The organism is Vibrio sp. Vb0304, assembly GCF_033338995.1.
Taxonomy (GTDB): domain Bacteria; phylum Pseudomonadota; class Gammaproteobacteria; order Enterobacterales; family Vibrionaceae; genus Vibrio; species Vibrio alginolyticus.
The window spans coordinates 230,687-285,984 of the sequence record NZ_JAWOTT010000001.1; the positions used below are offsets into that span (position 1 = coordinate 230,687).

At 45.0% G+C, this 55,298-nt stretch carries 62 protein-coding genes (2 of these 62 running past the window's edge); 33 read left to right on the plus strand and 29 right to left on the minus strand.

Annotated features, from left to right (window positions below):
- Both yidZ and R7P35_RS00945 read right to left on the minus strand, forming a co-directional pair.
- Positions 1–863: the 5' portion of an HTH-type transcriptional regulator YidZ gene (gene yidZ / locus R7P35_RS00940; protein WP_053303886.1), read on the minus strand. 106 nt of this gene lie to the left of the window's left edge; the window shows 863 of its 969 coding nt (coding positions 1–863); its start codon is at positions 861–863; the stop codon falls past the left edge of the window.
- Positions 838–2,028, minus strand: a complete 1,191-nt coding sequence (locus R7P35_RS00945) for an MFS transporter (protein WP_213904641.1) — start codon at positions 2,026–2,028, stop codon at positions 838–840. The genes yidZ and R7P35_RS00945 overlap by 26 nt, the downstream gene beginning before the upstream one ends.
- 132 nt (positions 2,029–2,160) lie before the next feature.
- Here R7P35_RS00945 and R7P35_RS00950 point away from each other — a divergent pair, with 132 nt between their 5' ends.
- Complete coding sequence (locus R7P35_RS00950; RefSeq protein ID WP_065275497.1) at positions 2,161–2,631, plus strand: GNAT family N-acetyltransferase; 471 nt, start codon at positions 2,161–2,163, stop codon at positions 2,629–2,631.
- Positions 2,632–2,655: 24 nt separating this feature from the next.
- Positions 2,656–3,114, plus strand: a complete 459-nt coding sequence (locus R7P35_RS00955) for a GNAT family N-acetyltransferase (RefSeq protein ID WP_005386911.1) — start codon at positions 2,656–2,658, stop codon at positions 3,112–3,114.
- Between the two features lie 34 nt (positions 3,115–3,148).
- On the opposite strand, the gene R7P35_RS00960 is transcribed toward R7P35_RS00955, so the two are convergent.
- On the minus strand, positions 3,149–3,661 hold the full coding sequence (locus R7P35_RS00960; protein ID WP_005374970.1) for a DUF2799 domain-containing protein: 513 nt from the start codon (positions 3,659–3,661) through the stop codon (positions 3,149–3,151).
- A 259-nt stretch (positions 3,662–3,920) separates the two neighbouring features.
- Between R7P35_RS00960 and R7P35_RS00965 the strand changes: the two genes are divergently transcribed.
- The 4 genes from R7P35_RS00965 (at position 3,921) to R7P35_RS00980 (ending at position 7,904) form a co-directional block, all read left to right on the plus strand.
- On the plus strand, positions 3,921–4,631 hold the full coding sequence (locus R7P35_RS00965) for a response regulator (protein WP_025768607.1): 711 nt from the start codon (positions 3,921–3,923) through the stop codon (positions 4,629–4,631).
- Entirely contained in the window at positions 4,631–6,073 is a 1,443-nt protein-coding gene (gene creC, locus R7P35_RS00970; RefSeq protein ID WP_025768606.1) for a two-component system sensor histidine kinase CreC, read from the plus strand. Before R7P35_RS00965 ends, creC begins: the two co-directional genes overlap by 1 nt.
- Before the next feature lie 75 nt (positions 6,074–6,148).
- Positions 6,149–7,489: a cell envelope integrity protein CreD gene (gene creD / locus R7P35_RS00975; protein WP_213904640.1), complete on the plus strand. Its 1,341-nt coding sequence runs from the start codon at positions 6,149–6,151 to the stop codon at positions 7,487–7,489.
- The gene (locus tag R7P35_RS00980) at positions 7,476–7,904 is read left to right on the plus strand and encodes a DUF2809 domain-containing protein (RefSeq protein WP_186585089.1); all 429 of its coding nucleotides are present in this window, start codon (positions 7,476–7,478) and stop codon (positions 7,902–7,904) included. Before creD ends, R7P35_RS00980 begins: the two co-directional genes overlap by 14 nt.
- A 240-nt stretch (positions 7,905–8,144) precedes the next feature.
- On the opposite strand, the gene R7P35_RS00985 is transcribed toward R7P35_RS00980, so the two are convergent.
- Positions 8,145–8,819 carry a fructose-6-phosphate aldolase gene (locus tag R7P35_RS00985; RefSeq protein ID WP_053304029.1) on the minus strand — a complete coding sequence of 225 codons (675 nt, stop codon included), beginning with the start codon at positions 8,817–8,819 and terminating at the stop codon, positions 8,145–8,147.
- A gap of 256 nt (positions 8,820–9,075) precedes the next feature.
- Here R7P35_RS00985 and R7P35_RS00990 point away from each other — a divergent pair, with 256 nt between their 5' ends.
- Together R7P35_RS00990 and R7P35_RS00995 are read left to right on the plus strand one after the other, a co-directional pair.
- On the plus strand, positions 9,076–10,017 hold the full coding sequence (locus tag R7P35_RS00990) for a glycyl-radical enzyme activating protein (RefSeq protein WP_053307942.1): 942 nt from the start codon (positions 9,076–9,078) through the stop codon (positions 10,015–10,017).
- 2 nt (positions 10,018–10,019) lie between these two features.
- Positions 10,020–12,458, plus strand: coding sequence for a formate C-acetyltransferase/glycerol dehydratase family glycyl radical enzyme (locus R7P35_RS00995; protein ID WP_213904639.1), 2,439 nt, complete (start codon positions 10,020–10,022; stop codon positions 12,456–12,458).
- Between the two features lie 84 nt (positions 12,459–12,542).
- On the opposite strand, the gene R7P35_RS01000 is transcribed toward R7P35_RS00995, so the two are convergent.
- Positions 12,543–13,088 (minus strand): TetR/AcrR family transcriptional regulator, encoded by a 546-nt coding sequence (locus tag R7P35_RS01000; RefSeq protein ID WP_115386815.1) that lies wholly within the window; start codon positions 13,086–13,088, stop codon positions 12,543–12,545.
- A gap of 98 nt (positions 13,089–13,186) precedes the next feature.
- On the opposite strand from R7P35_RS01000, the gene R7P35_RS01005 reads away from it, so the two are divergent.
- The 4 genes from R7P35_RS01005 to R7P35_RS01020 all read left to right on the plus strand — a co-directional run bounded on the left by R7P35_RS01005 (position 13,187) and on the right by R7P35_RS01020 (position 14,733).
- Positions 13,187–13,660, plus strand: a complete 474-nt coding sequence (locus R7P35_RS01005; protein ID WP_005374998.1) for an HPP family protein — start codon at positions 13,187–13,189, stop codon at positions 13,658–13,660.
- A 138-nt stretch (positions 13,661–13,798) separates the two neighbouring features.
- On the plus strand, positions 13,799–14,014 hold the full coding sequence (locus R7P35_RS01010) for a TIGR02450 family Trp-rich protein (protein ID WP_005374999.1): 216 nt from the start codon (positions 13,799–13,801) through the stop codon (positions 14,012–14,014).
- Positions 14,015–14,126: 112 nt separating this feature from the next.
- Positions 14,127–14,504 (plus strand): PH domain-containing protein, encoded by a 378-nt coding sequence (locus R7P35_RS01015; protein WP_005386881.1) that lies wholly within the window; start codon positions 14,127–14,129, stop codon positions 14,502–14,504.
- Between the two features lie 10 nt (positions 14,505–14,514).
- Positions 14,515–14,733: a DUF6500 family protein gene (locus R7P35_RS01020; RefSeq protein ID WP_213904638.1), complete on the plus strand. Its 219-nt coding sequence runs from the start codon at positions 14,515–14,517 to the stop codon at positions 14,731–14,733.
- On the opposite strand, the gene R7P35_RS01025 is transcribed toward R7P35_RS01020, so the two are convergent.
- The 9 genes from R7P35_RS01025 to fliD all read right to left on the minus strand — a co-directional run bounded on the left by R7P35_RS01025 (position 14,730) and on the right by fliD (position 21,361).
- Positions 14,730–15,017, minus strand: coding sequence for a hypothetical protein (locus R7P35_RS01025; RefSeq protein ID WP_005375002.1), 288 nt, complete (start codon positions 15,015–15,017; stop codon positions 14,730–14,732). The two genes, R7P35_RS01020 and R7P35_RS01025, sit on opposite strands and share 4 nt — an antisense overlap.
- A 77-nt stretch (positions 15,018–15,094) precedes the next feature.
- Positions 15,095–16,090, minus strand: coding sequence for a flagellar motor protein MotB (locus R7P35_RS01030; RefSeq protein WP_213904637.1), 996 nt, complete (start codon positions 16,088–16,090; stop codon positions 15,095–15,097).
- On the minus strand, positions 16,090–16,947 hold the full coding sequence (gene motA / locus R7P35_RS01035; RefSeq protein WP_005375006.1) for a flagellar motor stator protein MotA: 858 nt from the start codon (positions 16,945–16,947) through the stop codon (positions 16,090–16,092). Before motA ends, R7P35_RS01030 begins: the two co-directional genes overlap by 1 nt.
- Positions 16,948–16,957: 10 nt before the next feature.
- On the minus strand, positions 16,958–17,686 hold the full coding sequence (locus tag R7P35_RS01040; RefSeq protein ID WP_005375008.1) for a FliA/WhiG family RNA polymerase sigma factor: 729 nt from the start codon (positions 17,684–17,686) through the stop codon (positions 16,958–16,960).
- A 12-nt stretch (positions 17,687–17,698) separates the two neighbouring features.
- On the minus strand, positions 17,699–18,199 hold the full coding sequence (fliL, locus tag R7P35_RS01045; RefSeq protein WP_005375011.1) for a flagellar basal body-associated protein FliL: 501 nt from the start codon (positions 18,197–18,199) through the stop codon (positions 17,699–17,701).
- A 22-nt stretch (positions 18,200–18,221) separates the two neighbouring features.
- Complete coding sequence (locus R7P35_RS01050) at positions 18,222–19,295, minus strand: flagellar hook-length control protein FliK (RefSeq protein ID WP_025768599.1); 1,074 nt, start codon at positions 19,293–19,295, stop codon at positions 18,222–18,224.
- The gene (locus R7P35_RS01055) at positions 19,292–19,612 is read right to left on the minus strand and encodes a hypothetical protein (protein ID WP_005375013.1); all 321 of its coding nucleotides are present in this window, start codon (positions 19,610–19,612) and stop codon (positions 19,292–19,294) included. Before R7P35_RS01055 ends, R7P35_RS01050 begins: the two co-directional genes overlap by 4 nt.
- On the minus strand, positions 19,596–19,982 hold the full coding sequence (gene fliS / locus R7P35_RS01060) for a flagellar export chaperone FliS (protein WP_005375014.1): 387 nt from the start codon (positions 19,980–19,982) through the stop codon (positions 19,596–19,598). Before fliS ends, R7P35_RS01055 begins: the two co-directional genes overlap by 17 nt.
- 32 nt (positions 19,983–20,014) lie before the next feature.
- On the minus strand, positions 20,015–21,361 hold the full coding sequence (gene fliD / locus R7P35_RS01065; RefSeq protein ID WP_005375015.1) for a flagellar filament capping protein FliD: 1,347 nt from the start codon (positions 21,359–21,361) through the stop codon (positions 20,015–20,017).
- Positions 21,362–21,777: 416 nt separating this feature from the next.
- On the opposite strand from fliD, the gene R7P35_RS01070 reads away from it, so the two are divergent.
- Positions 21,778–22,065: a hypothetical protein gene (locus R7P35_RS01070; protein WP_025768597.1), complete on the plus strand. Its 288-nt coding sequence runs from the start codon at positions 21,778–21,780 to the stop codon at positions 22,063–22,065.
- A 70-nt stretch (positions 22,066–22,135) separates the two neighbouring features.
- On the opposite strand, the gene lafA is transcribed toward R7P35_RS01070, so the two are convergent.
- The 9 genes from lafA to R7P35_RS01115 form a co-directional block, all read right to left on the minus strand.
- Positions 22,136–22,987 carry a lateral flagellin LafA gene (gene lafA, locus R7P35_RS01075; protein WP_005375019.1) on the minus strand — a complete coding sequence of 284 codons (852 nt, stop codon included), beginning with the start codon at positions 22,985–22,987 and terminating at the stop codon, positions 22,136–22,138.
- 301 nt (positions 22,988–23,288) lie between these two features.
- The gene (locus tag R7P35_RS01080; RefSeq protein ID WP_005375023.1) at positions 23,289–24,059 is read right to left on the minus strand and encodes an EAL domain-containing protein; all 771 of its coding nucleotides are present in this window, start codon (positions 24,057–24,059) and stop codon (positions 23,289–23,291) included.
- Positions 24,060–24,078: 19 nt separating this feature from the next.
- A complete protein-coding gene (gene flhA, locus R7P35_RS01085; RefSeq protein ID WP_318091576.1) occupies positions 24,079–26,169 on the minus strand; it encodes a flagellar biosynthesis protein FlhA in 2,091 nt (696 codons plus the stop codon).
- A 31-nt stretch (positions 26,170–26,200) separates the two neighbouring features.
- Positions 26,201–27,328 carry a flagellar biosynthesis protein FlhB gene (gene flhB, locus R7P35_RS01090; RefSeq protein WP_005375025.1) on the minus strand — a complete coding sequence of 376 codons (1,128 nt, stop codon included), beginning with the start codon at positions 27,326–27,328 and terminating at the stop codon, positions 26,201–26,203.
- On the minus strand, positions 27,325–28,101 hold the full coding sequence (gene fliR / locus R7P35_RS01095) for a flagellar biosynthetic protein FliR (RefSeq protein ID WP_005375027.1): 777 nt from the start codon (positions 28,099–28,101) through the stop codon (positions 27,325–27,327). The genes flhB and fliR overlap by 4 nt, the downstream gene beginning before the upstream one ends.
- Positions 28,101–28,370 (minus strand): flagellar biosynthesis protein FliQ, encoded by a 270-nt coding sequence (gene fliQ, locus R7P35_RS01100; protein ID WP_005375036.1) that lies wholly within the window; start codon positions 28,368–28,370, stop codon positions 28,101–28,103. Before fliQ ends, fliR begins: the two co-directional genes overlap by 1 nt.
- A gap of 12 nt (positions 28,371–28,382) precedes the next feature.
- Positions 28,383–29,141 carry a flagellar type III secretion system pore protein FliP gene (gene fliP / locus R7P35_RS01105; RefSeq protein ID WP_005375037.1) on the minus strand — a complete coding sequence of 253 codons (759 nt, stop codon included), beginning with the start codon at positions 29,139–29,141 and terminating at the stop codon, positions 28,383–28,385.
- 18 nt (positions 29,142–29,159) lie between these two features.
- Entirely contained in the window at positions 29,160–29,531 is a 372-nt protein-coding gene (gene fliN / locus R7P35_RS01110) for a flagellar motor switch protein FliN (protein WP_005375038.1), read from the minus strand.
- Positions 29,528–30,346, minus strand: a complete 819-nt coding sequence (locus tag R7P35_RS01115; RefSeq protein ID WP_005375039.1) for a FliM/FliN family flagellar motor switch protein — start codon at positions 30,344–30,346, stop codon at positions 29,528–29,530. The genes fliN and R7P35_RS01115 overlap by 4 nt, the downstream gene beginning before the upstream one ends.
- Positions 30,347–30,725: 379 nt before the next feature.
- Here R7P35_RS01115 and R7P35_RS01120 point away from each other — a divergent pair, with 379 nt between their 5' ends.
- Genes R7P35_RS01120 through fliJ form a run of 8 tightly spaced genes read left to right on the plus strand, consistent with a single transcriptional unit; the run spans position 30,726 to position 38,749 of the window.
- Positions 30,726–31,745 (plus strand): OmpA family protein, encoded by a 1,020-nt coding sequence (locus R7P35_RS01120; protein WP_318091578.1) that lies wholly within the window; start codon positions 30,726–30,728, stop codon positions 31,743–31,745.
- Positions 31,745–33,076 (plus strand): sigma-54 interaction domain-containing protein, encoded by a 1,332-nt coding sequence (locus R7P35_RS01125; RefSeq protein WP_017820535.1) that lies wholly within the window; start codon positions 31,745–31,747, stop codon positions 33,074–33,076. The genes R7P35_RS01120 and R7P35_RS01125 overlap by 1 nt, the downstream gene beginning before the upstream one ends.
- 15 nt (positions 33,077–33,091) lie before the next feature.
- The gene (gene fliE, locus R7P35_RS01130; RefSeq protein ID WP_005375045.1) at positions 33,092–33,448 is read left to right on the plus strand and encodes a flagellar hook-basal body complex protein FliE; all 357 of its coding nucleotides are present in this window, start codon (positions 33,092–33,094) and stop codon (positions 33,446–33,448) included.
- Positions 33,449–33,451: 3 nt separating this feature from the next.
- Positions 33,452–35,203 (plus strand): flagellar basal-body MS-ring/collar protein FliF, encoded by a 1,752-nt coding sequence (fliF, locus tag R7P35_RS01135; protein ID WP_005384024.1) that lies wholly within the window; start codon positions 33,452–33,454, stop codon positions 35,201–35,203.
- On the plus strand, positions 35,172–36,185 hold the full coding sequence (locus R7P35_RS01140; RefSeq protein WP_005375048.1) for a flagellar motor switch protein FliG: 1,014 nt from the start codon (positions 35,172–35,174) through the stop codon (positions 36,183–36,185). Before fliF ends, R7P35_RS01140 begins: the two co-directional genes overlap by 32 nt.
- Before the next feature lie 4 nt (positions 36,186–36,189).
- Positions 36,190–36,945, plus strand: coding sequence for a flagellar assembly protein FliH (gene fliH / locus R7P35_RS01145; protein WP_005375050.1), 756 nt, complete (start codon positions 36,190–36,192; stop codon positions 36,943–36,945).
- On the plus strand, positions 36,938–38,284 hold the full coding sequence (gene fliI, locus R7P35_RS01150) for a flagellar protein export ATPase FliI (RefSeq protein ID WP_005375057.1): 1,347 nt from the start codon (positions 36,938–36,940) through the stop codon (positions 38,282–38,284). The genes fliH and fliI overlap by 8 nt, the downstream gene beginning before the upstream one ends.
- Positions 38,285–38,308: 24 nt before the next feature.
- The gene (gene fliJ / locus R7P35_RS01155; protein WP_017820533.1) at positions 38,309–38,749 is read left to right on the plus strand and encodes a flagellar export protein FliJ; all 441 of its coding nucleotides are present in this window, start codon (positions 38,309–38,311) and stop codon (positions 38,747–38,749) included.
- A 16-nt stretch (positions 38,750–38,765) separates the two neighbouring features.
- Here the strand turns inward: fliJ and R7P35_RS01160 are convergent, their stop codons facing one another.
- Positions 38,766–39,824, minus strand: coding sequence for a S1 family peptidase (locus R7P35_RS01160; RefSeq protein ID WP_025768593.1), 1,059 nt, complete (start codon positions 39,822–39,824; stop codon positions 38,766–38,768).
- Between the two features lie 73 nt (positions 39,825–39,897).
- Positions 39,898–40,791: a LysR substrate-binding domain-containing protein gene (locus tag R7P35_RS01165; protein WP_005384012.1), complete on the minus strand. Its 894-nt coding sequence runs from the start codon at positions 40,789–40,791 to the stop codon at positions 39,898–39,900.
- Positions 40,792–40,919: 128 nt separating this feature from the next.
- Here R7P35_RS01165 and R7P35_RS01170 point away from each other — a divergent pair, with 128 nt between their 5' ends.
- The 6 genes from R7P35_RS01170 (at position 40,920) to R7P35_RS01195 (ending at position 46,100) form a co-directional block, all read left to right on the plus strand.
- Positions 40,920–41,843, plus strand: coding sequence for a DMT family transporter (locus tag R7P35_RS01170; RefSeq protein WP_025768592.1), 924 nt, complete (start codon positions 40,920–40,922; stop codon positions 41,841–41,843).
- Positions 41,844–41,942: 99 nt separating this feature from the next.
- Positions 41,943–42,383, plus strand: a complete 441-nt coding sequence (locus R7P35_RS01175) for an SRPBCC family protein (RefSeq protein WP_054579357.1) — start codon at positions 41,943–41,945, stop codon at positions 42,381–42,383.
- 86 nt (positions 42,384–42,469) lie between these two features.
- Positions 42,470–43,222, plus strand: coding sequence for a phosphatase (locus R7P35_RS01180; RefSeq protein ID WP_039987536.1), 753 nt, complete (start codon positions 42,470–42,472; stop codon positions 43,220–43,222).
- A gap of 100 nt (positions 43,223–43,322) precedes the next feature.
- Positions 43,323–43,712, plus strand: coding sequence for a cytochrome b562 (locus R7P35_RS01185; RefSeq protein WP_039840069.1), 390 nt, complete (start codon positions 43,323–43,325; stop codon positions 43,710–43,712).
- 173 nt (positions 43,713–43,885) lie between these two features.
- Complete coding sequence (locus R7P35_RS01190; RefSeq protein ID WP_063344780.1) at positions 43,886–44,245, plus strand: hypothetical protein; 360 nt, start codon at positions 43,886–43,888, stop codon at positions 44,243–44,245.
- Positions 44,246–44,660: 415 nt separating this feature from the next.
- Entirely contained in the window at positions 44,661–46,100 is a 1,440-nt protein-coding gene (locus R7P35_RS01195; RefSeq protein ID WP_258458241.1) for a PepSY-associated TM helix domain-containing protein, read from the plus strand.
- Positions 46,101–46,151: 51 nt separating this feature from the next.
- On the opposite strand, the gene R7P35_RS01200 is transcribed toward R7P35_RS01195, so the two are convergent.
- From R7P35_RS01200 to R7P35_RS01210, 3 genes are all read right to left on the minus strand, one after another.
- On the minus strand, positions 46,152–46,535 hold the full coding sequence (locus R7P35_RS01200) for a VOC family protein (protein ID WP_213904632.1): 384 nt from the start codon (positions 46,533–46,535) through the stop codon (positions 46,152–46,154).
- 11 nt (positions 46,536–46,546) lie between these two features.
- Positions 46,547–47,476 carry a LysR family transcriptional regulator gene (locus R7P35_RS01205; protein ID WP_042601221.1) on the minus strand — a complete coding sequence of 310 codons (930 nt, stop codon included), beginning with the start codon at positions 47,474–47,476 and terminating at the stop codon, positions 46,547–46,549.
- A 77-nt stretch (positions 47,477–47,553) separates the two neighbouring features.
- Positions 47,554–48,027 (minus strand): hypothetical protein, encoded by a 474-nt coding sequence (locus R7P35_RS01210; protein WP_213904630.1) that lies wholly within the window; start codon positions 48,025–48,027, stop codon positions 47,554–47,556.
- Positions 48,028–48,315: 288 nt separating this feature from the next.
- On the opposite strand from R7P35_RS01210, the gene R7P35_RS01215 reads away from it, so the two are divergent.
- From R7P35_RS01215 to R7P35_RS01230, 4 genes are all read left to right on the plus strand, one after another.
- A complete protein-coding gene (locus R7P35_RS01215) occupies positions 48,316–48,999 on the plus strand; it encodes a spondin domain-containing protein (RefSeq protein WP_213904629.1) in 684 nt (227 codons plus the stop codon).
- Positions 49,000–49,009: 10 nt separating this feature from the next.
- The gene (locus R7P35_RS01220; RefSeq protein ID WP_213904627.1) at positions 49,010–49,705 is read left to right on the plus strand and encodes a spondin domain-containing protein; all 696 of its coding nucleotides are present in this window, start codon (positions 49,010–49,012) and stop codon (positions 49,703–49,705) included.
- 146 nt (positions 49,706–49,851) lie between these two features.
- A complete protein-coding gene (locus R7P35_RS01225) occupies positions 49,852–50,583 on the plus strand; it encodes a response regulator transcription factor (protein ID WP_006741967.1) in 732 nt (243 codons plus the stop codon).
- Between the two features lie 116 nt (positions 50,584–50,699).
- Entirely contained in the window at positions 50,700–52,073 is a 1,374-nt protein-coding gene (locus tag R7P35_RS01230) for a sensor histidine kinase (protein WP_213960529.1), read from the plus strand.
- Between the two features lie 27 nt (positions 52,074–52,100).
- Here R7P35_RS01230 and R7P35_RS01235 read toward each other — a convergent pair whose 3' ends face one another.
- Positions 52,101–52,616: a superoxide dismutase family protein gene (locus tag R7P35_RS01235; RefSeq protein WP_017635497.1), complete on the minus strand. Its 516-nt coding sequence runs from the start codon at positions 52,614–52,616 to the stop codon at positions 52,101–52,103.
- 541 nt (positions 52,617–53,157) lie between these two features.
- On the opposite strand from R7P35_RS01235, the gene R7P35_RS01240 reads away from it, so the two are divergent.
- Both R7P35_RS01240 and R7P35_RS01245 read left to right on the plus strand, forming a co-directional pair.
- The gene (locus R7P35_RS01240; RefSeq protein ID WP_005375092.1) at positions 53,158–54,567 is read left to right on the plus strand and encodes an aminotransferase class V-fold PLP-dependent enzyme; all 1,410 of its coding nucleotides are present in this window, start codon (positions 53,158–53,160) and stop codon (positions 54,565–54,567) included.
- A 62-nt stretch (positions 54,568–54,629) separates the two neighbouring features.
- On the plus strand, positions 54,630–55,298 hold the 5' portion of the coding sequence (locus R7P35_RS01245) for a transporter substrate-binding domain-containing protein (protein WP_042521667.1). 264 nt of this gene lie beyond the right edge of the window; 669 of the gene's 933 nt are visible here — the first part of the coding sequence; the start codon lies at positions 54,630–54,632; its stop codon lies off the right edge, out of view.

Genomic DNA, 55,298 nt, shown 5'->3' on the forward strand with positions numbered 1-55,298 from the left:
ATCAGTAATTTGTCTTGTTGAGCTTGGTCTAATGGAATTGGCAAGCACACCAAATCGAGATGCAGCTTTTCTGTGTAACTTTTGCAATAGTGCGGCGCGGTGGTGATCATATCATGCGTCGGCTGCGCTGCCATAAAAAGGGATTGCTCAAAGTTGGACATCGTCAGCCCGATAGAGCGCTGTAGCCCTAGTTCCGCTAATACTTCATCCAACGCCCAAGTTTCACTTTTTTCCCAAACAATATTGATGTGTTGGTAGCTCAGAAAGGTCTCGAGATTCCACTCTTGCTGTAATGCCGGATGATCTTTATGTAAATACACCATCGGCAGGTCATAAAATAGAATCTCAAAATCCAAGAAATAAGGCAGAAGATCCAACGACTCTTTCGATCTAGGGTGGCTTTCTCGGCCGGTAAAACCGATATCCGCCTCGCCCCGAATGATGGCGTCGAGTGAATCGTAATCCCAGTTACTGGTTTTTACTTTCGCTTCAGGGTATCGCTGGTGGATAGCGACGATGACTCTGTCCAGCATTGTGAGCACTAATGGCGACTCAATCGTGATATCAAAACGCACTCCTTTAGGCGTAATATCGCTGCGTTTTTCTGCAATCTGGCAGCCAATTTGCAGCCATTCTGCAAGATCTTGCTCCATGCTTTGCGCCAAGGGCGTTGGCGCAAGACCTTTAGGTGTTTTGACAAACAAAGGATCATCGAACCAATGACGAAGTTTGTTGAGCGACTTACTTACGGTAGAGGGCGTAACGTTCAGCTTTTTCGAGGCTTTCGAGACGCTTTGCTCTTGCAACAATAATTGCAGAGTGAACAGTAAGTTTAAATCAAGTCGCGCTAGGGATTTCTTCATAATGGGTATCGTGAACAGGCTTTGGAATCAATAGTATTAGAGCAAGGCTGATTACGCTACCTAGCACTAAGATAAACACCAACATATTCAGTGCAGTAACGCCGATGAAACCCATAAACCAAATATAGAACGCGGAACTACAAACTTGAGCAATGCCCAGTAACGAGCTTGCCACGCCAGCTTGTTGAGAGAATGGGCTGAGCGCTTGGCTCATGGCCACGCCAAAGCCACAAGCGAAGCCTGCGCAAATCAGCCCAAGTCCGAAAACATAGTAAAAAGGTTGTCCATCATGGAAATGGGCTGCACTGAGCACGATGGCTGAACAAACGAGCAATCCTTGAGAGCTCATCATTAAGGTTCGCTGCTTGAAAATCCCCAATGCCAATGGCGCCGAGAACGAAATCAACATACTGATCGTCGCAGTCCCCGCCATGATGGAAGAATAGCCACCGCGATCAAAACCAAGCATACTCATCACAACAATTGGTGAAGCGTTAACAAAGGTCAGGATGGTGGTCACTCCAAGTGCAGTAATGATCAGCCTACTGATAAAAAATCGCTCGAAGAAAGTCTCTTGATGGCTCTCTGGCGCTGTCTGTTCTTCACCTTGTTGGCTGGGTAGTGATTCCTTGAGAACAAAAATGGCCAATACACTGACGAGAATGCCCATTCCTGCCATTGTGGTAAACAAACTCGGCCAAGGAAATTTCAGCATAATCAAGTGACCAATCACGGGTGCGATCACTGGAATGATACAGGTGATGCCATTGAGCATCGACAATACTTTCGCGCGGCGTTCATCGTCTAACGTGTCGCGTAAAATCGCGAATGCGACGACATAGCAAGATCCAGCCCCGATGCCTTGGCAAAAGCGAGCAATCAAGAAAGTGTTTGGTTGCTCAGCCATCCCGCCGAGAAAAGACGCGAGCACGAAGATCATCGCGCCGACGACGGCAACAGGCTTTCGTCCCACAGAGTCTGCAATTTTCCCCGCGAATAACATGGTGGTAGCCATGCCAGCTAAATAGATCGAAAACGCAATATGCAACTGAGATTCACTAGCGTTGAGATCTGACGCAATTTGAGGCAAACCAACAAGATACAAATCAATGGCAGTAGGGTAGAGTAAAACGAGTGCAAAACTACAAAGTAAAAAACGGGACATGGAAACCTCTCTATCGAATGGCGAGGATAATAGAGTGCTAAACGTTTGCCTGCGAGTGGGAAATACGACACTAGGTATTTCTATTTACGACATACCCTGTATGAATTGAGCATAAAAACAACAAGGAAGATTATGATTACTATTGAAAAGTATTCGCCTGAGCGACATGAACAAACTTGCGAACTTAGCGTGCTAGAAGAGCAATCGCAGTTTACGGTCGCGGATGTGGGTGAAATGCTTACGCGTCTTGAACCTACAGAACTTCCGCATCTGATTTTGACAGACGATGATGTGGTTGGCTTTTTTCTATTTGATGCAGCTTACAGTGAGAAATACGATTTTTGCCCGGAAAACAGTTTAGGCGTGCGGGCTTTGCTGGTGGATCTCCGTCATCAAGGCAAAGGCATCGCCAAGCAAGCCATTCAACAGTTTGCCGATTTCGCCAAACGCCATTATCCCGAGTTTGATGCGCTTTATCTCACTGTGAATTGCCGCAACATACCTGCTTATCAGTGCTATTTAAAATCAGGGTTTGAAGATACCAATGAGCTTTACCACGGCGGCCCAGTTGGACCGCAGCACATTATGAGACAGCCGCTTTAGCTATGAAAAACCAAGGATGGATATATGAGAATTGAAATCGACAATTTAGAACGGCCGCAAGTGATAGCGCTGTTGGAAGGACATTTACAGGACATGTACGCCACGTCACCACCAGAAAGCGTGCATGCGTTAGATTTAGATAAGCTCAAAGCGCCAGAAGTGACATTTTGGACAGGATGGAAAGGTGAGCAACTGCTTGGGTGTGCGGCGATTAAAGAGTTGGATGACCAACACGCGGAGCTGAAATCCATGCGCACCACGCCTACGGCAAGAAACCAAGGTGTGGCATCTCAATTATTGATTCATGTGATTGAGCAAGCGAAGCAAAAAGGTTTGCAGCGCTTGAGTTTAGAAACGGGCTCGATGGAGTTTTTTAAACCAGCGCGCCTGTTGTATGAAAAGCATGGCTTTGTGTACTGCGAGCCGTTCGGGGATTACGAACTCGATCCGAACAGTCAATTCATGACCCTAGAACTGAGCTAGGGCCATGAATTTTTAGAAGCTAAATCCAATCGATTTAGAAATTCAGATTCAAGTTGATGGTTGGCGACAAGAGGCTTGAACGCTCGTCAGCCAATCGCTTTCTCTTCTCTTTCAGTCTCTTGGCATTATCTTTGTCTGGATTGCCATCAAGCTGATTATCGATGACCGAGATTTCAGTATCGATTTGTTGGATGCGTTGCTGGCGTTGATATTCTTGATGACCTAACTGGTAGTTCTCAATAAACTCTTTGCTGCTGCATACACCGTAATATTCTTTGCCTTCGATACCGACAGTGTACCCATTGTCTGGTGAGCAATATTGGATAGTGCCTTTATCAAAGCCTTCTTTCCATTTCGCTCGGTCGGGTGTCACACCCGCTTCACCACAGTCTTCGGTATAGCTATTGATAATGTTTGGATCGTTGCCATCTCGGCCATCTTGATAACCTACGTTGTACCAGTTTGCCGTTTTGCACTCATCCGGAGACATGCTGGCGCAACCTGAGAGCAAAGTCAGTAAAGCCAGGGGGATTAGCGCTCTTTTCATCAGTGACTGTCCTTTAAATAAAATCGAATTGATAACTTGAGTTTAAAATGAACACTGTTCATATCAATGGTTGAAATCATTGTATTCACAATTGTGGTGACTCATTAATCTAAGTGATAAATTTATTATGCTGAATAGAAGTGTGTTTGATTAGTATTATCCATGAACTGCGCCTTTGCTGCATCAATCCACTAGCCTTGGCCCCAAATTAAGTGATAATACCAACATAAAGATAAACACCGTCAATGAGGCTAAGACATTGAGCGAACAACCCACCGTCCTTATTATCGAGGATGAATCTGCTATCGCAGAGAACCTGATTCATGTATTAGAGATGGATGGCTACCACGCAGAGTGGTTTGCAACAGCAGGAGAGGGCTTAGCTTTTTTGCAGCACAACTCCGCCGCGTTACTTGTCTTAGACGTAGGCTTACCGGATGGCAATGGTTTTGAATTATGCAAAACCATCCGTGAGTTTTCTGATATTCCCATTATCTTTCTCACAGCAAGAAGCGATGAAATTGACCGCGTCGTGGGCTTGGAGATTGGCGCGGATGATTACGTGACTAAGCCATTTAGCCCGCGCGAAATGCTGGCGCGCATTAAACTTCGAATCAAAGCTAAAGCGCCAATGATAGAGCACAAACCAGAGCCTGTAGCTGTTCCAGAACAGCCTCAATTGAACCAAGGTTTGGTTGCGCAAAACTTCGATTATGGTGTTGGCGGGCAAATGCTTGGGTTAACGGCGGTCGAATTTAAGATTCTCGATAAACTGATTTCCGTCTCTTCCAATGTATTGAGCCGAGAGCAGCTCATGGTCGCGGCAGACATGGCGCCAGAGGCTGCATACGAGCGCAATATCGATACCCACATCAAAGCCATTCGCCATAAGTTGAAGCCGTTTGAGATGTCTGAACGCATCTGTACCAAGCGTGGCTTTGGTTACTTTTACTGCATTAAAGGTGAATGATGAACCGCTGGCCGAAGATCCCTCTTGGACTCAGACTGTTTTTTCTCTACTTCATCTTAGTCGGAATGACGGCTTACATGGTGAGCAAAACGGTTGTCCAAGAACTTAAGCCAACCGTGCGTCAAACCACCGAAGAGACGCTGGTGGATATGGCGAACTTGCTTGCGGTATTGGCGGAAGAAGACGTTGCAAACGGAAAGTTGTCTGAGAGTCGCTTCTCCAAACTATTAACGGCTTATGGGCAGCGAGAACCTCAAGCGCGCATTTGGGAAATCGGTAAAAAAGCGATTAACCATCGAATTTACATCACCGATAAACAAGGGATTGTGATTGCGGATTCTTGGCAGCAAGACGTAGGCAAAGACTACTCGCAATGGAACGATGTTTATCTCACGTTGCGTGGTCAATACGGCGCGCGCAGTACCATCGAAGACCCGAAAGATCCGCTTTCAACCGTCATGCACGTTGCTGCGCCCATCTACCACAAAGGCGAAATCATTGGCAGCGTGACGGTGGCAAAATCCAATCGCTCAGTACAACCCTTCATCGATCTTTCTAAACGCAATGTGCTGTTTTGGATGGTATGGATGAGTGGTTTAGTGCTATTGGCAGGGGCATTGTTTGCTTGGCGAATTCACTCGGCATTGAACAAGCTAGAAGACTACGCGACCAAAATGGGTGAGGGCAAAAAGGTCTCTAAGCCGACATTTCGTATCTTTTATGAGTACGGCACGCTAAGTGATGCATTAGAGAAAATGCGCAATCAGCTCGATGGTAAGCAGTATGTGGAAGAGTACGTACAGACGCTGACTCATGAGCTGAAAAGCCCGTTATCAGCGATTAAAGGCGCGAGTGAAATATTGCAAATGCCGTTGCCTGAAGAAAAGGTCACGCGCTTTGCTGGCAACATTGAGCGAGAAAGCGACCGCATGCAGTCATTGATTGATAAGTTGCTCGAACTGGCTCGTCTTGAAAAGCGCCCCGAGTTAGAACAAGTCGAAGCTATCTCGCTAGAACAAATGGTCAATGAAGTGGTTGAGTCGGCGGATGCGCGTTTGAGTGCTAAGTCGGTCACTGCCAAAATCCAAATTGATGACCATCTCTCCGTACTTGGTGATGCCTTCTTACTGAAACAAGCCGTTTTTAACCTGATGGACAATGCGCTGGATTTTGTTCATTCAGAGGGATGCATTGAATGGAAAACTGAGGTCACGAAAGAAAAGGTGTGCCTGTCGATTTTCAATTCAGGTCCTCACATTCCCGACTATGCATTGCCTCGTTTAACCGAGCGCTTCTACTCCCTCGCTCGGGAAAATGGTGTTAAGAGCACTGGGCTCGGGCTGAATTTTGTTGAGCAAGTGATCAAGCTGCACAAAGGTCAGTTGCAAGTCGAAAACGTCGATGCTGGCGTGAAAGTGACCCTGATTTTACCAACTCCATAGAAACTCCACATTAGCTCCATTCGTTCTCCAAATTGCTGATTTAGATTACTTCCATCAGCAAATGGAGAATGAAACATGAAAAAGATCCTCAATAACCAACTCGGCACGAAGTTCGCCTTCGTGCTGTTTTTGTTTGTCTTACTGCAAATCCCGCTTTCAATGGTCACAGGACTGATCTCAGAACGCTCATATCGCCAAGATGAAGTCAGAAACGACATCGCACGCAGCAGCAGCGGCGAACAGCGCATCATTGGTCCATTCATCATGGTTAACTACACCGAAACCAGTTACCGAGATGACAAAGTACAGATTAAAGAGCGTCGTAAATTTCTTTTACCTAGCACTTTTGATATGAGCGCGAATCTGGACAGTTTTGAAAAGTACCGAGGCATTTACCGCGCGCGTTTATACAAAGCACAAGTGGCACTGAAAGGCGCTTTTGATGCAGACGATCTCGCGGCGTTGCAGGGGCTTGATATTGAAAACATGAGCCTAGTGGTTGGCATTGAAGACAGCCGTGGATTGATTCGTTTGGATGACATGACCATGGCGAGTGCTGACATCGAAGTCGCACCGGGAACGGGGTTAAATCAGTTGCCACAAGGCTTCCACAGCGATCTGACACTTGCAGACGTAAACGCAGAACAACCTTTGGCATTCGATCTTAACTTCTTGCTGCAAGGGATGGGTCAGCTTCAAGTCACACCAATCGGCAGTCAAACAACGGTTGAACTCTCTTCAACTTGGGCACATCCAAGCTTTATTGGTGATTACTTACCGGTGTCGTCAGAGGTATCTGAAGATGGATTTAACGCGCAATGGGCGAGCAACAACTTCTCAACCAATATCGCGCAGCTGTTCCAAAGCTGTTTGTCATCGAATCACGCTTGTCACGAGCTTGAACAGCGACAAATGGGCGTAGATTTGATTGACCCTGTTGATCACTATTTGAAGTCTCACCGAGCTGTGAACTATTCACTGTTGGTTATCACATTAGTGTTTGCGAGTTTTTTCTTACTGGAGCTGTTCCAAGCGCGTCCGGTTCACCCAGTGCAATACGGCTTTATTGGTCTGGCTTTAGCACTTTTCTATCTGTTGCTGATTTCGATGAGTGAACACCTCGGCTTTAACTGGGCATATGTGGTGTCGGCAGTTGCATCGACCTGGCTTTTAAGTGTGTACGTGAGCGGTATGTTGAGCAACACCAAACACGGCGCGATATTTGGAGCGTGTTTGCTCACTCTCTACGGATTACTGTTTGGCTTGCTACAAGCAGAGAGTTACGCATTGGTCATGGGGACATTACTGTGTTTTGCGATTTTGAGCTTCACTATGGTCATTACACGCAACATCGACTGGTACGCACGAAATAAGAAAGCAGAAGAAAGTGCAAAGGCGAATCGTGAAGATGTTTAAACGAGTCACTCTTGCTGGTCAGCCAAGCGATATGGTGGAAGAGACGTCCGCTATCTACCTGCGATTTTCTGCAAAAAATGGACTGAAAAGCTTGGTGTGTTTTATCGCATTGGTCGTTATTGCACTCTATGTTCGAGACAACTTTATTCGCCCGACATTTGGTGATGTTCTCGTTGTGGTTTGGCTCTACTACTTTCTTGCAAGTATGTTCTCTATGCCTGTTAACTGGCTGGTTTCATTGGTGGTGTTGATTGCGTTTGCTGTTGAGTTAGGGCAATTGTTACAGGTCGCAGCTTGGCTTGGTATCGAATCTTCATCGCCTCTGGCAGTGATTTTGGGCGCTACATTTGATTGGAAAGATCTGCTGGCTTACTGCATCGGAGGTCTACTGTGTTGGTGGATAGAAAAGAAATGAAAACCGAGATGAAAGCTATTGCGCTACCAGACCGACTCCGCTATTCCAAACGAGGTATTCGTAAGAGGTTCAAAATTAGTTTACTCAAGCGCCTGTACCTTTGGTCACTGACCAATAGAGAACTGCTGTAAACCTCACCTCTTTATATGAAATACAAAAGGGAACCTTAAACTCACCGGCGCACAGGGTGAGTTAAGATTCCCTTTATTATTCATTGAAAGGTCTAGCTGCTACTTTTAATTAGCTTTCAAATGAAAGTTTCTCGCCGAACGTCTCTTTCCAGTCTTTATCGAACTGTTCAACCGCCGGTTTTACTGCTGGATGTGCGAACATTTGTGCCGCCACATCAGTTGGCAATGTAATGGCTTCGATGCCCAGTTTCATCACCTCCATCGCTTGTTGAGTATTCTTGAAACTGGCTGCCAAAATCTTCGCTGGTAGTTGGTTTTGATCGAGCAACAATTGAAGATCCGCGACCACTTCAACACCGTTGCCGTTCATCGTATCAATGCGGTTTACGTAAGGTGCTAGGTAGTCTGCACCGCACAGTGCTGCAAGGAAACCTTGTTGAGCTGAATAGATAGCGGTAGCAAGAACCTGAATTCCCTCTTTTTTCATTAGCTTAATTGCAGCTAAGCCTGTTTCTGTTGCTGGCACTTTTACCACCATGTCGTAAGGCAATTCATTCAATTGGCGTGCTTCTGCCACCATGCCTTCGACGGTTGAACTCACTACTTGAGCGTGAAAGCGAGGTGTCCCGCCAAGTGCTTCTTGCATGCCTGCTAGGGTTTCATTCAGTCCCTGTTTTGACTTCGCCAAAATGCTTGGGTTTGTCGTCACGCCTTTTAGCGGTAGGCATTGGTTAAAGCGTTTTACTTCTGCCACATCAGCAGTATCTAAATAAAGTTCGATCATGGTTTCTACCTTAAACAAAATCTTCGTTTTGATGATGGGATCACTATAGATCTGACAATCGAACGAGATCTTGATTTTGATCAATTGAAATTTCATTTGAAACTATAATAATTTCATTAAATGAAAGTTAAGTGAAACTTGTAAACGCTCAAATGAAGCTTTCAGTTAGAAAACAGAAAAGCTGTTCATAAGACTCAACGAGCAAAAGAAACGAATTAAGTAAATAGCGGTAGCACAGACCAAGAGGCAAGCAGAGATGTATTTCAATATTCAACGATTCTCTACCCATGATGGTGATGGCATTCGTTCCATTCTTTTTCTTAAAGGATGCAGCTTGTCTTGTCCTTGGTGTCAAAACCCAGAAAGCCGCAGCGAAAAGTATTCACTGTTGTTTGATCAGCGAAGCTGCATGGAAGATTGCCAGCTGTGCGTTTCTGCTTATCAAGCCACAACTCTAAACACTGCGGGTAGTGAAACGATGGGTGATGGTATTCAACGCATCGACAACCAGATCATCATCAATCGCAAAACCATCAAAGAAGACCAACTGATCGCGCTGCGAAACGTCTGTCCTACGCAAGCACTGACCGTCTGCGGTGAAGAGGCGAAATCAGACATGCTGTTCGACACCTTAATGAAAGACAAACCTTTCTATGACCAAAGCCAAGGTGGCGTGACCTTCTCCGGTGGTGAGCCACTCATGCAAGCGGATTTAGTGGCAGAACTCGCGCAGCGTCTGCATGACAACCAAGTCTCTACCGCCATTGAATCGTGTATGCATGTGCCGTGGAAGAACGTCGAAAAAGCCGCGCCGCATATTGATTGTTGGTTGGCGGATTTAAAACACACCGATGAAGAAAAGTTTCTTAGCTGGGCGAAAGGTTCACTAAAACGCATCAAAGACAATTTCCGAAAACTGGCACCTATCGCGAAACGCATTGTGATTCGCGTTCCCGTTGTGCCGGGGTTCAATGACACCATCGAAGAGTTGAAAGACATCATCGATTTTGCGGCTTCACTAGAAAGCTGCCAAGAACTTCACTTGCTGCCGTACCACACGCTCGGCATCAATAAATACCGTTTACTCGATATGCCTTACGAGTGTTCTGACAAGCCATTAAACAAACCAGAACTGCTAGAAAGCGCCATGCAATACGCAAGCGAAAACACCCAACTTAACGTGATTGTAAGAGGTTAACTATGGACCTGAATTACCTTCCTGAGCGTATCAAAGCGCACAAATCGGCACTGGTAAACATCGTAACGCCACCTGTCTGTACCGAGCGTGCAGAGGCATACACTCGTGCTTATCAAGCAAACGAAGACAAACCTGTGATTGTCCAACGTGCGCTAGCACTGCAAGAACACTTAAGCACTCGTACGATTTGGATTAAACACGATGAGTTAATCGTCGGTAACCAAGCGAGCAAAGTGCGCGCTGCGCCTATTTTCCCAGAATACACAGTGCGTTGGATTGAAGCGGAAATTGATGAGCTAGCCGACCGCCCTGGTGCAGGCTTTGCGGTCACTGAAGAAGATAAGCAAAGCATTCACAGCATCACACCGTACTGGCGCGGTAAAACCGTTCAAGACCGTTGTTATGGCTTGTTCACTGATGAGCAGCAAGAAATCTTAGCCAGCACCATTATTAAAGCTGAAGGCAACATGACTTCGGGTGACGCGCACCTTGCGGTGGATAACGAGAAAATATTGAAGCTAGGCATGAACGGCTTGTTAGAGGATGTTCGTCAGCACCGTGCTAACAATGATGTTTCGACCTTTGAAGGCTTGAAGAAAGAGCAGTTCTACAAATCGGTCGAAATTGTACTGCTTGCCATTCAAGACCACATGGTGAGCTACGCTGAATTAGCAGCAAAAATGGCGCTAGAAGAGACGCGCCCGCTGCGCAAAGCTGAATTAGAAAGCATTGCGGCAAACTGTCGTCATGTCGCGAGCCACGCACCAGAAAACTTCTGGCAAGCACTGCAGTTGAGCTATTTCGTTCAGTTGATGCTACAAATCGAATCGAATGGTCACTCGGTTTCTTTCGGTCGTATGGACCAATTCCTCAACGAATTTTATGTTCGTGATATCGAAAATGGCACGATTGAGAAAGACTTTGCATTAGAGCTTTTACAAAGCTGTTGGTTGAAGCTGCTTGAAGTAAACAAGATTCGCTCTGGTGCTCACTCGAAAGCATCGGCAGGTTCTCCGCTGTATCAAAACGTGTGTATCGGCGGTCAGAAGTTGAATGAAAAGGGTGAGCCTGAAGACGCAGTGAATCCTCTTTCTTGGGCGATTCTGGAATCTTGTGGTCAGTTGCGTTCGACGCAACCTAACTTGAGTGTGCGTTACCACGAAGGTTTGAACCAAGAGTTCTTAATGGGTTGTATCGAAGTGATTAAATGCGGCTTCGGTATGCCAGCGTTCAACAACGATGAGATTGTTATTCCTGAATTCATCAAGCTTGGCGTAGAGAAAGAAGACGCTTACAACTACGCATCTATCGGCTGTATCGAGACGGCGGTTCCGGGCAAATGGGGTTACCGTTGTACGGGTATGAGCTTCATTAACTTCGCTCGTATCTTGCTTGCTTCATTGAACGAAGGTGTGGATGCAACAACGGGTAAAGCTTTCTTGCCGCACGATAAGTCATTAGCAAAAGGCAACTTTGAGAACTTTGAGCAAGTGACAGCTTCTTGGGCAGAGCAAATCCGCTACTACACCCGTAAATCGATTGAGATTGATACGGTAGTGGACAGCGTGCTTGAACAGCAGGCACAAGACATCTTCTGTTCAACGCTGGTGGATGACTGTTTGGCTCGCGGTAAAACCGTGAAAGAGGGTGGTGCGAAATACGATTGGGTATCTGGCTTACAAGTCGGTATCGCAAACTTAGGTAATAGCCTAGCAGCTATCAAGCACCTTGTTTTCGATGATGCGCAAATCACTCAGCCCCTTATCTCACAACAACAGCTAGCAAAAGCATTGGCAGAAGATTTCGACGGCATGGAGAACGAACAGCTTCGCCAACGTCTTATCAACTTTGCACCAAAATACGGTAACGATGATGATGCGGTAGATCAACTACTGGCAGACGCGTACCAAGTGTACATTGATGAGCTAGAGCAGTTCGTTAATACGCGTCATGGGCGTGGTCCAATTGGCGGAGGTTACTACGCAGGTACATCAAGTATCTCGGCAAACGTCCCATTTGGCGCTTCAACTATGGCAACGCCAGACGGTCGTAAAGCGAAAACACCACTGGCAGAAGGTGCAAGCCCATCCTCTGGCTCTGACCGTTTAGGTCCAACAGCTGTGTACAACTCGGTCGGTAAGATCCAAGCGAATAAGATCCTTGGTGGCGTGCTGCTTAACCAGAAGTTAAGCCCAGCAGCGGTTGAGTCTGAAGGGGATAAGCTCAAGCTCTCTATGTTGATTCGCACCTTCTTCAACCACCACAAAGGTTGGCACGTGCAGTACAACATCGTCTCTCGTGAGACCTTGCTAGCTGCGAAGAAGAACCCTGAACAATATCGTGATCTTGTTGTGCGAGTTGCAGGCTACTCAGCCTTCTTCACCGCGCTATCACCAGATGCTCAAGACGATATCATTGCTCGTACCGAGCACGAGCTGTAAGTACAATCACTAACTAAAACGAAAGGCACCGATTGGTGCCTTTCGTTTGAATACTTAATCCGCAAATGACTATACCTGAACGCATTAAAGCTTGTGCAAAATGGTCACGCATTTCTTCGTGATGTTGTCGTACTCTTTCGTCATGTAAGCGGTAGTGATCGCGCCCTCTTTCATGATGCAAATGGCATCGAGTAATGCAGCGTTGTCTGATTTGAGATAGTGTTGAATTAGCTCTCTGACTTGCTGCTTATGGTAGCGGCAATACGTTGCGATCTCGCCACTGTCGTCACTGAATTCCGCGGACGTATTGATGAAAAAGCAACCGCGAAACTCGCCCAACTTTTCTTCAGAGCCATGAAACCAGCCGTTGAGTGCTGTAAATAACTGATCGATCACCTCCGCGCACGTTTGTGCTGAAGAAAGCTTTTCCTCCAACCATTCCATAAATACTTGGTGGCGTTGTTCTAATGCGGCGATGATAAGCGCTTCTTTGCTCTCAAAATGGTTATATAGCGTGCGTTTAGCCACGCCGGAAACATTGAGGACTTCATTGATGCCAATAGAGTTGATGCCTTGTTTATAAAACAGTGACAAAGCTGTGTCGATCAATAACTGTTTCTTTTTGTTCATAACTACGTCCTCAAAAAGTTCCATAAACACATATTGACAAAGGTAGACAGATTTGTCTATTTTATTTTGTAGACAATTCGGTCTACTTTGAGGTGTTTATGAATAATTTAATTTTATCGTTGGTTGCCGGGCTTGGCGCTACGTTGGCTATTGGCGTATTGTCCTACGCTGAGGTATCACTGACGGAGGTTGTACTCCTGATGGCACCATTTGGTGCTACCGCAGTACTGGTGTTTGGGGTGCCTAGCAGCCCTCTCGCTCAACCAAAAAACGTGATCATTGGTCACTTTATTACGGCATCTATCGGTATTGCGTTTAGCCAGTATGTTGACGTCACGCCGGTCACGCTCGCGATTGCGACGGGGCTAGGTGTGTCTGCGATGCTGATTACGAAGACCACTCATCCACCTGCGGGGGCAAATCCAATTTTGATCATGGCGTCTGGGCAGGGATGGAGTTTTCTCTTCACGCCTGTCCTGATTGGCGCGGTAGTGATTGTTCTGGTCGGTAAAGGGTTACAGTTGCTACAAAGTCAGTACTTAAACCCTCGACTGAATGGTCAGAAGACCTAGTCGGATTGTAGTTAGAGCCGCGAAAGGGAGTGATCTCTTTTGCGGTTTTATCTTTTGTCGGTTTGCAAAAACAAAATCTGATTCTCTCTTGGTATTCAGTCGTATACATCAACATGGTAGTTAAATTGGTACAATGCGATGAACAGAATCCACCCTAAGAAACTATTGCACAGTAAATGGACGGCAATTTCACCTAAAAACAAAGAGAAGCATTTTGTCGTGACGGAAATGGAACTAGATGAAGATGGTAACGTTGTGAGATGTGTCATCGAGGCAGTCATGAGTAAACGCGACCGAGAGATGAACTGGCAAGACCTAAAAGACTCTGAGCAATGGATGCAAGGGTGGAAGTGAGTGACGCTTCGTTGTTGGGCGAATCAAGCAGAAACGTGCGTTGCGAGTAGGCAAAAGTGGTGCTATCTGATACGTTGATAATTCGTTCTAACGCCCACTCAAAGGATTAATTATGATTGATTTCGACAATTCCTCTGTATTTAAGCTTAAGCCGATTGACGTTTCTAATGCCAGAGAAGACTTCCTTAAGTTCTTGATTGATGGTGAGACTATTTTCGCTGCTTTTAAAACAGTTCGTGACCAAGTGGTGTTTACGAACAAGCGAGTGATAGCGGCAAATGTGCAAGGGATTACCGGCTCAAAAGTGGATTACACTTCTTTGCCTTACAGTAAGATCAATGCATTTTCTATCGAGACCTCTGGTACTTTTGATTTGGATTGTGAAATCGAGTTCTTCATGAGTGAGGTGGGAAGAGTGCGTTTTGAAATTAAAGGCTCGTTTGATTTGATTTCTTTCAACCGTATGGTTAGTGAGTATGTACTAGGTTAAGGGATTAGAAATGAGAGCTTCGCTGAGAGACAAAATTATAGAGGTCTGTGACAAAAAGATCGCGAGTAAAGGTGAATTGGTTGGTCTCTCATTTTATGCGTTTTTCGCTAATAAAAATGACGACCCAGAGCTGTTGATGGAAGCGGCTACGTGGTGGGTTCAGACTCATCAGCTCGACCACTTCGAAAAAGCAGTAAAAATAAAATCAATGGTCGAGTCGGGGAGCTAAATTAAAAAAAAGAAGTAAAGAAAGCAGACAAATGCTAATAACGTTGCGGACAAAACAGGGTAGATAATGTAAGAGTCCTGCTTGTTGGTTCGTTGAAAACATAGCGAAACAAGTAAGACGTTATAAACAACAAGTAACAAGCTGATCATGGTTCCGCTGTTTAGTGTCATACTTGATAGCTGAGTTAAGAAAAACGCCAATAAAAGGTAATCGAAGACAATGAGCCATAAAAAGGCTTTCTTTAGTAAGTCGCTTTTTCTTTTTTCGGATGATGTTATGTGCATATAGAACTCAACTAAAAAGTCACAGTAACAGAGGCTTTGGTTAGAGAGGTCACCATCAGAGTGGTGACCTTTTAAGATTATAATTCTTGAATTTTTACTTCGCTGGTGGCGGTATCGCCGGAGTAATTGATGACTTCTTGACGAATGACTGGTTGGTTGAATTCAGCCTTATCTTTCGCTTTTTGCAGTTCGCTTTCTTGGTGGTTGCCAAAAAGGGTCTCAAGCACTTTAGCGGCAGGAGTCGTTAAAACAAACAGCTCAATACGACGGTTTTCGCTAGAATCTGGCTCATCAGGATTAAGCAGCGCTCTATCTGACATACCCGTTACCTGCATTACTCTATCATCCGGCATACCGCCTTCAACTAACGTATTTCTTGCTACGTCTGCTCGAGAGGCTGATAACGCCCAGTTAGATTGACGACCAAAATGCTTTTTAAATGGAATTGCATCTGTGTGTCCGCTGATGATCAGAGGGTTGTTAACACGATGAAATACAGGTGCTAGTGCGAGCAGTAAATCTTCAAAAAAAGGAGTAAGTTCTGCACCACCACGGCTGAACATATGCTGTTTGTAATCATCTTGAAGGACGATACGCAAACCTTGTGGTGTCACCGTGACGTTTACATTTCCCTGCGCATTAATTTGGGCAGTCATTTGCTCAATTACTTTCGCTAGTGCGGCAAGTTGCTCTTGAGTATCGAAGTTACCAGGAATCAAAGAATCAATTTCTGGTCCATCCCCATCACCTTTAAAGTAAGAGCTTACTACATGGTTGGAGTTGTGTTTACTTGGCACAGAAGAGTCCTGTGCCAAGTCGATAGGAGAAATACTTTGTGACGTATCAAATGGGTTGCCGTAACTCTTGTCGAATACGCTTGAACTATGCAAGTGGGCAACAATCGCTTTACGCTCTTCTTTGTCTACCACCTGCATAACCCAAAGTACAAGAAACAGCGCCATTAGGGCGATCATGAAGTCAGCAAACGCGACTTTCCACGCGCCGCCATGAGACGACTCATCATGGCTGTATACTTTGGCACGTTTGAACACTACATGCTCTTGTTTTTGCATTATCCCTCCTGTTCAGCTAACCACTTCTCCATTTGGTTGAATGTTGGTTTGATGTCTAGCTGAATATGTTTACGACCAGCGTCAATGGCGAGCAATGTCGGCTTTTTCGCTACGTAGGCAACCAAGGTTGCACGAACGCACTCAAAAGCAGTCATATTACGTTTTACTCGCTGAGCCATGGCGTTACTTAGTGGATCTAAGCCACAGTAACAACCGAAAATACCAATGAATGTACCAACGAGAGCTGCCGCAACGTGATAACCAATCATAGCGATTGAGCCATCAATAGCTTGCATGGTGATAATGATGCCACCAACTGCTGCAAGAATACCGAAGCCAGGTAGTGCTTCTGCTGTACGCTGTAGTGAGCGTGAAGGTAAAAGCATTTCGTTCTGTATTGCTTCGATTTCTTGCTCTAGCAGTCCCTCTAATTCATGAGGCGACATCTGTCCCATTGCCATTAAACGTAAATTGTCAGTAATGAAAGAAATTAGGCGATGATCTTCTGCGATCGTCGGGTAAGCGAGGAACATAGAGCTTTGCTCCGGAGCCTCAATATGAGAATCCAGAAACTTGTATCCGCGGTTTCTCGCTGTCTCTAGCAAGTTGTTGAGTAGTGCCATTAATTCCATGTAGTACTCATGCTCTTCTGTTGGACCTTTAATGGTCGCTGGCACTTGGCGACGCATTTCTTTCAGTACATGAGGCGGATTACCGATGATCAGAGAACCAGCAGCGGCGCCAATAATGATAAGGAATTCGGCTGGCTGCCAGATAGCACCTAAGCTACCACCGGCCCACATATATCCACCGAAGACGCACACCAGGATAGTGAGCACTCCAAAAAACTTTTGCATCTTGTGACTCCTAAGAGGACATTAATTGGTTGAGTTGTTTCAGCGCTTGTTTGTGAAGCTGACATATACGAGGTGGTGTCAGATCCAATACCAGAGCTATTTCGTGTAAGTTGAGTTCATGTTGATAGAACAGAGTCAGGAGCAGTTGATCGCGCTTAGGTAACTTACCCAAAGCACTGTCTAAACTACGACGAATATGTTCATGTTCCATGCCATCGTATTGCCCGCCAATGTAGCTATCACCGCTGCTCTCCATCAGTTGGTCAAGGCTTTGCATCTCGCCTGCGAGAGCGGCATTTTGGCGGTTGTAATAATCTTGCTCATTCGTCCCTAAAGCCTGGATGATTTCGGCATCCGTTGGCATTCGACCTAACGTTCGAGTGAGATCTCGAGTCACGTCGTTGAGCTCGTGGGCTTGTTGACGAGTCTTACGTGAACGCCAATCTAGTCGGCGTAATTCGTCTAAAATAGCTCCCCGAACTCGACAAACGGCGAAAGCAGGAAAGTGAGGATCGTCAACATCGCCATATCGGCGTCCAGCCTCGACTAGAGCGATAAGGCCTATCTGCTGCATATCTTCAATACTACAGTGAGAAGTGGCATGAACGCGCAGCTGGTTAACTACGCGTTTTACCATGACCTGATGACGTTGTAGCAATGCGTTTTCATCAATTGGTCGTGACGGTGTTGTCACTTCCTCTTCTGTGGTGTAAGTGTCTTGTACATTCATGTCTAACATGGTTGTGCTCCGTTATTGCACAACATATTTAGTCAACAAAACATCGTCGATTTCTCGGACGATGTCTGTTTTAGCAAAAGCGAGTAGAAGCGTTTGCTTCACTTCGTCTTGCAGAATATCGATGGCACCCGCTTGCTGTAACTGATCAAACGTTTTGTCGCTAAACAGTTTTAATAGAGAGTTTTGTACCATAGGCATGTATTCATCGATCTCTTTGATACGCTCTGGACGGCGTGTCTCAATTGCCAGTTCTAGCATCACAAAGTGAGTCTGTTTCTTGCCTTTAACGGTCAAAACGACTTTGTCCAAAGGATGGAAGCTAGGACCTTTACTTGTCGGTTGTTCTGTGACCAAAAAAGACAGTGGAGAGTCTTCGATCAGTGAACCAGAGTCAGGTGACTCTTGAGCGTGTTTGTTTAAGTACCAGATTCCGCCCATAATTGTGACGGCCGAAACGAGGGCACTGGTGATGATCATGGCGATAAACAGGGCGATCATTTGTTGTTTGGTCATAACCTTTTTCCTCGAAGATTCACTAAGCTTGAGTGCTTAGCCAGTGTTCTGAATAGTTAGTTGTTGTCGTGGTTTGGAATGCACCAGATTCTCGTGCGGCGAAAATATTGGCGTCTTCTTCGTTTGCATGTGGGTCATTTCGACCTTGGTTTTGATCAGAGCCAACATTGACATCGACATGAACGAAGTTTTGCTCTTGTAACTCAGTACGCAATCGTTCCGAAACTTGCATTAAAGCTTCTCGTGTTGCTGCGGCATTGGCGTTGATGTGGACACTCAATCGGTCACCTTCAACACGTACAAGTAAATCCAATTTCCCTAAGTCTGGTGGGTCTAGGCGGATTTTTGCTTCTTGTACATTTTGTTGAGCTTGGAGCGTCACGCGATCATGTAATACTTGCATCATTTGCTCCCCCCACTTTCCTGCAGTGGTATCAACACGCACCGCTGCCCACTCAGAGCCTTGAGCTTGAACATGACTCGTCGCAACCGGTGAATGTGCAGGTTGTGTTGTAGGAGCTTGTGCTTGAAGTAGAGAGGCGGTTGGTTGCCCTTGAACAGGTTGATTCAAAAGAGTTTGAAACTCAGCACCGGAGATAGGCAAACGCGAACTCGATGAAGTCGGCAGACTTTGCTTCACATCTTGTTTTGATGATGTGTTTAACATAGCGTTAGACGAATCTTGAGTAACAGACTTAACTTCGCTCGCAGTCATTAAAGATGACGCTTTTCCTAGTTTCTCAGCCTGCTTCTCTGCCATGGTAATCATACCCTGGGTTAAAGCTTGAGCTTGCGCTGCAAGATCAGTCGATTCTGTTAACCCTAGTGTACTGGTCAAGTTGGCATCCGGATCTGAAGCTGAGCGGTCATCAGTATCAAAACCATGACTTTGTACTTTGTTTGCGCTGTTCAAAGTAGAGGCCGTAAGGTGAAAACTCGGTACTGCTGACGCAGAGTTAAAGTCTTGCTCACCATTCTGCTTGTTCCCTGATCTAAAACCATGAGAAAAGCCGTGTACCGAGTTCGCTTGCTTGATGTGACCCTCATTGTTAGCTGGCGAATTACCCGAGTGCTGAGTTGAAGAAGGTATGATCATTGAGTTAGCTCCATGGTCATTGCTAATTGATAGGCCATAGCGCGTTCTTGATGGTCATTGACCATGTTCATCTCTTTTTTCAACTCGTTGGTCGACTTCTCTAATACTGCGAAGGCATTAGCGTGCACTGTTTTCGCTCGCTGGATTTCAGGTGCAAGCTTAGGATCTTTCAAAAAAGGCTTGTGACTGATCAAAAGCTCTCGCAACTGCAAGTCGTACCGCTTGAGCGCATGCCAATCGGCCGTTTTTGCGGCGAACTGGATGAGCTGAGATAAATGACGGAATCGCTCTGGCGATACTTTATGCTTGTTGTCCAAAATTCATCCAACCTTCACGAATGTTACCCATTACACGCTCAACGTTAACCAAGCGATTTGCATCGTTTTGCACGCTAGCGTAATAAAGTTCGACTTGGCAGAAGTCATACAGCTGGCGTAGGTTTTCCGCAATTTCACCGCCGTTTTCATCATCTAAAGCACTTGTTAGTCCAATCAAGATGTTCATGCATTTGTTGATTCCATTCCCTTTCTCAGCCAAACGATTTGCGGCTAGGTGGCCGCGAATACGTTCAACTTCATCGAGTAGGCCATCGATTAACATGATGACTAATTGGTGTGGATTTGCTGCTGCCGCTTGAGCGTCGAGATCGACTTGTTGGTACGAATCGTAACCAGAATCCATAAGCATGAATATTTCTCCTAAATTTGGAACCAAATGTCTTATTTTTGAGCATTAAACATGGACATGGTTTGGTTCATTTGGGTCATAATTGAATTCATTTGAGTGAATTGTTTGAGATAGCGGTTGTACGACATTTCGTACTTACGCTCTAAATTGGTTTGTTTATCTTTGATTCGGTCTAAGCTTGACTGTATTGCGTCTTTACGCGTGCTGAAGGTACCTGATGAGAACTTCAAGAAAGGCTCTACCATCGCGTCAAGAGAATCTAGCAAAGCGTCATCCCCATTAAACAACGCCTCTAAGCCTGCGCTATTTGTTTGTTGAGCTTCTTTGAACTTTTCTTGATCAACTTTCATTTTACCGTTGCGGTCTAGGCTCACGCCGATTTCGCTTAGGCGCATACCATTGTGTTCACCTCGGATTAACCCCGTTAACTGACTCTCAATAGAACGCAATGTCGAGTCGCTAGCGAGCACGCCGCGTTTCTGATCTTCACCGCCAATTTGGGTGTACTGATCGATAGTCGAAACAAGGGCATTGTAGGTTTCCACAAACTTATCTAGTTGCTCTTTAGTGCCTTCGCTATCAGCTCCAATTTTTAAACCGATTGGCGAATCTCCCGCGGCTTGCGGTTTAGATACGGTAATGTCAACACCGTCGATGACACCTTCAAAAGTATTACTTGCGTTGGTTAGTTTCAGGCCTGAGTCTTTTGCACCTAGCCACATAACCGCATCTTGCGGAGCGTTGATTTGCTTGAGGTTGGTGAAGGCGTCTTCAAACCACGCTTGGCCAGTACCCGATGCAGATACGTTGATCTTATTTTCGACACCAGTCTCAGTACTCGATAGCATAAAGTGTGTTTGACCATTCGAGCGAACTAGAGTGGCGTTAACGCCAGGGTTATCCGTGTGATTGTTAATCGCACTGGCTAAATCACTGATCGTTGCAGTGCCGTCACCATTAACATCAACGGAGGACAAGTCTAGAGTCATTGTTTCACCGTTGATGGTGAATTCTAAAGATCCAGTTGTTGGTACTTCTGTCGTCGCCTCAAGGTCTGCAGGCATTCCTGTAGATACTTGATGCGCCGTTGCCACTTTTTCTACAAAAATCTGATAGTTACCCGTTAGCGCTTTAGCATCCGCGTTTGCAGTAAAGTTACCTTCTTGAGAGAGTGTCGCACTGTTTTTGATGATGCTGTTTGTGCTGTTATTCATCTCTTTCATTGCAGTACGAAAATCACGTAGTGCGCTTTCAACTTTATTAAAAGCTGACAGTTGTGACTGGTACACATTAGCTTGCGCTTGGTAACGGTTTTTGAATGGGTTTGTGTCCAATTGTGCGAATTGGGTTGCCATTTTTACTGGGTCTAAAGAACTCATGAGGTGTGCTCCTCTCATCTCTTATTGGCTTGAATAGTTTGAATGCTACGCCTTAGTTTAATTATCAGTGGCAAGATGCGTGCCGTATATTAAATTCAATTAAAACAAAGGTTTAGATCTATTTTATTTTCTTGGGAGGAAGTGGTGTTTCCACCTTGTTTGTTCCGCCTTCCTCCATGGAAAAAGTAATTTCCTTATAAGAAAAGGCGACCTAAACAAAGAAAATATTTAATTGTATTGACGGTTCTAATTAGGAGAGATGTTTTAATTAGACGTTATATTCAGCCTTTACTTCAGCTTGATTCAGATAATTCTTACAGAGTGCATTAATTGCGTTCTGATATTATTTTTGATAGTGCGATGTGCAAGTGTTCTCACTAAAAATTAAATTTTTTACGTTTCAAAGAATGTCAGTTATGAATGAATTTGCGTTACGATTGATGAAATGTGCTCGTGCATATGAAGAGTTCATTAACAAAAAACTATTAAGTAAACAGAGCATCAATTCTGATGAGATAGCTAGTATCTTAAAGGAAGCTAAGTTCAATTTTCCTGAACTTAGAGATAGTAAAATAGGAAGTAAATTAGAGACGATAGAATTAGAACTGTTTAATAAGGTTTTATTCAATATTATGTTGAAGTTCGGATTCAGAGTGCCTGAACCTCACAAAGATAATACGAGCTCTATTTATATTCGTAGATAAAAATAAAGCCTTCCATAGGAAGGCTTTATAATTAAGACGATTTAAATTAAGCGCACTATTAACTAAGTAATTAGCGTAGTAGTGACATTGCCATGCTTGGAAGCTGGTTAGTTTGAGACAGAACAGTTGTACCTGCTTGCATCAACATTTGGTTCTTAGTCATGTTTGAAGACTCTACTGCAAAGTCTGTATCCATGATACGACCTTTAGATGCTGTAACGTTTTCTACCATGTTACCAAGGTTAGCCATAGTGTGCTCAAGACGGTTGATGTTCGCACCGAAGTCTGCACGAGAGCTACCAATTTTTTCTACTAGACCGTCAGCGCCGCTGATTTTGTCTAGTGCTGCTTTTGCTTTAGTCGCGTCATCGATACCATCTGTAATTGCTGCATCAGCAAGGATAGTAGTGATTTCACCGATACCTGCGCTTGCGCTTACAGTCAATGTTTCAGCAGAAGATGCACCGATTTGGAATGTTACGTCACCTGCACCGAAGCCGCCGCCTTTAAGAAGGTTTTGACCACCGAACTTAGTGTTGTCTACGATGTTGTTTAGTTCTGCAGTAAGCTGTGTGAACTCTTTGTTAAGAGACGCACGGTCTGTTGCACTGTTTGAACCGTTCAACGATTGTGTAGCAAGGTCGTTCATACGGTAAACGATGTTTGTCATTTCATCCATCGCACCTTCAGCAGTTTGCATCATAGAGATGCCGTCTTGTGCGTTACGCATTGCTACTGACATGCCGCGTGTTTGCGCTTCTAGACGGTTAGCAATTTGAAGACCAGCAGCGTCATCAGCAGCTGAGTTCACACGGTAGCCTGTGCTTAGACGTTCCATTGCTGTGTTTAGAAGTCCGCTTGTTGTGTTCATTGTGTTTTGAGTTACAAGCGAAGCGTAGTTAGTGTGCATTGATAAAGCCATCTTAGTCTCCTTAGTTAGTCACTATATCTTTCAGGCCTCGGGATATTCCCTTGTCACTAACTAGAGGCGGTCGGTCGGCTTTAATGATTAATTTGAAAATTAAAAAATTTCTAAAAAAGATAAAAATTGATGATTTTTAGTGATTTGTATTCCATGAAAACCGGGGAAATCATCATATAAGCCTAAATTTTTTAGTTAAGTTAAAGAAACTATTGCCCAATGATCTTGTGGTTATCCGTTATAAATAAAAAAACAGCACGAATAAATCGTGCTGTTTTAAATATAAATGGTTGAGTTTCAACTATTCCTCATCAAAAGACTGAAAGGAGAGAGAGGTTGGGATATCGCTGAAATAACCAAAATAATAACTGGCACCCAATAAACGATAACGGTTAAGTTCCGTTTGACTCGCTACACGTCCGGCAACCCAAGTATATTTATGCTTTCTTAAGAACTTAGCAATAGGTAGGAAAGCGTGTCTTTCTTCTTTATCTTCTAGTGTGACTGACAATTTGATCATATCGGGACTAAAGTCTGCGACGCGCTCGAAGTTCACTTGCGATGTCGCGACTTCAAACCAAAGTGAATATGCATTCTCTTTTAACTTTTTGGTGAGTGTGGCGACTTTATCACGATCACATAACGTTTCATCAGCTTGAAGAGAAGGAATCACATGTTGAAAAGCAGAAGAGTGGAATTGAATCGTCTGTTCGAGAAAATAAACCCCAGGCTCCCACAGTAATGCATCAACGCGAATCGGCACGACAACATTACTAATCAAGTCGTGGTGAAAGGCTTCTAACTGAAATTGTGTTTGTCTTAGTGCAAGGTAAAGACTGAACAAATCCAGGCAGTACTGCATTTGTTCAGAGAGTTTGAATTGATAGACACTTTGTTCTCCACGCATACCAAATCTCAACGTCAGGTGTTGGAATTCTACTTCCCCTGATTGAGCTTCCCTAATTGCTTGGCATGCGTGTTGGACATCATTGTGTTTTAAAGCATCAAAGACTAATTGATCGTCATCCGTGACGATATGTTGTACTGCGAGACCAACCAAATGTTCGTACATCGCATGTGTTGAAATAAGATTAACCAAGGTTTCCTACCACATTGATTTGTTTGTTTTCTGGGATTTCGTTGTAAGACAATACTGCCAGCCCTTGTGTAAATGTACGAGCGTAACGCGCTAGAAGAGGGCGCAGCTGTGGCATAACGAGAAGGATCGGAGGTAGCCCCTGTTGCTTAAGCTGTTGTCTGATCAATGGCAAGTTTTGTTGGAACTGACCAAGAATGTTTGGCTCAATTGGGAAGCTATCTAGTGTTACCGTACCAGAAGATTGTGCTTGTTGCAGTGAAGTTAGTAGCATTTGTTCTAGCTCATCAGACAGTGCGTAGACATTTAACTCGTTCTTTTGTCCTGCAATTAAGTTAACAAGCGTACGCTTTAGTGCACAGCGCACATCAGATGCAAGTAGGATCGGGTCCTTTGTATTTTCCGCGGATTCCAACATTGTGTTGGCAATCGTGCGAATATCTTTTAGTGGCACTTGGTCTAATAAAAGCTGACGATATACTTTCAGCTGCTGCGCTGGATTAAGTGCTGCTGCTAATGCTTCTGCTAGTTTTGGGGCTTGTTGTGTCAAACGCTGGGTTATTGCTTCCACATCGTCGTGCGTAAACAATTCTGCAAGGTTTGTCTTCATGATTTTACTAATATGAGTGGCAATAACAGTGCCATCATCGACAACTTGGTAACCCATATTAAGTGCTTTTGCTTTATCTTGATGCTCAATCCACACAGCTGGCAACTGATAAGCAGGATCGCTACCCAAAATGCCATCTACCTCACCGTAAGTTTCGCCAACCGCTATCGCCATTAAACGCTCTGGTTCAATAAAACCTTGCTCAATGACTTCGCCATTTAGAGAAATTGTGTATTGGTTTGGCTTGAGGCTTAGGTTGTCACGAATACGAACTTCAGGTAATAAAAAGCCAACTTGTTCAGAAAGGTTTCGACGCACACCGCGGATACGTTGTGATAAAGGAGCCCCTTGCTCTTTGTTGACTAGATGGACGAGTCGGTAACCAAGCGCAAGTGATAATGTTTGGACGTGAGGAATATCATCCCATGTCAGCGGTGTATCATCGTCTTGCATCGCTTGTGAAAGTGCTTCGACCTCTTCAATCTGGGAGTCTTGCACTGGCTTCTTGGTTTGACGCCACCCTGCGAACGCTAATGCGCCAGCAAACGCAAAAAAGGCTAGGTGTGGCATACCCGGTACCATACCGATTACCGCCATAATACCTGCGACAGTAAATAGCGTTGCAGGAGTTGCCAGTAATTGCTTTTGCATGGTTTCCGACATGCTATTATCGCTATCATTAATTCGCGTAACGATAATCGCGGCAGCCGTTGCCAATAGTAGTGAAGGAATTTGAGCAACTAGACCATCACCGATTGTGAGTAGGGCATAAGTTTTAAAGGCGTCAGACGCAGCGAGTCCATGCTCGAAGACACCAATACTAATACCACCAATGATATTGATAAACAGAATCAACAAACCTGCGATGGCATCGCCACGCACAAACTTTGATGCACCATCCATCGAACCATGAAAATCGGCTTCGTTGGCGACTTCTTTACGGCGTAAGCGAGCCGTTTCCTGATCGATAAGGCCAGCGTTTAAGTCGGCATCAATTGCCATTTGTTTGCCTGGTAAAGCATCCAACGTAAAGCGGGCTGAAACCTCAGAAATACGTTCACCACCTTTGGTGATTACGACGAAGTTGATGATCATCAAGATGACAAACACCACCATACCAACGACGTAGTTACCGCCAATGACGACTTCACCGAATGCTTGAATGACCTTACCCGCTGCGTCACCACCATTATGTCCTTCTAGGAGTACAATTCGCGTAGAAGCCACGTTCAATGTGAGACGTAATAATGTTGCGACCAGCAAAATAGTTGGAAAAACAGAGAAATCTAATGGTCGCTTTGCGGTTGTGCTGACCAGCAATACTAGGATTGCTAAGACGATATTAAAGGTAAACAGCGCATCCAGTAGCAGAGGAGGCAAAGGAAGAATCACCATTGCTAATATCATTAGCAAGACGATTGGAATGCCAACGTAGCCTTTGGTTGATGTTTGAAGTTGTTTTAACCGGTTAAGCATACTTTCGTGTCCTTGGATAAACGCGGGTTAATCAGTGCTGCAAATGTTTTGGAATCGAAAAATGAGGTAAAGGAATTGGCTCTTTTCCCTCACCTTTACGAAAGGCTTTCAATTGCAAAACGTAAGTAAGAATATGTGCCACTGCGATGTACAGTTGGCTTGGGATTGCTTGTTCAATCGCCGTCGTGTGATAAATCGAACGGGTAAGTGGCGGGGAGTTAATGATTTCCACTTTGTTTTCTCGGGCGATACGTTGAATGTGCATAGCAGTTTCGTCTACGCCTTTTGCGACGACAAAGGGCGCGTCAGAAAGCGAAGGCTCGTATTTCAGTGCGACTGCGTAGTGCGTTGGGTTTGTGATGATCACGTCAGCCGTCGGCACCATTTTATCGATCTTACGGCGCGCAAACTGTTGCTGTATTTGACGAATACGTTGCTTTACTTCCGGACGACCTTCATTATTTTTAAATTCCTCTTTCAACTCTTGTTTCGTCATGCGGAGTTCTTTTAGGTGTTCCCAACGCTGATAAGGAATGTCGATAACCCCAAATAACAACAATGCAAAGCCCATTAAGAGTAAGCCTTCAAACAGAATTGACATTACTAGAGAAAAACCTTGGCTGAGCGGGAGATTTTGCATGCCAAGTAATGGCTGTAAGTGGTTGTCTAAGTAGCCATATAAGATGCCGAAGATGACGGCTACTTTGAACGTCGACTTTAAGAGCTCAACCACCGAACGTGTCGAAAAAATGCGCTTTATCCCGCTCAAAGGATTAATTTTGCTCAGCTTTGGCATCACGTTCGCTGGACGGAACATCCAGCCGCCTAGCACAAGGCTACTACCACAGGTCACGATAATAATGACGGTAAACAATGGTAATAGCATGTCGATGATGACCGCTAAACTTTGTCCCAATTGCTCGACAAGTTGTTTAGGATTTTCTAGGTCGGCTCGCGTCAGCATCATGTTGTAGCGAAAGATCCCCGACATGCTTTCCCAAATACTATTAAGCTGAGAGTAAAAGTAGAGCGCCACCGCTAGAAATATAACCGCAGTAGTAAACTCTTTCGCGCGAGGAATTTGTCCTTCCTGACGGGCTTTCTTTACCTTCTGCGGTGAGGCTTTTTCAGTTTTGTCTTGAGAAGATTGATCGCTCATGCTCCCCCCAACATAAAGTTACTCAAGTGTCTAATGGTGTCGTGAACGAGCGCCGTGTAGCGACCAGGAACACCAGAAACTGAGATTAATACGCTGAATAGACCCAGCAGCATCGTCATAGGAAAACCTAACGCATAGACATTAAGTGATGGTGCGGCTCGGTTCATTACACCAAAACTGATGTTGGCTAGAAGCATGGAAACAATAGCGGGTAAAGCCAAAGCTAGTGAAGAGGCAAACATCCAACCGAAAATATTGACAACACCTTGCAGAGAAAGCGATGTGATACCAGATCCGACTGGCCAAACAACAAAGCTTTGAATCACGATATCTATGACGAGTAAGTGTCCTTCTAGCGCAAGAAACAACAAGGTTGAGAAAATCAGAAATATGCGTCCCAAAATGGCGACAGAAAGCCCGTTAATAGGATCATTCATCATCGCCATACCTAAGCCCATTTGCAGAGAAATCACCTGACCAAGCATGGTGAAAACGTTAAAGAGCATGTGCAAAATTAACCCAAACATTACCCCCCAAATAGCTTGCTCAAAAGCAAGGAACAGGGAAGTCATAGAGAATAATTCGACTTGTGGCATTGGTGGCATTAACGGTCCAGTAATGACAACGATCGAGAGGGCCAGTAAAGTACGAACCCAAACAGGAATAATTGCATCACCAAAGAAAGGCATTGAAATAAATACGGCTCCCACACGAAAAAACGGCCACCAGAGTTGACCGAGTATCGCCGAGAGCTCTGCAAATGTGATGGCCATTAGCCAATCATCCCTGGTATGTTGTGGAACAAGAAATCAAACAGTTCCATGATCTTACGGAGCATCCAGTGACCTGCAAAAATCACCATTAATAAGGTAACGAGCAAACGTGGCAAAAAGCTGAGTGTTTGCTCGTTGATTTGTGTGGCAGCCTGAAATACGGCGATACACAAACCGACAATTAAGCCTGGAACAACCAATACGGCAACCATCAAAATGATCAGCCATACTGCATCGGAAAATAACGTTACGGTTAGTTCTGGGGTCATAACTGCTCCTAGTTAACCGAAGCTGGCAGATAAGGTGCCAACTGTCATTGCCCAACCATCCACGAGTACAAATACCACCAACTTAAAGGGAAGTGAGACAATTAAAGGTGATAGCATCATCATACCCATTGCCATCAGGACACTGGCGACAACCAAGTCGATGACCAAAAACGGGATGAAAAGCATAAAACCAATTTGGAAGGCGGTTTTTAGTTCACTAATGACAAATGCAGGCAAGACGACGGCAAATGAAATATCCTCAACGTTTTGGTCGAGAGGCTCATTGGCAATACGTAACATTTGTTCAAGAGAGCTTTGGTGCGTCTGTGCCAGCATGAACTCTCTCACTGGTTTCTCTGCAACAGAAAAAGCCTGTATTAGCGTGATTTCGCCGTTGTCGTATGGCTGAAACGCATTTTCATAAATATCGCTCCAGACAGGGCGCATAATCAGCAACGTCAATGCGAGAGCGATCCCGACCAACACTCTATTAGGTGGGCTTTGTTGAAGACCAAGAGCTTGGCGCAAAATCGCAAGGACAACGACAATTCGAGTAAAGCTCGTCGCCATCAAAATAAATGCTGGAAGAAAACTGAGCGCCGTCATCAACAACAGAATTTGCAGTTTAACGCTGTATTCTTGTTGTGTGTCGCCATCAGAAACGGACAAGATAGTTAAGCCGTTGTCAGCCGCCATTGTTGGGAAAGCAAACAAAAGTGACACCAATACCAAAAGAGGTAACCAACGGTGCCAAGCGCTCAGATTTTTCATTGTGATGCCTACCTAAGATTATTGACCAACGCCACTCAATGCAGAGTCATGTACATCGATCAGACGAAGTCCATACTTATCATTGACAACGACAACTTCAGCGTGGCCCATAAGAGAACCGTTTACTTTCACGTCTAAAGGCTCGCCATTGAGCTTTTCCAACTCGATAACCGTGCCTTCACCCGCTTTCATTAAGTCCCCAAGTGGGATCTCCTTACTCGCAACTTCCAGCGTGACTGTGACAGGAATGCTTTTGAAAAAGCTAAGGTCACGTTCCGCAGTGGCTGGTTCTTGTTGGAGCGTATCTTCGGCTTCAAAGTCTTCTAATTGAAAATCATCAAAGTTCAGTTCTTCTGCGTCGAATGCATTAGTTTCTAGCGCTTCGCTCATCGCTGCGGTTCCTTATCAGGGTTAAAGATCAAAACAAGTTGGCCGTCTTGCTCGGCAATACGACCTGTAAATAGAGATTGGTTGCCAATGCTTACTGGAACCGTGTTAAGAAGCTCAATAGGTAAAATATCGTTGGGTTGTAAGCCAACCACATCACTTAAAGGCATCTTCTTTTTACTTAGAACAACGTTCAGTCGAACGGGGGTCGTCTCTAAAGAACGACAGAAAGGTTGAAACAAATCGGTATCAGGCTGCAGTTCAAGCTGCTCGATTAGCGTTTGAATAAGATGACCATCTAGCTTGAGATGAATTGAGCCTTGATGATCGTCAAACGCAATGTTTAATTGAACGTTAATGCCAATACCTCTAGGGGTCTCATACTCACCCGTGTCCCACATTTCACCAGGAGCAAGCCAACCGATGATGATTCGACTGATGCGCTCTTGTAAACGTAAGTCACTGGCCGTCAGAGTAGCGGCTGAGCGCTCTGCACTTGCACCATAAAATCTATCAGCCAACTTTATGAGCGTGTGAGGGTTACCATGGATGAATACCATGCCGCCTTCCTGATGTTGATAGGTCGACGTTTGCTCTTTGTCCATCTCAACCGATGTAAAGCGGTGCAAGTCTACTGAGGTTAAGCTAGCTTCCACTTTTCCTGTGCTGAGCCAATTTTGTAATTCAGTCGTAAGGTTTGAGCAAGATTCTGAAATTAAATTATCGAGCTTCTCACGAATGATATGAATAGGTTTGCCTAATAATTCTACATCAAGTAGTTGACTATCAGAAATAGGCTCGCTAACTCTATTTTCCATTTATATTTTACCGTGCGTTAACAATCGAAAGTGTTTTAACTTAATGGCGTGTAGTCTACACAGAAATTTTAATGATCTTTTAGCTCCAAACTCTAAGATTGTGACTTTAGTTCACATGTTGCTTTGTTCATATAGTCATAATCTTTTAATGAAATTTAAAAAGAGTTAGTTTTCTTTATAAATCGCTTAATAAATAAAATAACAATGTTGAGCGGTTTAGTTGTTATAGATTTTTTAAATTGCCTTTATGGCGTAACAACAACTTCAAATAAATAAATTATAAGATACTGTTTTTTATGCTTAAAGCTTCCACTGGAGGCTAAGCGTGCTCTCTTGAGCGTTTTGTAACCAATTTTAATATTCAGAATAGGTAATTAAAATGATTAGCTATGCCAGTTCTCTCGGCTTGGTGGCATATTTAATTAAACGGTTTAAGTCATGGGAATGTAAGATATACATGAATTATGTCCGTTTGATAATTTGTAACACAATTATTGTTATCAGTTTTATTCTTTCAAAAGTGTCATATTCAGAAGAAGTCTTAACAATCCCTATGGACCTCTCTAAATGGACATATGAGGGAAATAAATTCAAATGCAACTTGTTGCAATCAAATGATGACTATGGGAAGTTTTATTTCCTAGCGGAACCTAATAATAAATTCTATTTTATTTCCGACATAGAATATGAAAACAATAAATGGAAAACGATTGCTTTAAAAACTCAAAATGCTCCTTGGAGTGATGAGCTTTATAGAAAAGAGTTTGACTCCCTTGAATTTACTAAGCCGTCTCAGCGTTTCATCTTTAATAAAGGCGCTGAAGAATTCATGGATTCAATTGCTTCGGGTAGTTGGGTGACGCTGTCACTTAAAGGAAGTAATGCTTCCTCTGTTTCAGAGATTGTGATTCCTACTCTTCAAATTCAAAACGCATTGAAATCATTTAATGCGTGTCGCGCGCGATTGCCTAAATTGTCTTTTTCAGAGGCAAGGGATATGGCGCTCTCATTTGAGTTTGGTCAGAAGACGTTAAGTCGTGGACAGAAAGCAACACTAGAAGCGCTGTATAGCTATGTATCTGTGGATGATCGAGTGACCAAAATCCTCATCGACGGTCACACCGATAACGTTGGTTCAAGTTTAACGAACCTTTCTGTGTCACGTACTCGAGCAGAGCAAGTCACCAATGCTTTGATTGAGCTTGGGGTCGACGAGTCGATGATCGAAACACGAGCTCATGGTTCACGTTACCCAATTGCCAGCAATAACTCGGTTAATGGCCAAGCAAAAAACCGACGTGTCACCCTGCGTTTAGTGAGGGACAACGAGTATACGGCTACGAAACACCACCCAGCTCTACAATCACAAAATCAACAAACGAAAGTTAAGGTTCAATGATGACGAAAACGAAAATTTTGTTGGTTGAGCCAAATGAAGCTCTTGCTCAACCAGTATTGGATGTGTTGCAAAATGCAGGTTACACCGCGAAACACACTCGTACTGGTCGAGGCGCTTTGCTTGAAGAGCGAGCAGAAATCACTTTAGTGAGCTCTACGCTGCCGGATATGTGTGTTCGTGAGTTTGTCGCGTGTCACCAAAAGCAGCGAAATTCGGGTGTTGTTATTGCGATTGTCGATCAAGAACAAGGCATCTTGGCTGCTGAGACGATGAAAGCGGGCGCTACTGATTATCTATTACGCCCATTTGAATCTAATCAGTTGGTTAATCTGCTTAAACGTGTTGAAGCGTTAGGTAAGCCAATGGCCAACATTGTTGCGGAGTCTTGGAGAAGCAAACAAGTTCTGCAATTGGCGCATCGTGCAGCATGTACTAACGCGAGTGTGCTTATTACAGGTGAATCGGGAACGGGTAAAGAAGTGCTGGCGCGATATGTGCATGAGCACTCTCCGCGTATCAATGGTCCATTTGTGGCGGTTAACTGCGCCGCCATTCCAGAGTCAATGTTAGAGGCTGTGCTATTCGGTCATGTAAAAGGCGCGTTCACCGGAGCGACAAATTCTCAAAGCGGTAAGTTTGAAGAAGCAAATGGCGGGACGATTCTGCTTGACGAGATTGGTGAAATGTCACCTGCGGTTCAAGCGAAATTGTTACGCGTCCTTCAAGAGCGTGAAGTAGAACGTGTTGGTAGCCATAAAGCCGTTCAGCTCGATATTCGTGTTATTGCGGCAACCAACAAAGACTTACGTGAGGAAGTTCAAAAAGGCACGTTCCGTGAAGATCTTTATTATCGATTAGATGTGCTGCCTCTGCACTGGCCGCCTTTGCGTGAAAGAAAAGAGGACATTCTACCAATTAGCCAATTCTTTATTGAAAAGTATCAAGATAGCAGCCGCTGTCACCTATCCCAAGATGCGATTAGTGCGCTGAGTCAGTATCACTGGCCGGGCAATATTCGTGAGTTGGAAAATGTCATTCAACGCGCTTTGGTCATGCGTCATGGTGATTACATTACAGCCCATGACCTGATGCTGCCTATTGAGCTTGTCGCGTCAGTTCCTACAGCAGAGCCAACTGCAAGTTTTGGTCATGTAGAAGCGAAGAAGCAAGCTGAATATCAGTTTATTTTGGAAAAGTTACGTCAGTTTGGTGGAAACCGAACGAAAACCGCAAACGCGCTTGGAGTCTCTACTCGAGCGCTACGCTACAAGCTCGCAGCAATGCGAGAACATGGTATTGATTTACAGTCGGCACTAGGCTCGGCTGCCTAATAGGAGAAAAAATAGATGGCAAGTCAACCTACTCATGCGGTCTCGGCAGAGCAACTTATGTTGTCAAAAATGCAGGCGATGCAGGCACAAGTGCAGCCGCCAGAGTTTATCGTGAGTGCAAATCCTTTAGATCAACAATCACTAAACGCACCTTTATCGTTCTCACAAGCGATGACAAATGTGTTGGATACAGTGAATCAACATCAATCAGTGGCTAGTCAAAAAATGACGGCCGTAGAAACAGGAAAAAGTGATGACCTAGTTGGTGCAATGGTCGCGAGCCAAAAAGCCAGCTTGTCCTTTAATGCTTTGATGCAAGTGCGCAACAAAGTCGTGACCTCATTTGAAGATATTATGAAGATGCCGGTGTAATTCATGTCAGAACTAACCCCCCAAGTCGCCGGAAACACAGCTATGGCTACCGGCACAGCACAGACATTTTCTACTGCCAACGGCATGGACGATGTGACAACGAAGCTGAAGCAAATCTGGTCTAGCAGTCAGAGAAACTTAGTGCTATCTGCGGTGTTAGCTGCGATTGTTGCAGCGATTATTGTGGTTGCACTATGGAGTTCCTCGCAGAGCTTTCGTCCGCTCTATAGCCAGCAAGAGCGTTTTGATATCGGCGAAATTGTGTCGGTATTAGAAAGCGAAGGCGTAAGCTACCGCATGCAAGAGCAAAATGGACAAGTTCTTGTACCAGAAGGTGAGGTTGCGAAGGTGCGCATGTTGCTTGCATCAAAAGGTGTTAAAGCTAAGCTGCCGACAGGTTTGGATTCGCTCAAGGAAGATAGCTCTCTTGGTACGAGCCAATTTATGGAAACAGCGCGTTATCGTCATGGTTTAGAAGGTGAGTTAGTACGTACTATCATGTCTTTGAACTCAGTAGCGAACGCGCGTGTTCATTTAGCAATACCTCGTCAAACTCTATTCGTCCGCCAAAACAGTGAGAATCCTTCAGCATCTGTCATGCTTGAGCTCAAACCTGGTGAAGACTTAAAGCCTGAACAAGTTGAAGCGATCATTAACCTAGTGGTCGGCAGTGTCACGGCAATGAAGCCAGAATTTGTTTCTGTCATTGACCAGTATGGCCGTCTTCTTAGTGCGGATGTCGCTTCTGCGGAAGCTGGTAAAGTAAATGCGAAATATCTTGAATACCAGAAGAGTGTTGAAAAACAGATCATCCAACGCGCAGCAGATATGCTTACGCCGATTGTGGGGCCGAGTAACTTCCGAGTACAAGTCGCTGCCGATCTGGACTTTAGCCAAGTTGAAGAAACACAAGAAATTTTGGATAACGCACCGGTTGTGCGTAATGAGCACACCATTCATAACAACTCGGTTGATCAAATTGCGTTGGGTGTTCCTGGTTCTCTAAGTAACCAACCGCCAGTGACAGGATCTGGTGAAGTGGAAACGAACGATAGCCAAAACACGAATGCGCGATCTGAAGTGAATCGTCAATATGCTGTAGGTAGTAGTGTTCGTCGTACTCAATACCAACAAGGCCAAATAGAAAAGCTTAGTGTCTCGGTTCTGTTGAACTCCAAAGCTTCGCCAGATGGTGTGGCGTGGAGTGAAGCCGATAAAGAGCAAATCTCAAACATGATCATGGATGCTGTTGGTATCTCTGCCACACGAGGTGACAGCTTAAGTTTAATGAGTTTCAACTTCACCCCAATCGAAATTGATGCTCCTCCTGCACTGCCGTGGTGGCAAGACCCTACAGTACAGCAGCCAATACGCTACGTTATTGGTGGCTTGTTAGGCTTGGCGATGATCTTCTTCGTACTGCGTCCATTAATCATGCACCTAACTGGCGTTGATAAACCTGTGCCTGAGCTAAATTTTGCTGAGCCTCAGGAAGAACCTGACTACGAAAACTTGCAAACGCGTGAAGAACGCGAGCATGAAGAAGTACTTGATCGCCGCCTATCTGAAAAAGGCATCTCAGCCTCTTCAGGTTTAGATGTAAACAGCGACATGCTACCACCAGCAGGTTCGCCATTAGAAATTCAATTGAAACACCTACAGCTTATTGCTAATGAAGAGCCAGAGCGCGTAGCCGAAATACTGAAACAATGGGTAAACATCAATGAACACAGTTCTATCAAAGCAGACGCTTAGTTATGTTGAACAAACCGCGCTCGTGCTATTAGGCATGGGCGAGGATGCCGCAGCGAAGGTTTTGCAACACTTTAGCCGTGATGAAACCCAGCGTGTGACTCGTGCAATGGCGAAGTTAAATGGCATTAAGAGCGATTCTGCTCGTGGTGTTATTCAAACTTTCTTTGAAGATTTTCGTGAGCACAGCGGTATTCGAGGAGCCTCGAAGGAATACCTATCTAATACATTGCGTAAAGCATTGGGTAACGATTTGGCAAAAGGGTTATTGAATACCTTATATGGCGATGAAATTCGCAACAATATGCAGCGCTTACAGTGGGTGGAAGCAGAAACTCTCGCTCGTTTCATTGTGAACGAGCACCCACAAATGCAAGCAATTTTTCTAGCGTATTTGCCAGCAGACAGCTCTTCAGCGGTATTGAAGCACTTGCCACAAGATTACCATGACGAAATCTTGTTCCGTATTGCTCAATTGCAAGATATCGATCATCAAGTTGCTGTTGATTTGCATGAACTCGTTGAGCGTTGCATCGAAAAAGTATCCGCAAGTCAAAGCACGCCGTTATCAGGTGTTAAGCAAGCTGCAGATATCATTAACCGCTTTGAAGGTGACCGTGGTTCATTGATGGAAATGCTGAAGTTGCATGATGAAGATGTTGTTAATGCAATCGAAGAAAACATGTTCGACTTTATGGTTCTTGGCCGACAACGCGAAGAAACCATGGACATGTTGGTGCAGCAAATCCCGCTAGAGTTGTGGGCAGTCGCGCTAAAAGGTTCCGATATTACCTTACAGCAAGCTATTAAGCGTTCAATGCCGCAACGTATGGTGAAAGCGCTAGAAGATGATATGGACGCACGCGGCGCTGTTGCGTTAAGTCGAGTTCAAAAAGCACGTCAAGACATCATGCAAATGGTACGTGAGCTGGATGAATCTGGTGAAGTTCAGCTGCTTCTCTATGAAGAGCCAACGGTGGAGTAAGGTCATGCTAGAGACAAAATCAAGTACTATGCGATTGCCTCCGAGCGGGTATCGTTTACACCGTTTTCCGCCTTTAGCGCAACCTAAGACTATCGAAGACGAATTCGGGCTAGATAACCAAGGCTGGCAAGAACCTCAAATAGATATCCAACAGCAACTTGAAGAAGGTTTTCAACAAGGTTTGCAACAAGGACATGAGGAAGGCTTACGCCAAGGTATCGAACAGGGCAAGCAACAAGGTCTGTTGGAAGGCCAAAAAGAAGGTTTCCAAAAAGGCTTTGTTTCCGGTGAGCAGTCTGGAAAGCAAGGCTTTTTGGAGGCGGCGAAGCCTGTCAATGAACTTTTTCACGCCCTTTCTCGTTGGCAAGATGAAAAAGAACAGCAACAACGCCATATGATTTGTGAACTGGTACAAAAGGTAGCTCAGCAAGTGATTCGTGCCGAGCTCACTTTAATGCCTCAGCAGATCCTAGCTTTGGTGGACGAGACATTGTCTGCCATGCCTGGTAAAGCGGAAACAGTAACTGTGCATTTAAATCCGCAAGATTTAGAGCGCATTACTCACATCAATGCTGATTTGCCGCAATCTTGGAAACTGGTCCCTAATACGGAGCTTCCTATTGGTGGCTGTCAGTTAGTGACTGATGACGCAGAAGCGGATGCGAGCTGCGACTCTCGTTTGGAAGCCTGTATGGACAATGTAAAGCAACACCTTTTGGATGAAGTCAGTATTCCACAGGTAGAGTCTGAGCATGAGTAATACCCTAAGCCATGAACTATTAAGTGAGCGTTTGAGCGAAGCCTTGGCTTCGCTTGATTCAATCCCTGTAGCCCGCGTAACAGGGCGGTTGATAAAAGTAAACGGCTTAATGTTACAAGCCGTAGGGTGTCGGTTTAAGCTTGAGCAGCGTTGTCTCGTAGAAACCGCGGAAGGCGATATGATCGAAGCGCAAGTTGTGGGCTTTGAACACACTATTGCTTACCTCATGCCTATCCGCCGTTTAGGTGGTCTGTTTGCAGGTGCAAAAGTCATCCCTCTTGATGGTGACAGTACCGTGCAGCTAAGCTCTCAGTGGTTAGGACGCGTACTGAATGGTTTAGGTGAGCCGTTAGATGACGGGGCACCGCTTAAGGGGGGAGATCGAGTTTCACTTGAACCAAAACCGATTAACCCACTGAAGCGACGCCCAGTTGATACACCACTCAACGTAGGCGTGCGAGCGATTAATGGACTATTGACGGTAGGCAAAGGCCAACGTATTGGTTTGATGGCTGGCAGTGGCGTCGGTAAAAGTGTGTTAATGGGGATGATCACCAAAAACACGGAGGCCGATGTAATTGTGGTCGGGCTTATCGGTGAGCGAGGCAGAGAAGTACGTGAGTTCATCGAGAGAAACTTAACCCCAGAAGCGCGCAAGAAAGCGATCATTATCGCGGCTCCTGCTGATGAATCCCCGCTAATGAGGTTAAGAGCGACATTACTTTGTCATCGCGTTTCAGAGTATTTCCGAGACCAAGGCAAAGACGTTCTACTTCTGATGGACTCTCTAACCCGATACGCCATGGCACAGCGCGAAATCGCTCTTTCGCTCGGTGAGCCTCCAGCTTCTCGTGGTTATCCGCCCTCAGTCTTCAGCGTGTTACCTCAACTCTTAGAGCGAGCGGGTAACAGTGAAAATCAACATGGTAGCTTAACGGCAATTTACACCGTATTGGCAGAAGGGGACGACCAACAAGATCCTGTCGTGGATTCCGCGCGCGCCATCTTAGATGGGCATGTCGTTTTATCGCGTCAACTGGCTGAGCAAGGGCATTATCCCGCGATAGATATCAACGCGTCTATTAGCCGTTGTATGAATACTTGTACGCAGGACGCACACAGCACGATTGCGAATAACTTCCGTCAAATGTACTCCAACTACCTTCAGGTTAAAGAGTTACTGCCATTAGGGGGTTATCAACCAGGACAAGATCCTGAGTTAGATCAATCTGTTGCTATGTATCCAAATTTGCGTGCATATCTACAACAAGCTGCCAACGAGTCTGTAGATTACCCAACCAGTTTGACCGAGCTCGCGCAGCTTTTTCAAAGTGCTTAATCAAATGGGAGTGACAAGGCTGAAATGAAATCCAAGTTAAAAGCCGTAGGCAAGTTACAGCAAATGGAAGAAAAACAGCGTGACCGTGTGGGTCAACAACTTGATGCCATGCGTCAGCGTCACTCCCATCTTTCAATGCAATTGGAACAGTTGTCGGCGTTGAAAGGCCACGCTGGACAATCAACCCGAACCGGCCCGACGCTGACGAGCGCGGCTTTGATGAACTTTAATCGTGTTGACCAAATGCTACAAAGAATGCTTCGTCACCACGAGCAAGAGCAAGCCGTTATGCAAGCGGAATGTGCATCTGTACAGAAAACGCTAGAACACAAGCACGCACGCGTTCAAGGGTTAGAAAAAGTGCTTGATCGTTGGCGTACTAAGCAGAACTATGAAAAAGCGAAAAAAGAGCAAAAGATGATTGAAGACATCATTAACTCTCGCGTTAAGCGTAAGATATTATGATGTCTTGTTGACGCTACTAGGAGCGCGAATAATTTCTGCGGTGTCTTAGCCAACCAAACCAGCCTCCAAGCATGATCAACCCTGATCCGAGAGCACCGCCGCCACTGCTGCCGTTGTTACCAAAGCCAGATGTGTTGGTATCGACAGGCTCAAAGCCAGAGTCCCCTTCGCTATGATAATCTTCCGAACTTGCTAAGAGGGCGTTATAACTGGTTTTTACACCTGAGCTGGTTTGGGTCTCAATCCATGTTGCATAGTTCAAAATCTCGGTAAACACACTTGGAATCGCAGCGGATTCGCAAACTGAAGAACCGTAGCTCACAATGCCAATTTGCTGATACATGCCATTATTGTCTTGATAGGTGAGAGGACCGCCTGAGTCACCACGACAGATACCAGTGTAGCTTCGTTCAGGAAATCCATTCGCACATAAACTTTCCTGAGCGTTAAACCCTGTTACCAACGAAGCGCATTGGGTGTCGGTAAGGGGTTTTACTTCTGCCCAGCGTAAATAGTTAGGGGGGCTTTCATCATTGGTTGAGGTCTGACCTAAACCGAATATCTGATAAACTGACTTGCTGCTGTAGTCTCCAAAGTCTTGCGGTAAAGTGATGGATTGGACGTTATCGGTGATAGGTCTAGTCAATTCAAGGACAGCGATGTCATTAATCCATAAATCGCTAGGCACATAATCAGGATGAATCGTGATAGAGCGAACATCTTTGAATTCTTCAACAAACACGTCATTCATCGTAGGGTTTTTGACTAACACTCGTAGGTCGTTGATTGTCCAGCCGTCAGTAAAAACGCTTGGTTCTACGCAGTGAGCCGCAGTTAAAATGAAGCGGTCGTTTACAATGGTTCCCCCACAAATATTGGCAAACTGATTAGCGCCAGTTTTATGTAGAATAAGACGTGCAAAAAAAGGAAGTTGGTTTTGGGTAGCCTGCTGACCCCCAATAATTGCCGTGGAGATCCCTTGTTCTGAAAGGCGGTTATCATTTTCTACTTCAGCGGTCGTACTCAAAGATACTGCAAAACAGAGTGCGCTTAGCCATATTTGATACTGCTTCATAAACCATCCTTGGATGAAAAGTGCTCTTCTAACTTTATACTAGTTTTTCAGTGAATGTGCTTAACAAAAGTTTCTAATAGTTGAATGATTGTTGTAGCCAAGATCGCAACAGATGAAACGATTCAAGCTTTAGCTTGTGTGGCGGGCATACAAAGTAAAGCTGTTGATGAGGATTAATGACGGGTTCACCCAGCTCGATTAGCTGACCATATTTGATGTCATCCTTCACAAACAAGCGATGAGTGACCAATAACCCCAAACGACGAGTTGTGGCCTGGACGGCTTGTATCGACATGTTAAAAGTGATTGGTTTTTTATTTTTAGGTCGCTGGATACTCGTCGCGTCCAGCCACACGTTCCAGTCATTTTTTCTTCGTTCGTTAGTAACTTCAATGATGGGATACTGCTTTAAGAGTTGAGTGATGTTTGAGTCCTTGGTCTTCGCTATCAATTCAGGACTGCACACCAAAACCAGTTCATCTTCACTGAGCTTTTCGCAGTAGTAATCCTGCCATTCTTCGGGATTTCCATGCACCAAGGCCGCGTCGATACCTTCTTGTTCTAAATTGAATCTGCCAGACAGGTTTGATAAACGAACGTCTAATTGAGGAGCAAACCCTTGTAAATCTGACATTCGAGGAATCCACCAGTGAAGAGCCAATGAATTCACCATATTGAGCGTAACACGCTGCAAGTTCTGATCTTGGATGAGTGCTTCCGTTGCATCGACAATTTGCTCTAAAGCGGGTGCCACCTTCCTGTAATACTTTTTACCGTCCGCGTTGAGTTGAACTTGTCTGCCTATGCGATCAAATAGAGGCTTGTTGACTTGACTCTCCAGCGATTTAATTGCCTGACTTACGGCTGAGTGGCTCACACTTAATATCTGTGCTGCTTCTGTCATGCTGCCAGACTCAGCTACTGCAACAAATGCGTAGATGGACTTTAAGGGGACTAGTTTCCGCATAATTTAAAAACCGTAGCTGGTGATAGATAAGTTAAACTGTAAGTTTTTCTTACATCAATGGTTAATATTACTCGCTATTTACGATAAGTGATGTCTTTTAAAATGCTCCATATATTAAGGAGTATTGAATGAATGCTGTAAATAAATCTATCCTTTTCATGTTGATGTCTACGTTAAGCTTATCTGTTACTGGACTGTTAGCAAAGCAGTTGTCAGGCGAACTTTCCGTCACACTATTTAGCTTCTTACGTTTTTTGGTGCCTGCGCTTATCTTGCTTATCTTACTTCGTGTGAAAAACCTTACCTTTCCTAAAGCGGGCACGCTAAAGCCTATTTTATTGCGTGCTCTTTGTATCGGTTTGTCACAACTTTGCTTTATCGCGTCATTACAAACGTTAACGCTCGTTGAGGGGGTCGTTTTGTTTGCTACTGGCCCATTATTTATTCCCTTGGTTGAAAAGCTGTTCATGAGGGGGCGCATTCGTGTTTCAACATTGGCGGCTTTAGCAATGGCGTTCACTGGTGTGGTTATGTTGGCGGGCGGTGGAAGTGAGATCACATGGCGAGCGGATTTATTGCTCGGCTTGGCTGGTGGACTCTTCAATTCTGGTTCTCAGCTTACGTTATATAAAGTGAGTAAAACAAATATGTCGCCGCTAGAAATCAACTTTTGGGCGTTTGGTTTTGCTGCCGTATTTCTGTTGCCGCTAACTTTGTTTAACGACTTCGACGTGTTACTTAATATGAGTGTTATGGCGCCTGAGATTTCTTCAAATACGCTGTGGATCGGTATGATGTCTCTGATGATCATTAACACCCAAGTTTTTCGCTCCAAAGCATATAAACTGGCAAGCAGTGGCTCTCAACTTGCGCCACTCATTTTTACTAACTTATTGTTCACTGCGGTTTGGCAGAGCCTGTTTTTTGAAGACCGAATGAGTCAAAGTCAAATTGTTGGGATGAGTTTAATAGTGCTCGCAATCATACTGAACACATGTTGGGTTCGTTTTACGGCGCATCGCAGTGGTGGTTTACAAGCGAGAACTTCTTAGTCTGTCGGAAAATGAAGGGGGCAGGTAGATAAATTGGTCGTGTGGTTTGATTTTTCTTGAGTATGGGCTAGCGTCAAGAAAGGTTCAGGGAGAGAAATCATGCTTACGCTAAATTATTACGTCGAAATTTCGGCGACACCGCAACGAGTGTGGGAAGTGCTAACCGATGTTGAGTTGTATAAACGTTGGGCGCAAGCCTTTTCACCTCAGTCTCAATTTGATGGTGCATGGGAAGAGGGAAGTGACATTACTTTCTTTGATCCAGATATGGGCGGGACAAGGGCGATCATCGATACGGTGCTGCCGCTACAAAAACTCGAGTTTCATCATGTTGCCATTTTTAACCCGGATAATCGGCAGCAATTGGATGGGGATTTGGCATCTAAGTGGATCGGATCTCGTGAGATCTATCAGATCGAGACGATAGAAGATCGCTTGTTGCTGAGTATCACCATTCATACTCACAGCGATTTTGTGTCGATGTTCAATCATGGTTGGGAGAAGGCACTGCCGTTGATCAAGCTCATCAGCGAAGAGTAAGGTTAGATTGCGGGTCAATTTGGGCTGACGATAGGTTGCTTGTGGGTATACAATAGCCGCCAATTTGCGCACCAAGAGAGTTGATGATGGAATTTAAGGTTGATACCCACACGCATACGTACGCCAGCGGCCACGCTTATAGTACGTTGATTGAAAACGCGAAATCGGCAAAAGAGAACGGGCTGGATATGTTCTGCACGACCGATCACGCTGAATCAATGCCGGGTGCGCCTCATTACTGGTTCTTCTCTAACCAGAAAATTCTTCCGCGCTTTCTTGAAGGCGTTGCGATTATTCGTGGCGTTGAATCTAACATTATGAACACCAAGGGTGAGATCGATATTCCAGATAGCGTTGATCGCAATTTGGATTGGGTGATTGCTAGCTTTCATGAGCCAGTGTTCCGCCCAGCGGACAGTGCTACGCACACTGAAGCGCTGTTGAACATCATCAAAAACGGTCGTGTTGACGCGCTAGGCCATTTGGGTAACCCCAACTTTGACTTCGATTTTGAAGCTGTACTGAAGTGCGCTAAAGAGCACAATGTCGCGATTGAAATCAATAACACCACATTGAAAGGCAACAGCCGTGTCGGTAGCGTAGACCGTTGCCATGAAATTGCACAAATCGGTAAAGAGCTCGGTGTCTTCTTCACTACAGGCAGTGATGCGCACTTCTGCCACGATGTGGGTAACCTGAGCTTGGTGGGTGAGTTAATGGATAGAGTCGGCATCGACAGCAGCAAGGTTATTACTCACTCAGCACAACAATTCTTAGCCTTCTTAGAGCTGCGTGGCCGTATGCCAATTGCAGAGTATGACGAGATTCGCAACGCATAAACTTGATTACATTTTTGGTTATGCAAGTGTTAAGGGATTGCTTTACACTGCTCGCATTAAAAAGCCGACTCAGAATTCGGCATTCAATGGAGAAGTGAAGATGTTACGTCCTTTAGTGTTGGGGTGTGTAATTGCGTTAGGCTCAACGTACGCAATGGCAGAAGCCGTCGACTTAAAACAAAACATGAAGCAGATGAAGATGGAATTCAAACAGGCGGCGGAAGCGTCTGATGTTGAAACCATGAAATCTGCGATTGATAGCTTGCAAGCGATCGTTGAACAATCTAAGCGTGGTAATTACCCACCAGAGAAGTTCGATATCTACCTAGAAGGCTTTAACAAACTGACGGTAACGCTAGATAAGATTGAAGCGGATCTTGATGCAGGCAAGCTAGAAGAAGCGAAAGAGCAACTGCGTGAAATCGATAGCCTTCGTGAAGAGTATCACGACAAACGCAACCCAAGTATCTGGAGCAAACTGTTTAGCTAACCGTTTATCCAACTTGAAGAAATGACCATCAGCCTGCCACTTCGGCGGGCTTTTTTGTGCCTGTCAATCGAGGTATTCAAGAAAACCTGTGAGGTAGCAGCCACTTATTGATCCTGTTTTTGAGCTACCACTCAGAATTGGTTACGCTGTGTGAAATTTGTTAAGTCACCGTTATGCGTAGATTAATTCCTTTTTACCGCTCGATGTTATTTGCTAGTGCTCTCAGTTGGGTGCTAGTGACGCTGATGCCTGTTATCAATGCTCATGGTAACAGCATGGGCGTGTGGGCGACGTTATGTACGCTTAACGGTTTTGAGTTGGTTCAAATAGAAGAGGGCGACAATTCTGTCAGCCACAAAGGTAAGCCTTGTCCTTTTAGCCACTTCTCGACTTTTCATCACGATACACTTCCAACGACACCAATACTCTCAAGACTGAGCTTGGTGATTTCTGACAGCTACGCTTATTTGGCTCTAAGTGTGCGATTTGAAACACCAGTTCCTAGAGCGCCGCCAGTTTCCCTTTTCTCATAACAAAAACAATTACACGATACCCAAGTAACCTCGAGATGCTTGGTTCAGCGAGAATGACTTGGTTTGTAGACGCGGCGGCGATTTAAAGGTCTAGTGGGTCTAAATCAAGATATCGACAACAAAGTATACAAGCCAAGGCAACTCGCCCTTCGGGAGCGTGTCATTGCTCCGATTGCTGCTTCAAACAACTTGGAAAGAGTTGTCTATTACACAGCGTTGTTTTCTTTGCACTCGAATCAATGACAACGCTCTGAATCCAGTATCTTGAAGTCACTTGGGTATATAGTCAGCAACACTGCCACTTCGAGCAGTGGTACTCCCGAATCTAAGTCAAATCGCGCCGCATACGAATGCGTATGTGCAGGATGCGTTTGGCTCAATTTGGGTGTTCAACAATGAAAAAAGGAAAATACACATGTTGAGAAACTCGGCAAAGCCTCAACTCAAGGAAGCCTCACGCGCAAAATCCATCTACTTTATGACGTGGCGATGGCACTTCTACGCAGGTTTGTTCGTCATTCCATTTATGCTGATACTTTCCCTCACGGGGTTAGTGATGTTGTTTGATGATGAAATCGAACTGGCTCGATACGAAGCGACATTACAAGTTTCACCACAAGAGCAAATGGTTCCCGTCTCTGCACAATTAGAAACCGTAAAGCAGGCGTATCCCGATTTTAATGTCACTCAATTTGTACCTGCTAAAACGGCCGATATGGCCAACCGATTCTCGATTCAAAACCAAGAAGGCAGCTCGCTGATTGTTGCAGTAAATCCTTACACAGGAGACGTACAAGGCACCATTAATCGTGGTGATAGCATTTATGAACTGATGAACAGCATTCACGGCACATTGCTCATCGGCGACCTAGGCGACCGTTTAATTGAAATCGCCGCAAGTCTGGGGATTTTGCTGTTGGTGTCTGGTTTGTACCTTTGGTTACCGAGAGACAACGCCAGCCGCGCTGGCTTTTTGAAAACTCGCCTTAACAATGGCCCTCGAATTTTGATGCGTGACCTGCATGCGAATTTAGGCGGTGTGCTATCAATTGTTCTGTTGTTCTTTTTGATTTCAGGTCTGTCTTGGGCTGGGATATGGGGCGCGAAAATGGTGCAAGCTTGGAATACCTTCCCAACCTATTACACATGGGGTGAGAAACCAGAGTCGACACTGACACACAAAGACCTGAATCATGGTGCATCAGAAGAGATGCCATGGAACTTAGAGCTTGCTGCTGTGCCTGAATCGAAAGACAAACCCGCTCATGATCATGCCAATATGAAGGAAGATATGGCATACGCAGGCAACCATGATGCGCTCTCCATTGATGATATCATCCTCAAGGCTGAAATGATGGGCTTCACTGGTTATAAACTGTTTTTGCCGCGCTCTGAGACGGGCGTTTACACCGTTGCAGCTAACTCTATGGGCGGCGATATTTCCGACCCAAGACAAGATCGCACCAGCCACTTTGACCAATATTCCGGTCGCTTGTTGGAGGATGTAACGTGGCAAGATTACAGCCTATTTGCCAAGTTCATGGCGGCAGGTGTGTCATTGCATCAAGGTGATGTCAGTGTGGTTAACAAAGTGCTCAACGTAGTGTTCTGTTTGGCGTTCATTTTAATCTCAATCACAGGTGGGGTGATGTGGTGGATTCGTAGACCAAGTCGCAGTGCCGCATTGGGCGCGCCACCTAAGTTTCAGCAAGACGGCATTTGGAAGCTTGGTTTAGTAACGTTGGTGATATTGTGCTTGGCGTTCCCGATGGGCGGTTTGGCGATTGTTACGGTTCTCGCACTGGATTGGCTGTTGTTTAACCGCATCGAGAAGCTGAAAACGGCGTTGAATTAGTAACAGACAAAGAATGGAATAGTAAAAGAGCCAGCGAAGTGCTGGCTCTTTTTATTTCTGGTAAATCTCCAGCGGCAAGCCATCTGGATCTTGGAAGAAGGTAAATGCTTTGCTTGTGAATTCGTCAATACGAATTGGCTCAACTTCAACGTCATTCGATTCTAGGTAGGCTTTCACCTGTTCAACATCATCAACCAAAAACGCGAGATGTCGCAGCCCTTGTGCTTCGGGAAAGCTCGGTCTCTCTGGTGCGCCCGGAAAGCTAAACAATTCCACTTGGCTGCCGTCAGGTAAAGCAAGGTCAAGCTTGTATGAGTTTCTGGCTTCACGATAGTTTTCAGCAATGACTTTCAATCCCAACACTTCAGTATAAAAGCGTTTTGACCTTGGGTAATCGCTGCAAATGATCGCGACGTGATGAATAGCATTAAACATGGTTAGCCTCTTCAAGCATGGTTAGTGTCCTCGGAGACTAAATGCTCCTTAACGAAGTCGATAAACACGCGCAGACGAGCAGGCATGTACTTGGTTTGTGCATACTGCATCGCGATAGCGCCGTGGTAGTTACTCTTTATCATCCAATCCGGCAGAACCTCCACCACTTCTCCTTGCTCTAACGCGTCTTTGATCACGAAGTCATGGAAGATCCCAATTCCCAAGCCAGACTTAACCCCATTCAAGCGCATTTGAGAATGGTTGACGGCGTAGCGTCCACTCACGGCAATGGAGTGGAAAGCTTCCTCTTTAAAGAACGACCAGATGTTGTCTTTGTCGTTCTCGGCAAGGTAAATGCAGTCGTGCTGCTCAAGCTCAGTGGGATGCTCAGGCATACCGTGTTTGGTGAGGTAATCTGGAGAGGCACATAAAACGAGATTGGTCTTGCTGATCTCTTTGAGCACCAGATTCTCATCGGGTTTGTCGGTAAGCTTAAATGCGACATCAATGCCTTGGCGGAACAGATCGATCTCACCATCTGCTGCACGCAGCTTAAGCTGTATATTTGGATAACGTTCTAGGAATGGCAACACAAACGGTTGAAGCACCGAATTAAGAAATGCTTCAGGGGCTGCTACAGTGAGTGCACCTGTTGGCTCGGCATGATCTTCCGCAGATAGCTCAACGGCTTGCTGTGCGGCATTCACCATTGCGATGCTTTGGTCGTAAACCTTTTGCCCAGCTTGAGTGATGATCAACTTACGAGTCGTGCGCTCAAACAGTTTCACCGAGAGGGCTTGCTCTAATCGTGTGATCAACTTACTTAAAGCCGATGGCGTTACGCCGAGTTGTTTAGCAGCAGCGGTAAAACTGCCTTCGTTTACCACCAAGATAAACGAAGCAAGATCAGGAAGTAGGGCAATGAGTTTTGGATTAACCATAATTGTTCAGTTCTGCGCAGCGGAATAACGATATTGTCTGGTACGGTTTCACGAGGTTCAAGTGTCACCGTCTCGCTTTAACGATATTTTGCCAAAAATGCATTGAGTGCAGGCAAGCCAGATTCACCAGTATGGTATTGCTGCCAACAGTGATAAATGGCCGTTTCGTGGTCTGCAATCAACTCGATAGCTTCTCGCTCAGCGATTGAATACTGCTGTGAAGCGTTCACTTCTTCATGCCACTCTCGATACTTGACCTCATAAGGTTCTACCCACTTCAGAAGAGTCGCCACCAACTCTTGCCATGGTAAACCAATCCATTTGGTTGCATCTGCCAAGCCTTTATCCAACATCTCTTGGTGTCGACTTTCGACATCCATGCCATTTGTAAGCAATACAGGTTTGAGCTTTTCTGCGGTGACTTCTTCTACTTCAATCAAGGTTTGCCACAGTGTTTGTTGTCCACTTTGGGCGTAATGGCTCAAGTAGTGGTTGAAAAAAGCGATGCCGTAGATTTCGCCATAGTAGGCAGACAGAACGTTATGAATCATGGTGAGAATCGTGATTTAAACAGGGAATATCGCATTGTAGGAGGGGAAAGCGCGACGTGTAAATAGCTGATTAAGAGTAAAAAAGTGCTGCTGACAGAATTCGAACAGAACTTGTGAGAATTTTATGAGAATTCGATGAAGTTGCTGATAGATTTGCTCGTCATTCTTAGAGGCAAGAACACAAAACGTTCGAAACGTAATGCTTAACCTACTCAAGTCACGAACAAAGAAGTAAAGACGTACACATGGGCTTGGGTAGTTCAACCCTCATTAAAGGATGGAATCACAATGAAAAAACGTACCCAACTCGGACTCGTCATGACTTCAGTCGCTATGGCACTAGGCTCTGCATCAGTGAATGCGGCGGAATTGGAAATCACCGTGACAAACGCAACCAAAGGCATCTACTTTACGCCACTTATTGTTGCTGCACATGGCTCTGATCTTCAAATGTTCAGAACGGGTCAAGCAGCAACGCCAGAACTAGAAGCAATGGCAGAAGGCGGTGATATCTCTGGTCTTGCTAGTGTGATTGGTAACGCTGGTGGTGCGGTGGTTGAGAACCCTGCTGGTGGCATTTTGAATCCAGGTGTTGCAACCACTTTCACCTTGGACAGTGGCGACCACGGTTATCTTTCTCTGAGCGCGATGTTGTTGCCAACCAATGATGGTTTTGTCGGTCTAGATAGCTGGAAGATTCCAACGGAGGCGGGTACATACCGAGCAACGCTAAGAAGTTATGATGCTGGTACAGAAGCGAACGATGAACTTGCGTCTAGCATGCCAAACCCACCTTTCATTACCTTTGGTACTGGCGGCACAGGCGTTGAAGCAACGGTAACTAACGACAAAGTTCACGTGCATCCGGGTAACCTTGGTGATAGCAATCCAACTGGCGGCATCAGTGACCTAGATAGCAGCAGCCATCGTTGGTTAAACCCAGTTGCAACCATCACAATCGTTGTGAAGTAAGGGGGGATGTATGAAATACAGAATCTTACTAGTAGCAGCTTCAGTCGGCTTGCTCGCCGGTTGCCCAAGCGATGATGATAATGACGTAGTGAAATCGTACCGCTACACCGTCAACGTGGCGAACTTGACTGCGAATCAACCAATATCTCCGCTCGCGGTACTCACTCACAATGGTGACTACCAACTGTTTGAAATTGGACAAGCCGCATCTGTTGAACTTGAGCACCTTGCCGAAGGCGGCAGTAACGCCGAGCTGATTGAATTGATGAACAGCAATGACAGTGTTTACCAAGGTATTTCGGGTAATGGATTGGTGTTGCCTGGCGCATCGGACGAAGTCACCATCACGGTTGACCCTAGTCGTTACGGTTACTTGTCTGTGGCGTCTATGTTCGTGAATACCAACGATGCCTTTGTTGGCGAAACGGGGTTATCGCTCAAATCGCTCGCAGTAGGTGAAAGCTACGAAATGAGCATGAACGTTTGGGATTCGGGCACGGAACTGAACGATGAGCTTGCCGCAACCATTCCGGGTCCAGCAGGTGGCGGTGAGGGCTTCAATGCTGCTCGCAATGACAGCAATGACGTTGTTGCATTCCATGCGGGTGTTGTTAGCCAAGATGATGGATTAGTAAACTCAGCACTTTCTGCGAACCATCGTTTCTTGAACCCAGGTGCGAAAGTCACCATCACTCGAGTCGAGTAACACAGGCTCCGATGACCTCTCCTTTCCAAAGCGCTTGTAGCCGAGCGCTTTATCCCTCACGGCGTCATCGGAACCTTTTTTGAAAGAATTTCTAATTTGTTCCGGTCATGTGCAAAGTGAGGATACTCGAAGGCAAGGAAAGGACCATGGAACAACAGGCAATCAATTTAGTCGCGAACATCTTGTTGGTGGAAGATGACGATGATTTGGCAGAACTGGTTCAGATGCATCTCAAGTTTCAAGGACACCAAGTGTCGCGGGCCACAAATGTCGCCGATGCTAAAGCGCAATATCAGCAACAACCCTTTGATTTATTGATCCTTGACCGAGGTTTACCAGATGGTGATGGCCTAGACATCTGCCATTATTTGCGTCAGCAACAAGATTGGAGTCCAGTGCTCATGTTGACAGCCAGAGACGGTGAAATGGACAAGGTTGACGGTTTAGAAGCGGGCGTTGATGACTACATCACTAAGCCATTTAGCGTATTAGAATTCCAAGCACGAGTGCGAAACGTGCTACGCAGAGTCAGCCAAACCGCAGAAGCAAAGGTGGCAAATGAAGTCCTCGACGATGCGATGGATTTTGGTCCGCTGAGAATTATTCCGGAGTTGCACCAAGTATCCCTAAACGACAAAGATGTCACTCTTACCGCGACAGAGTTTACTTTGCTGCAGTTTCTCGCGACTCGTCCGGGCAGAGTCTACAGTAAAGATGAATTGCTCGATCACGTTTGGAACACCAGTCATTCTGGTTATCACCATACGGTGTGTAGCACCATAAACCGTTTACGCAGCAAGTTGTCGTTGTCTGATTCTGATCATCACTTCATTCAAACCGTGTGGGGTGTTGGATATAAGTTTCAGCCAAGACACTAATGCAAGAAAGTAAGTCAAAACATCAAGCCAAGACAGTAAGTCGGCAGTTGTTTTCACCGTCATTTTTCAATCACCACGGGTGTTGCAAAAACACCGCTGTTTAAGGAGGCGATAGGATGAGCTTCAAATCTCGCTTGGTAGTATTTACTAGCTTGTGGTTCTGCCTCGCGGCGGTGGTGATTGCACTAACTTACAATTGGCAAAAAGAAACCATTGAGTTACGCACTAAGCAAAGCCTGCATAAAGAGCTAGCCAGCCACATGCGTGATGATAACCCGCTGATGATCGGGACGGATTACAATCCTAAAGCGCTCAAATCGATCTTTCATACACTCATGCTGATCGGCCCTGACTTTGAAATCTACTTCCTCGATAGCCAAGGCAATATCACCACCCATGCAGCACCAGAAGGGGCGGAGATCATGGGTAAGGTGGATCTCAATCCCATTAAGCAATTCTTAAATGACCAACCTTTTCCTATTTTGGGTGAAGACCCACGTAATCGTGGTGAGCACAAAGTCTTTTCTGTCGCCGCGATAGAAGAATTAGGCTCTACGATCGGTTATCTCTACGTGGTGATTGGCAGTACCCGACATGACGCCATTGCCAATGCTCAAGTCGATACTCCTTACATCGCGCTGGCAGGATTGGTCTTAGTGTCCATTTTAGGCTTTGCTCTTGGAGCTTATGTGCTGGTCAAACGTAGCCTATTGAATCCGATTGAGCGCGTGACCAAGCAACTTCAACAGCAAGCTGAACATGATTTCCGCCTGCAACCTGATTTTACTCACCAAGTGCCAGAGCTTGTGCCGATTGCGCACTCTTATCAGATGATGGCGAAGCACATTCAGCAGCAGTTTTTACAGTTGGAGTATCAATCGTCTCATCGTCGTCAAAGCTTGTTGCAGCTTAGTCATGATTTAAAAACGCCGTTATCGAGTGTGCTTGGCTATTTGGAAACGTGGCGTTTGCAACATCCGGAATCTGATCCTTTGATTGATGTCGCTTTCCGAAATTGTGAGAAGCTCTCAACTCAATTACATTCTTTGTTAGACGCTGCGCGCAAAGAAGCTCCAATGCCAAATTACGAGTACCGCCCCGTAGATCTTGGCGTTTTGATGGCAGAATGTGCCGAAACGATGCAGAGCCAGTTTTCTCGTAAAGAAGTGGTGTTGAAAGTGGATATCGATAGCGAAATCAAAACTGTGGGTGACAAGGGGCTATTGGAGAGGTTGGTATTGAACCTGCTTGAAAATGCATTGCGCCACAGCCCAATCGGCTCGGAAGTGCATTGCCAAGCGCATTTGAGTGAGGATAAGTCGCGTATCCACTTTACCTTCGTCAATCACATCGAGGAAGAAGCGGAGGGCGGTTCTTTGGGGATCGGGACGAAGATTGTCCAATCGATCTTAATGCTTCACCACAGCTATCTTGAGACCAATGCAACCTCCTCTCAGTATCAACAGAAGTTCACACTTCTCGCAATCTAAAGAGAAGTGTGCGACATAAGTTAATGTTTATTCAATAACACCACATACGACGCGAGCGCCACCACCACCTAGCTTATTTGGGTGATCGGAGTGATTGTCACCACCTGCATGGATCATTAACGCTCGACCTTTTAAATCCGATAATTTTAGGCGAGGCGCGACAACGGGCTGATTGGCATTGCCGTCCATGTCCACATAGAGTGGAGGCAAGTCGCCTAAATGATTGTCATCGGTCCAAGGATAGCCATGCTTCCCTGTGTTGTTAGGATCATAATGGCCACCTGCTGCGCCGCCTAATACGGTTTTGTCATCCTTTTCTATGCTATCGCAAGATGGATTAGTGTGAACATGGAAACCGTGCACACCTGCTGACAAACCTGATAATTGAGGCGTAAAAACAACGCCATAATCACTTTGTGAAATCTCAATGGTACCCGCACTCTCATTGGTGTTGAGAGCAGTCATTTCTACCGTTTTTGCTAGCGCGTTAGGGGCGGCGACAAGAGCGGATGCAACTGAAATGCATAGCAATCCTTTTAACATGGGACCTCCTTCTTTTAGGGTGTACGCTCAAGCACATATTAGTGAAAACCTGTTTTACTTATGTATGTTGAGCGGTGAGTTTATGTCATAGAGTGATGTGTATCACTTTATGGTCTTAAACTGATATCTCGATCCGAAATCAGCTTTCTTTTATTTAGTCTTAACATATTGAGATCGTTAAGATATAAAAAGAATAGACGCCAATCTTAAAATAGCCTGAATATTTTTAAATTAACGCAAAGTTAAATTTTTAATGACTTTATAACAAAGCTCATAATTGTTTTATAAAGAATTTGGTGGAATTGTCCGCAATAAAGAATAGTCAAATTAACGAATATATTAATGTGAACATTGTTGTTTATAGATTTGTGGTCAAACTGTTGCTTATATCATCAAATAAGATAAAAAATTGGAACTAAAGTCACTTAATGGCAGGGGAAAAAATTAAACTCTGATTGTAATGGGTAATAATGTTTTAGTAACAGATAGTTACGCACTTAAAATTAATAATATGGCTAATTTCCGACAAGGATTGAAAAAGATGAAAGACAAGGAATCTATTCAGACTAATAGCAGCCGCCGTAATTTTCTGAAAGGCGCAACAGGAGCTGTTGTTGCTGGTGTGAGTGCTTCCGCTTTCTCAGGCGTAGCTCAAGCACGAGAACAGAAAATTGATTGGAGCAGCCGCGGGCTAGGTAGAAAACACGATAAGCGCTTCTGGCGTAAAGTGCGAAGACAGTTCGTTTTGGACAAACGAACCACTTACATGAACATTGGTACAACAGGTTCAATGCCAAAACATGTTCTTGAAGATTACGAGCATAACAACAAGCTGGTGGCTAAATATCCTTGGGATATGAAAGGCAAATTTGGCTCTTGGCCGTATGTTTCTGAGATGGTTAAAGACGTCGCACCAGGTTTTGGTGCTAACCCAGAAGAGATCATTCTCAGCCGCAACACTACTGATGGCTTATGCTCGATCATTAATGGCTTACACTTTGAACCAGGTGATGTGATTCTAACGACACACCATGAACATATTGCTGCAACATCACCTATGAACGTAGCGAAACATCGTTTTGGTGTGGATGTGGTAGAAATTCAACTACCAGTATTTACTGGTACTGAAAACGTTTCTGAGCAAGATTACATTCAAGCGTTCCGAGACGCGCTTGATGCGAATCAAAACGTTCGCCTAATTGTTTTCTCTCATATCACATACAAAACAGGAACCGCGCTACCAGCAAAAGCCATTTGTGCTTTAGCAAAAGAGTATGGTGTGCCTACTCTTGTTGATGGCGCGCATACGGTCGGTATGTTTGACCTTGATTTCCACGATATGGATTGTGATTTCTATGCAGGATCTGGTCATAAGTGGCAGTGTGGTCCGGGCGCGACAGGTATTCTGTATGTTCGTGATAATGGTAACCGTTTGAATGAGTATTGGAGTGACCGAGAGAACCCGTTATGGTTGATCAACTCCTCACTTTCTCATGCTGATTACCTGGGTAAACAGCTGCAAATGCAATACATTGGTAACGATAACTATCCTGCGAAACAAGCACTAGTTGATAGTTGCAAAATGTGGGATGAGATTGGTCGAGACCGTATCGAAGAGCGAGTTGTAAGCCTTGGTAGTTTATGTAAAACCTTGCTTCAAGAGTACTTACCACAAGCCAAAATGTATTCACCAAACGTGGAAGGCTTAACCAGTGGCTTAACGACGGTTAATCCGTTCTCCGATGTAACTAATGAAGAGATACTGACGGAATTCCGAGATCGTTTACGTGAAGAGTATGGTTACATCATCCGTACGACTAGCTTTAAGCTGCATAAGGATGATGACTTTGATACTTACGCGCTGCGTATCTCTACGCATTTGTTCCATGACGAACAAGATGTGGAAGGGCTCGTAGTGGCGATGACGAATTTGTATTACTCGTCGTTCTAACATCGTTGTTTATCACTCAAGCGCCCATTATTGGGCGCTTTGTGAAAGGTAAGGATATTATTATGTCAGTCATAACATTCAAAAGAACTTTAGCGACGGTGGCGCTCATGGTTACCTCTGTTGCGTCATCTGCCGCTTGGTCAGACGATTTACAACAAATCCGTGAACGCGGTGTACTGCGTCACATTGGTGTCCCGTACGCTAACTTTGTCTCCTATATTGAACAAGGTGAAGTGGAAACTTTGACTGGCTTGGATGTAGAGATAATAAAAGGTTTTGCCAAGTCGTTAGGTGTTCAGTACCAGTATGTTCCAGCACAGTGGAGCGACGTGGTTGGTAAGTTGACAGGGCAAAATGTGCAATATCACAACAAGCAGGCTGTTGTCGGAGAAAGTGTTCCAATTGAAGGCGACTTGATCGCAAATGGCGTTACTATTCTTGATTGGCGCTCTGAGGTTGTCGATTTTTCACAAGATTATTTTCCTTCAGGTGTATGGTTGGTTTCCAGATCCGACTCTAGTCTGAGCCCGATTAAACCAAGTGGGTCGGTCAATGAAGATGTTAAAAACGTCAAGCAGCTGATCGATGGTCGCGAAGTGTTAGCTTTAGAACATTCTTGCTTGGATCCTAACCTTTATGACTTATATGACACAGGTGCAAAAGTTATATTACCTGATGGGGCGCGTCTCCTTAATGAGATGGTTCCAGCGATAATGAAAAATGATGCGGAA

Excerpts from the sequence above, each read along its gene's own strand:
- R7P35_RS00945 (WP_213904641.1), bottom strand. The coding sequence starts at position 2,028 with ATGTCCCGTTTTTTACTTTGTAGTTTTGCACTCGTTTTACTCTACCCT.
- R7P35_RS00950 (WP_065275497.1), top strand. The coding sequence starts at position 2,161 with ATGATTACTATTGAAAAGTATTCGCCTGAGCGACATGAACAAACTTGC.
- R7P35_RS00955 (WP_005386911.1), top strand. The coding sequence starts at position 2,656 with ATGAGAATTGAAATCGACAATTTAGAACGGCCGCAAGTGATAGCGCTG.
- R7P35_RS00960 (WP_005374970.1), bottom strand. The coding sequence starts at position 3,661 with ATGAAAAGAGCGCTAATCCCCCTGGCTTTACTGACTTTGCTCTCAGGT.
- creC (WP_025768606.1), top strand. The coding sequence starts at position 4,631 with ATGAACCGCTGGCCGAAGATCCCTCTTGGACTCAGACTGTTTTTTCTC.
- creD (WP_213904640.1), top strand. The coding sequence starts at position 6,149 with ATGAAAAAGATCCTCAATAACCAACTCGGCACGAAGTTCGCCTTCGTG.
- R7P35_RS00985 (WP_053304029.1), bottom strand. The coding sequence starts at position 8,819 with ATGATCGAACTTTATTTAGATACTGCTGATGTGGCAGAAGTAAAACGC.
- R7P35_RS00990 (WP_053307942.1), top strand. The coding sequence starts at position 9,076 with ATGTATTTCAATATTCAACGATTCTCTACCCATGATGGTGATGGCATT.
- R7P35_RS00995 (WP_213904639.1), top strand. The coding sequence starts at position 10,020 with ATGGACCTGAATTACCTTCCTGAGCGTATCAAAGCGCACAAATCGGCA.
- R7P35_RS01000 (WP_115386815.1), bottom strand. The coding sequence starts at position 13,088 with ATGAACAAAAAGAAACAGTTATTGATCGACACAGCTTTGTCACTGTTT.
- R7P35_RS01005 (WP_005374998.1), top strand. The coding sequence starts at position 13,187 with ATGAATAATTTAATTTTATCGTTGGTTGCCGGGCTTGGCGCTACGTTG.
- R7P35_RS01010 (WP_005374999.1), top strand. The coding sequence starts at position 13,799 with ATGAACAGAATCCACCCTAAGAAACTATTGCACAGTAAATGGACGGCA.
- R7P35_RS01015 (WP_005386881.1), top strand. The coding sequence starts at position 14,127 with ATGATTGATTTCGACAATTCCTCTGTATTTAAGCTTAAGCCGATTGAC.
- R7P35_RS01020 (WP_213904638.1), top strand. The coding sequence starts at position 14,515 with ATGAGAGCTTCGCTGAGAGACAAAATTATAGAGGTCTGTGACAAAAAG.
- R7P35_RS01025 (WP_005375002.1), bottom strand. The coding sequence starts at position 15,017 with ATGCACATAACATCATCCGAAAAAAGAAAAAGCGACTTACTAAAGAAA.
- R7P35_RS01030 (WP_213904637.1), bottom strand. The coding sequence starts at position 16,090 with ATGCAAAAACAAGAGCATGTAGTGTTCAAACGTGCCAAAGTATACAGC.
- motA (WP_005375006.1), bottom strand. The coding sequence starts at position 16,947 with ATGCAAAAGTTTTTTGGAGTGCTCACTATCCTGGTGTGCGTCTTCGGT.
- R7P35_RS01040 (WP_005375008.1), bottom strand. The coding sequence starts at position 17,686 with ATGTTAGACATGAATGTACAAGACACTTACACCACAGAAGAGGAAGTG.
- fliL (WP_005375011.1), bottom strand. The coding sequence starts at position 18,199 with ATGACCAAACAACAAATGATCGCCCTGTTTATCGCCATGATCATCACC.
- R7P35_RS01050 (WP_025768599.1), bottom strand. The coding sequence starts at position 19,295 with ATGATCATACCTTCTTCAACTCAGCACTCGGGTAATTCGCCAGCTAAC.
- fliS (WP_005375014.1), bottom strand. The coding sequence starts at position 19,982 with ATGCTTATGGATTCTGGTTACGATTCGTACCAACAAGTCGATCTCGAC.
- fliD (WP_005375015.1), bottom strand. The coding sequence starts at position 21,361 with ATGAGTTCTTTAGACCCAGTAAAAATGGCAACCCAATTCGCACAATTG.
- R7P35_RS01070 (WP_025768597.1), top strand. The coding sequence starts at position 21,778 with ATGAATGAATTTGCGTTACGATTGATGAAATGTGCTCGTGCATATGAA.
- lafA (WP_005375019.1), bottom strand. The coding sequence starts at position 22,987 with ATGGCTTTATCAATGCACACTAACTACGCTTCGCTTGTAACTCAAAAC.
- R7P35_RS01080 (WP_005375023.1), bottom strand. The coding sequence starts at position 24,059 with ATGTACGAACATTTGGTTGGTCTCGCAGTACAACATATCGTCACGGAT.
- flhA (WP_318091576.1), bottom strand. The coding sequence starts at position 26,169 with ATGCTTAACCGGTTAAAACAACTTCAAACATCAACCAAAGGCTACGTT.
- flhB (WP_005375025.1), bottom strand. The coding sequence starts at position 27,328 with ATGAGCGATCAATCTTCTCAAGACAAAACTGAAAAAGCCTCACCGCAG.
- fliR (WP_005375027.1), bottom strand. The coding sequence starts at position 28,101 with ATGGCCATCACATTTGCAGAGCTCTCGGCGATACTCGGTCAACTCTGG.
- fliQ (WP_005375036.1), bottom strand. The coding sequence starts at position 28,370 with ATGACCCCAGAACTAACCGTAACGTTATTTTCCGATGCAGTATGGCTG.
- fliP (WP_005375037.1), bottom strand. The coding sequence starts at position 29,141 with ATGAAAAATCTGAGCGCTTGGCACCGTTGGTTACCTCTTTTGGTATTG.
- fliN (WP_005375038.1), bottom strand. The coding sequence starts at position 29,531 with ATGAGCGAAGCGCTAGAAACTAATGCATTCGACGCAGAAGAACTGAAC.
- R7P35_RS01115 (WP_005375039.1), bottom strand. The coding sequence starts at position 30,346 with ATGGAAAATAGAGTTAGCGAGCCTATTTCTGATAGTCAACTACTTGAT.
- R7P35_RS01120 (WP_318091578.1), top strand. The coding sequence starts at position 30,726 with ATGATTAGCTATGCCAGTTCTCTCGGCTTGGTGGCATATTTAATTAAA.
- R7P35_RS01125 (WP_017820535.1), top strand. The coding sequence starts at position 31,745 with ATGACGAAAACGAAAATTTTGTTGGTTGAGCCAAATGAAGCTCTTGCT.
- fliE (WP_005375045.1), top strand. The coding sequence starts at position 33,092 with ATGGCAAGTCAACCTACTCATGCGGTCTCGGCAGAGCAACTTATGTTG.
- fliF (WP_005384024.1), top strand. The coding sequence starts at position 33,452 with ATGTCAGAACTAACCCCCCAAGTCGCCGGAAACACAGCTATGGCTACC.
- R7P35_RS01140 (WP_005375048.1), top strand. The coding sequence starts at position 35,172 with ATGAACACAGTTCTATCAAAGCAGACGCTTAGTTATGTTGAACAAACC.
- fliH (WP_005375050.1), top strand. The coding sequence starts at position 36,190 with ATGCTAGAGACAAAATCAAGTACTATGCGATTGCCTCCGAGCGGGTAT.
- fliI (WP_005375057.1), top strand. The coding sequence starts at position 36,938 with ATGAGTAATACCCTAAGCCATGAACTATTAAGTGAGCGTTTGAGCGAA.
- fliJ (WP_017820533.1), top strand. The coding sequence starts at position 38,309 with ATGAAATCCAAGTTAAAAGCCGTAGGCAAGTTACAGCAAATGGAAGAA.
- R7P35_RS01160 (WP_025768593.1), bottom strand. The coding sequence starts at position 39,824 with ATGAAGCAGTATCAAATATGGCTAAGCGCACTCTGTTTTGCAGTATCT.
- R7P35_RS01165 (WP_005384012.1), bottom strand. The coding sequence starts at position 40,791 with ATGCGGAAACTAGTCCCCTTAAAGTCCATCTACGCATTTGTTGCAGTA.
- R7P35_RS01170 (WP_025768592.1), top strand. The coding sequence starts at position 40,920 with ATGAATGCTGTAAATAAATCTATCCTTTTCATGTTGATGTCTACGTTA.
- R7P35_RS01175 (WP_054579357.1), top strand. The coding sequence starts at position 41,943 with ATGCTTACGCTAAATTATTACGTCGAAATTTCGGCGACACCGCAACGA.
- R7P35_RS01180 (WP_039987536.1), top strand. The coding sequence starts at position 42,470 with ATGGAATTTAAGGTTGATACCCACACGCATACGTACGCCAGCGGCCAC.
- R7P35_RS01185 (WP_039840069.1), top strand. The coding sequence starts at position 43,323 with ATGTTACGTCCTTTAGTGTTGGGGTGTGTAATTGCGTTAGGCTCAACG.
- R7P35_RS01190 (WP_063344780.1), top strand. The coding sequence starts at position 43,886 with ATGCGTAGATTAATTCCTTTTTACCGCTCGATGTTATTTGCTAGTGCT.
- R7P35_RS01195 (WP_258458241.1), top strand. The coding sequence starts at position 44,661 with ATGTTGAGAAACTCGGCAAAGCCTCAACTCAAGGAAGCCTCACGCGCA.
- R7P35_RS01200 (WP_213904632.1), bottom strand. The coding sequence starts at position 46,535 with ATGTTTAATGCTATTCATCACGTCGCGATCATTTGCAGCGATTACCCA.
- R7P35_RS01205 (WP_042601221.1), bottom strand. The coding sequence starts at position 47,476 with ATGGTTAATCCAAAACTCATTGCCCTACTTCCTGATCTTGCTTCGTTT.
- R7P35_RS01210 (WP_213904630.1), bottom strand. The coding sequence starts at position 48,027 with ATGATTCATAACGTTCTGTCTGCCTACTATGGCGAAATCTACGGCATC.
- R7P35_RS01215 (WP_213904629.1), top strand. The coding sequence starts at position 48,316 with ATGAAAAAACGTACCCAACTCGGACTCGTCATGACTTCAGTCGCTATG.
- R7P35_RS01220 (WP_213904627.1), top strand. The coding sequence starts at position 49,010 with ATGAAATACAGAATCTTACTAGTAGCAGCTTCAGTCGGCTTGCTCGCC.
- R7P35_RS01225 (WP_006741967.1), top strand. The coding sequence starts at position 49,852 with ATGGAACAACAGGCAATCAATTTAGTCGCGAACATCTTGTTGGTGGAA.
- R7P35_RS01230 (WP_213960529.1), top strand. The coding sequence starts at position 50,700 with ATGAGCTTCAAATCTCGCTTGGTAGTATTTACTAGCTTGTGGTTCTGC.
- R7P35_RS01235 (WP_017635497.1), bottom strand. The coding sequence starts at position 52,616 with ATGTTAAAAGGATTGCTATGCATTTCAGTTGCATCCGCTCTTGTCGCC.
- R7P35_RS01240 (WP_005375092.1), top strand. The coding sequence starts at position 53,158 with ATGAAAGACAAGGAATCTATTCAGACTAATAGCAGCCGCCGTAATTTT.